Raw genomic sequence first — 56905 nt, 5'->3', positions numbered from 1 at the left:
CCGGCATGCGGATGCGGTGGGAAAAAAGGTTGCGCCATCCAGAAGCAGTCGCACATCAGAAATGGATCCAGCGACGCGCCCAGCGTTGCCTCGTGTAGCTGGGCAATGCGCAAGCCCGGGCCGCGCTGGACGGCCTCGATGGCCGTGACTGCTTCAACATTCGATGTCACTGGTTTCTCCTTTACGTTTTCAACACGGCGGCGATGACTCGCAACGTCCTGCCGTTTCCAGCAAGCGGCGTGGCGTGCCGGTTGAACGCACACCTGGCTTCCCGGCCCATGAATGGTGCGGCGGATGCATTGTGGTAGCGCAGGGGCGCGACGCAAAACCGGAACGCGGGCGCCACCTTGGCGCCCGGGCCTGGCATCGCATCAGGCCTCGACCAAGCGCTTCAGAACTTCCTGATACATGATCGTCTGGATTGTCGACCCGGTTGGGCTTGCCCAATCCATGGCCAGTTCCGCCATGACCTGGTTGGTTGAGGTTAGCGTGACGCCGGCGCTTTCCATGCGACGCAGCGCGGTTTCGTCGGCTGCAGTGGTCGGTGAGCCAGCGGCATCGACCACCACCTGCACCTCATATCCATCCTCGAGTGCGCTGATGGCGGGATACACAATGCAGACGTCATTGGTCAGTCCGGACATGATGAGCTTCTTGCGGCCGGTGGCCACCACCGCCTCCTTGAAGGGCCCATATAGCCAACAATCGACCACGCCCGGGCGTTTGACCCGCTCGGCATAGGCGCGCGGCGCAATGGTTTGCAGGTCAGCCAGCAGCAAGCCTTGAAAATGCTCTTCCTGGCTGGAGGTAAGCACCAGTGGCATGCCGGTTTCAACGGCAGTGCGGGCGAGGGCACGTGTATTGCGCACGATTTCGTCATAGGGCGTGCTGATCGCCAGCTTGATGGTTCCCACCTGATGGTCGATCAGCAGCATGACGGCATTGGAGACAGAGAAAACATTTTTCATGAGAACTCCTGGAGTGATGGATGACAACTGACGAGCAAATGGACCGGAATCGGCTGCTCCCCACCAATATACGGGCATCGAATGGCAACAAACACAACGCAAACAGTGCGTTCGTCGCAACGAACACGGATGGACGCCGTCTTTACCTTTGGCTGCGCGAAAGCTCAGCCCCTGCGCGCCGCCTCGATCGTCGCAATGTCAATTTTTTTCATGGTCATCATCGCGTCGAAGGCGCGCCTGGCCGCCGCCCGATCCGGGTCGGAGATGGCCGCGATCAGTGCGCGCGGCGTGATTTGCCAGGACAAGCCCCAGCGGTCCTTGCACCAGCCGCATTCGCTTTCCTGACCGCCATTGCCGACGATGGCGTTCCACAACCGGTCGGTTTCCGTCTGGTCATCGGTGGCGATTTGAAAGGAGAAAGACTCGTTGTGCTTGAAGTGCGGGTCGCCGTTGAGTCCAATGCAGGCGACGCCCGCGACCGTGAACTCAACCGTGAGGATGTCGCCTTGCTTGCCGTCGGGATAGTCGCCCGGGGCCCGGTAGACAGGGCTGACAGCGCTGTCGGGAAAGGTGTTGGCGTAAAAGTTTGCGGCGTCAACGGCGCCACCGTCGTACCACAAGCAGATCGTGTTCTTGCTGGTCATGTCGTGTCTCCCGGAGAGTGAAACAGCGGCATCTGCCACCGCCAGAATCACCCCGATCCGACAGTGTTCGCGTGATCGGACCGAGGTGTGTTGAATCAGACTAGGCCCTGCGGCGGCGCGCGTCAACGCGACACCGGACCGCTCCTGGCCACCCATGGAACACCGGCCCGAGCGCGACTGCGCAGCAATGTGCGCGGCATTCGCTGGGGACAAGGCCTGCGTGAACGGCATGGTTGGCAGGCGGGTAAAATATGACACGGATATGTGCGCCAGAACACTTAGTGGCTGTGTCCCTGCTATCCGGCTGCATTACTATGGCGTCCTTGCGAACAAACACGGAGGCGGCATGGCAGTCGCTGAAAATCACATGACATGGGTCGGTGTGCACCTGTTCCTGCTTCCGTGCATCGAACGCATTGCCATGGCTCGGGCGTGGCTCATGGAAAACCCGCCGGACGTCGGCGCGTTCAAGAAACAATTTCCTGATGCAAGGTCAAACTGCGGCCTGCTTCTCGACGCAAACAGGCTGCATGGTACGCAGTGCGTGGAAAATTGTCCGCTACATGAAACCTGCGAACTGGCGGAAGCGCGAGCGCATCCGGTCATCCATCCGCTGGAAAATTCGAAACCTGCGTTGTCGTAAGCCCGAGGGTAATGGCGCCTGCGCACTAATCACCCGCTGTTGAGCGGCATCAAGCTCCGCTCAAGCCGTGACGCGACCGTCGATCACTTCGATGATCCGGTCGCAGCGCTCCGACATCGCCACATTATGCGTGACGAACAATACCGTCGTGCCATGCTCCTCATTAAAGCGTCGCAACAGCGCAAACACTTCGTCAGCGCTTTTCGTATCAAGGTTACCGGTCGGCTCGTCGGCCAGCAGCAGCGCAGGGCCCATGACCAACGCCCGGGCGATAGCCACGCGCTGTTGCTGACCGCCACTGAGCTTGCCGGCGCCATTGTCCTTCCAGTGCGTGAGACCGACGCTGTCGATCAAGCCCTCGGCACGCGAACGCATGGCCGCGCTGGCGAATTCCTCCGCGCCCAGCATCGGCATCATGACGTTTTCCAGCGCGGTGAAGGCGGTGATCAAATGGTGGTACTGGAACACGAAGCCAATGTTGTGACCACGCAGTTGCGTGAGCGCGCGGTCATGGAGCGTCGTGGTTTGCGCGCCGCAGACCTCGACCGTGCCCGAGGTGGGCCGATCCAGCAGACCGATAATGTTGAGCAGGGTGCTTTTGCCCGATCCGGACGGGCCGACCACGGCGCAGAATTCGCCATGCCGCACCGTCAGGTCAATGCCGTGCAGCACCTCGGTCTCGAACGCTTCGCCGACGTTATAGGCCTTGCGCACGCCGCGCAATTGCACCACAGCCGGATGGGCGAGGGCGTCAGCCACGAATCGCCACCACCGGATCGAGCCGCGCGGCGCGTCGTGCCGGGGCCAACGCGGCGAGCAGCCCGGTCAGCGTGGCCACGGCCAGCACCGACAGGAACAGCGACGGCTCCAGTACCAGCGTGAACAGGGGCGTGCCGTCGGCGGTGCGCACCGAGCGATGCCACATGGTCAGCACGCCGGCGCCCAGCGCGCTGCCGACCACCGAGCCGGCCAGCGCCAGCAAGCCGCCTTGCAACAGGAATACACGCATCACCTGGCCCTGCGAGATACCCATCGCGCGCAGGATGCCGATCTCGCGCGACTTCTGCACCACCACCACGGCCAGCACGCTGGCGATACCGAACGCCACCGACAGGCCGACGAAGAAACGGATTGCATTGTTGGAGGTGCTCTGTGCTGCGATGGCGGTGAACAGTTCGGCATTGGTCTTGATCCAGCTGTCGGCTTCGACGCCGGTAGCGGCGGTGATGCGCTGTGCCACCAGTTCGGCGGCGTACACATCGCGCACCGTCACATCAAGGCTGGTGACGCCGCCGGGCAAGCCCAGCAGGCTTTGCGCGGTGCGCAACGCGACGAAGGTGCTGCGCTGGTTGGCGCCCTTGTTGCCGAGGTCGAAAATACCGGCGATGGTCAAGGTGGTATCGCCCCCCGCAGCCGCCGAGTTCGCCGTGGTCAGTCGCAGTTTGTCGCCCACAGTCACGCCCAGATCGCTGGCCAGTTCGGTGCCGATCAGGATGTCACTGCCGCTGAGTGCGGCTTTGCCGCTCGTGATCTTGGTGGGCAAGGTGACAACGCGATAGTACAGCGCCGGCTCGATGCCGGCCACGGTAATGGCGCGACTGGCGATGCCGCGTACGACCAGCGCCGAGCCGCCTGCCATGGGCGACACCACCAGTACCTCGGGCATGGCGCGGATCTGCTCGGCCACGGCTTGCCACTGGTCGATGGATTTCAGCCGCTGCAATGGCGCCTGCACGATGGCCGCTTCCATTTCGCCGGGGCGGGCATGCACACCCAGCCGCAGCGGTCGCGTCACTTCCTTTGGCGGCAACAGCTGGATGTGCCCCTGCGCCGAAAGAACACGGGCGATGAAATTCATCTGCAGGCCGGTCATCAACGCCGACATGAATACAATCACCGCCACGCCCAGGGCCACGCCGACGACGATGAAGATGGTTTGCAGGCGTCCCTCGCGCAGGAAGCGCAGCGCCACGATCCATTCGAACGGTAGCCAGGTTTTGAACATGGATTGGCCTTTGCCGGCTTACTTCGGCGCCGACGCCGCAGGCGCGGCAACCGTTGCGTTCATCGGTGTGGCGCGCACCCGTGCCCCGGCTTTGACCGGGGCCGACGTCGACAGCACCGCATCGCCCTCGGACAGCCCGCCCAGTACTTCGGCCAGTCCACCGCTGCGCAGCCCGAGCCGGACTGGCCGGCGCATCGCATGCCGGCCTTCCAGGCGCAACACCCAGGGTGTGGTCTCGGCGTCGTGTACCGCCGACAGCGGCACGATCAAGGCCCGTGCCCGCCGCGCCACCTCAATGTCGACCGATACAGTCATGTCCTGCTTGAGTACTGCCGGCGGCGCCGCGACGTCGAGCTTGACTTCGACTGCGCCCGTGGTCGCATTCACGCCAGGATTGATGTAAGCCAGCGTGGCGGTAAAACGCTGGCTCGGGTAGGCGTCGGCAGAGACCAGCGCAGGTTGCCCCAGCGCCAGCAACGCGAGATTTTTTTCGTCGATTGCAACCACCAGCTGCGTCGCGCCTTCGGGCGAGAGCGTCATCAGCACCTTGCCCGGCTGAACCACGTCACCGACCTCGACGTTACGGGCGATCAGCGTGCCGGCCACTGGCGCCTTGATCGTCGTGTAGCCGGCGCGCGCGCGCGCCGCTTGTGCACTGGCCTGGGCGCCAGCCACGTTGGCCAGCGCCAGCGCCCGGTCACTTCCGCTGGATGCGGTCGTGTCGAGTTGCATCTGGGCTGCACGGACATCGGCGTCGGCCAGTTGCACGGTCTTGCGCGCATCCTCCAGCGCCGCCAGGCCGATGAAGCCGCGGCTGAATAATTCCTGGTCGCGCGCCAATGCCGCGCGGGCACTCGCCAGCGTGGCCTGTGCGCGGCCCAAAGTCTGCGCGGCAACCGGACCTTGCACCTCCTGCAGCTGGCGCAATTTCGCCTGCGCCTGCACCACCGCGCCCTCGGCCTGACGGCTGCTTGCGCTCAGTTCAGCTGCCTCCAGTTCCACCAGCAAATCACCCGCCTTGACGGCCTGGCCTTCGGTAACCGGAACGCGCACCACCGCGCCGGTGATCTGCACGCCAACGTCCAGCCGGTGCGGCGCCTCGACATGGCCGCTGGCCACGACGGTTTGCACGAAGTCGCGCCGTAGCACCGATTCGGTGCTCACCTGCGGGCCCATCCACCAGCGCAGCAGCAGGCCGCCGGCGACCACGACCACGAGCAGCGCGGCCAGGCCCTGCCACAGGTGGGTGCGCAAAAATGATTGCCCGGGCTTGCCCGCTGGCGATGGATCAGGGATTGGTGCTGGAATTGGTGCAGCGATGGCTGCCGGATCGGTCTCGGCAATCGGTCGTGCGGCAGTAGAGTCGGGAACCTGCTCTGGTTTCATGGATGCGCAGCGCCATCCGGCCACGAATGCACGACCGGGCTGGTGCCGGGCTGACACATCAGGCGCACAGGCGATCCTTCGGTGCGCTGAACTTGTGGCGATCCTGCGTACGCGCGGCGGGCCACGAGTGCGGTCCTGGCGGGGCCTGGATTATTCCTGATCATGGCTGGCTCCAGCGTGGAACGGTGGCCGATCATGCTGCATCGGCCACCTCGAGAGAAGCAGCGTAGTTACTCGCCCGGCTCCCGACTGTGCGCCAGCGCACAGGCATGCGCAACGCGTGCGCTACGCTGCCCACTTCGAGCAGGCACCTGCATCGCGGCGCACATCAAATCCCTGCGTACCACTGATACCCCGCAACGTCCTCCCAGTAACCGCCCTTGCCACCGGCGATCTGGTCATACCGCTCCACCAATTCGATCCGCATCAAGTACTTGGCCTGCTTGTACCCCAGTTGGCGTTCAACCCGCAGGCGCAACGGCGCACCATTGGCGACCGGCAGCGTGTTGCCGTTCAGCGCGTGCGCCAGAATGGTCTGCGGATGGTAAGCGTCGTCGAGATCGATGCTTTCGTAGTACGGCACGGTGCCGTCGGCTTCCATCGGATCGGCGCAATGGAACACCACGAACTTCGCGCTCGGCTTGGGCTGCACCATCTTCAGGATCTCATGCAGCGGCACGCCGCTCCACTTGCCGATTGCGCTCCAGCCTTCGACGCAATCGTGGCGCGTGATCTGGGTGCGCTGCGGCATCGCTTGCAGTTGCGCCATGGTCAGCTGGACGGGTTTCTCGACCAGCCCGTCGACCTTGAGCGTCCAGTCGGCAAAGCCGTTCTTGACCATCGCCTGATACTGCGCGCTGTTCGGATTGGCGGTGCCATTGCTGCGGAAATCCGGCGACAGATCGGCTTCGGAAAACTCCTGCGCCATCGCCTTGCGCGACAGCAGCGCCCGATGGGCGGTGTTGCTCAGGGTTTCGCCGGTGGCCAGTAGCTTCGGGAACCAGGTGGTTTGCCCCAGCCGGTCGCAGCCGGCCAGTACCAGTGCACCGGCGCCTGCCAGGGAACGGCGCAAAAATTGTCGTTTGGTGGGTTGCCAGCTCATCGCTTTTCTCCAGGGGTCGGATCGGGGGTAACGCGGAAGTAGCCGGTAATCATCGAGCGCATGTGATTGAACAGACCGCTGATGATGACCTCGAAAACGTGGATCAGCACGAATGCTACCAGCAGCCACGCCACCACAAAATGGATGGTGCGCGCCGATTGCCGGCCGCCGAACAGGTCGACCCAGCCGGTCAGCAGCGCATCGAGCCCGGGCGACATCGCCATGCCCATCAGGATGATCAGCGGCAGCAGGATGAAAATGACGATCAGGTAGGTCAGCTTTTGCAGCACGTTGTATCGCGTCGCGGCCACCCCGGTCGGATGCTTGAACTGGACGTGTTCCTTGATCGATGCGCCGATGTTGCGCAGTTCCGGCACAGTCGGCGCGAGATCGCGTTTGACGTGGCCGCTGATGAATGAGTACAGCAAATACACCAGGCCGTTGATGACGAACAGCCACGCAAAGAAGAAATGCCAGCTGCGCGCATCGGCCAGCGAATACGGACCCGGGATCGTGATCCACGATGGAAAGGCATGGGTGTCGAGCCGGCCGGCGGAATTGATGCGTGCCCCGAGCACACCGGTGGTGTCGAACTCATGGCCGAATACGGTCAGCACACCGCGATAGGTCGGCTTGCCGGCAACACCTCCCTCAACTTCTTCGGCGCTGATTTCCAGCACCGGATCATTGCCGGTATAGGACGACGCGCCCCAGTTCAAGGCCGGGTGGGCATTGAAAATGTGCAGTCCGCTCATGAACAGAATCGTCAGGCAGAGCACATTAATCCAGTGCATCAGGCGCACCGGCAGCCGGTGCCGGTAAGTCAGGGTAGTTGCATGTGCCATAGAGCCTCATTGGATGGTGTGCGCCGGAACCTCTCTGCCAGTGTAGCCGACGAACAGGAAGGGAAACCGAATTTGCGACGCCTGCGCCGGTACAATGGCGCGGTGTCGGCGGTTTGTCGCATCAACCGCTGCTTCCTTACACCCATTCATTCTTTTTTTACACACTCCCCATGACAGAAACGATCCGGCTGGCCAAACGTGTGGCTGAACAACTGGGCTGCTCGCGCTCGGAAGCCGAACAATATATCGAAGGTGGCTGGATTCTGGTCGATGGTGTGCTGACCGAGGAATCCGGTGCGCGCGTCACGCAGGCGCAGGTGGTCGAGCTGGTGCCGAATGCCGTGCTCACGCCGATCGAGCCGGTTACGCTGCTGCTGCACAAGCCGGCCGGCATGGTCACCGCCGAAGCGCTCGATCCCGAAATGCACTGGATTGCCGAAGCAACGAAAGCGCCGGGTGACCGTTCCGGCCATCGCTTCCTGCGCCGCCATGCGCGCAATCTGACCCTGACCAATCCGCTCGAGGACAGCGCCAGCGGCTTGCTGGTGCTGACCCAGGATTGGCGCGTGGTGCGCAAACTGGTGGATGACGGCAGCCGGATTGAACAGGAATTCGTGGTCGAAGTCCGTGGCACGCTGGCGCCGGATGGATTGGCGCTGTTGCAGGAAGGCTTGAAGTGGAACGGCAAACCGATGCCAGCGATCAAGGTCAGCTGGCAGAGCGAACACCGCCTGCGCTTTGCGTTGAAAGCGCCGCAGCGCGGCATGATCGCGCACCTGTGCGAGCAGGTCGGCTTGCAGGTGGTGAGCATGAAGCGCATTCGGATTGGCCGGATCTCGATGGCGTCACTGCCGGTCGGGCAGTGGCGTTATCTGCTGGGCTACGAAGCCTTCTGACTATTTGCGGCCGCTGCGGACCGCCACCGGTGTCGTTTTGCGCGCCGGACTGGCTGGACGCGGTGGCGTACGAATCACAGCAGCCCCCGCGCGCGGCTTGTTCTGGCCGAATTTCTTCGCCAGCTTTTCCGGGCTCGGTGTTTCGCGCCGGCGCTCCAGTGCAATCAGGCCCGGCGTGGGCGCCGCATGACGCGGCACCAGATGGCGTTCGCCACTGCCGATCAAGTCGGAACGGCCCATGCGCTGCAGCGCTTCGCGAATGATTTCCCAGTTGTCCGGATCGTGATAGCGCAAGAAAGCCTTGTGCAGTTTGCGCACCTTGCCGCTGCGCGGCGTCTCGACTGCTTCCGAATCGGCCCCGACCTTGCGCAACGGATTCTTGCGCGAGTGGTACATCGTCGTGGCCATTGCCATCGGCGTCGGCATGAAGGTTTGCACCTGATCCAGCCGGAAATTATTCTTCTTCAGCCACAGCGCCAGATTGAGCATGTCTTCATCGGTGGTGCCGGGGTGCGCCGCGATGAAATACGGAATCAGGTATTGCTCCTTGCCGGCTTCTTTCGAGTACTTGTCGAACAGTTCCTTGAAGCGGTCGTAGGCGCCCATGCCCGGCTTCATCATCTTCGACAGCGGACCTTCCTCGGAATGCTCCGGCGCGATTTTCAGCAGGCCGCCGACGTGATGCGTGACCAGTTCCTTGACGTATTCCGGTGACCGCACCGCGAGGTCGTAACGCAGGCCCGAGCTGATCAGGATTTTCTTCACGCCGGGAATCGCGCGCGCCTTGCGGTACAGGCTGATCAGCTTGCTGTGGTCGGTGCCGAGGTTCGAGCAGATGGTCGGATACACGCACGACAAGCGACGGCACGACTCCTCGATGGTTTTTTCCTTGCAGGCCAGCCGGTACATGTTGGCGGTCGGGCCGCCCAGATCGGAGATGGTGCCGGTGAAGCCCTTGGTCTTGTCGCGGATCAGTTCGATCTCGCGCAGGATCGACGGCTCCGAGCGGCTCTGGATGATGCGGCCCTCGTGCTCGGTGATCGAGCAGAAGGTGCAGCCGCCAAAGCAGCCACGCATGATGTTGACCGAAAACCGGATCATGTCCCAGGCCGGGATCTTGGCCTTGCCGTAGCTCGGGTGCGGGGCGCGCGCATAGTTCATGTCGTAGACGCCGTCCATCTCGTCCATGGCCAGCGGCAACGGCGGCGGATTGAGCCAGACATCGCGTTCGCCATGCGCCTGCACCAGGGCACGGGCATTGCCGGGATTGGATTCGAGATGCAGCACGCGCGAGGCATGGGCATACAGCACCGGATCGTCCTTGACCTGTTCGTAGCCGGGAATGCGGATCACCGTCTTGTTGCGTTGCTCGCGTTGCGCGGCCTGGCGCTCTTCGCGGCTGAGGATCAGGATCGGCTTTTCCACCACGACCGGCGCGGCGGTGGCGTCGCCGGTGCCGCAGCTGCTTGGCTCCTTGGTTTTCATTTCATACGGATCGGCGTGCACCTCGACCCGGCCGGGCGTATCGACCCGGGTCGAATTGGCTTCGGCCCAATCTTCGCCGGGCAGCCAGCCGCGCGGGACCATGAAGGCGGTGCCGCGCAGATCGCGAATCTCCTTGATCGACTCACCGGCGGCGACGCGGTGCGTCAGCTCGACCAGCGCCCGTTCGGCATTGCCGAACAACAGGATGTCGGCCTTCGAATCCGGCAGCACCGAACGGCGCACCTTATCCGACCAGTAGTCGTAATGGGCGATGCGGCGCAGGCTGGCTTCGATGCTGCCAATCACGACATTGGCGTCGGGATAGGCTTCACGGGCGCGCTGGGCGTACACCACCAGTGCCCGGTCGGGGCGCTTGTTGGGCTCGGCGTTGGGGGTATAAGCGTCATCGGAACGAATCTTGCGGTCGGCCGTGTAGCGGTTGACCATCGAATCCATGTTGCCGGCGGTGACGCCGAAATACAGATTCGGTTTGCCCAGCGTGCGAAAGGCGTCGACCGACAACCAGTCTGGCTGGGCAATGATGCCGACCCGGAATCCCTGCGCTTCCAGCAAGCGGCCAATGAGTGCCATGCCAAAGCTCGGATGGTCGATGTAAGCGTCGCCGGTCACCAGGATTACGTCGCACGAATCCCAGCCGAGTGCCTCCATTTCGGCGCGCGACATGGGCAGAAACGGCGCAGGCTTGCCATTGAAGGGGCGATGTGCGGGATACGAAAACAGGTTTTTTGGCGAATTCATGGGGCAGGCGACCGCAGGGGCAGGCGGCGTCGGGCGGATCGGGAAGGGGCACAGTATGACAGCTTTACGGCAGGGCGCGTGCCCGCAGCGTGATTGGCGCGATGGTTTGCCGGCCTCGGCGCCGGGTGACCGAAAGAATCATGCATTTCGTACCGCTAGTAACTTGACGAAAAAAAGGTGGCGAGTTCTACTTTGCAACTATCCTAAAAGCATGCCATGAGCACGATCCAGGCCCGATCGTGCTGACGAACACCGCCCCGCCAGGACCCCGCCCGATGCCTTTTGTACTTTCTTTGAAATGTTTTGACCATGCTGCGGTGTGCCGCCGGGCGGTTGGTTTCCTGTTGCTGTTCGCCATGCTCAATACCTGCCGCGCCGACGGTGCCGTATTGCGCATACTGGCGTGGCCCGGTTACGCCGACCCGGACGTGGTTGCCGCCTTTGAAAAGAAGAGCGGTGCACGCGCCGAGGTCAATTATGTCGACACGGACGACGAGCTGTGGCTGCGTATGAACAGAAACGGCGGCGGCGACTATGACGTGTATGCGGTCAATACTGCGGAATTGCAGCGATACATTGACAAGGGACTGAGCGCGCCGCTGGGGGTGTCCGACATCCCCGGCCAAAGCAACCAGATGCCGCGTTTTCGCAATCCGGCGGCGATTCCCGGACTGATGCGCGGCAAGCGCCTGTACGGCATTCCCTATGCCTATGCCGAAATGGGCTTGATCTACAACCGCAAGCTGGTCAAAACGGCGCCCACTTCGTTCGATGCGATGTGGGACCCGGCCTGGCGTGGACGGGTGCTTGCGTATAACGGCAGTACCCACAATTTTTCATTGGCCGCGCTGGTCGGCGGCAGCACGCATCCGTTCAACCAGTCCGATGCCGAGTTGCGCGCGTCCAGCCAGCGGCTGGTTAATCTGCGCCGCAACGTGCTGGGTTTCTACAGTTCGCCCGACGAAGCCGTCCAGCTGTTCATGCGCCATGAGGTGGCGCTGGTGTTCGCCAACTATGGCAGCCAGCAGCTTGAGGCGCTGCGTGCCGCCGGCGCCGATGTCGGCTATGTGGTGCCGGCTGCAGGTGCGTTGGCCTGGCTTGACTGCTGGGTCATCAGCAGCCGCTCGCGCTCACCGGCACTGGCGGCGCAATGGATCGATTTCAGCCTGCAACCCGAAGTCAGCGCCATCCTCTCGACGCGCCACGGCCTGTCCAATACCGTGACGCCCGCCACCGCCGGCAGCGCCAGCGATACCCTGGTCTGGCTGCAGCCGCCGGAAGATTATGCGCAGCGCCAGCGACTCTGGTCACGGATTCTGTCCGGCGACGCGATGCGGAAATACTGATCGTGCCCACCATGCGCATTGGCCTCAAGCTGGCCATCTGGCTCGTTCTGTTCGGCGTGTTTTCCTCCGCGCTGACGGGTTTCTATGCCTACTCGAAAAGCCGCGCGATCCTGATCTCGGCGTCGGAAGACAAATTGTTGACGGCAACGCAGGTGCTGGGACAGCGCTTCACCGATTCGCTGGCCCCGATCACCAATGATCTGGCAGTACTGGCGGCGCTGCCTCAGGCGCGGCACCTGGTTGCCGCCCAAGGAAATGAGGCCGAGCGCGCAGCGAACCGGACCATGCTGGAACAGACCTTCGCCAGCATGCTCAGCGGCCATTCCGATTACCTGAAGGTGCGACTGATCGGGGCGCAGGAATACGGCCGCGAGCTGGTGCGCATCGACCGGTCGGGCAATGACATCGGCGTCGCCGACGCCGAAAACCTGCTGGAAAAAGGACATTTCCCGTACGTCTTCGAGGCGCTCAGGCTGCCGCCCGGCGCCTTTTATTTTTCGAAGATCAACCTCAACGGCGACGGCATCAACGGACGCGATGTCAGTGTGCCGACCTTGCGCATCGCCACGCCGGTTTACGGCAGCCAGGGCCCGGCGGCCGGGATCGTGATTATCGACGTCAATCTGAACCTGATGTTCAACCGGATTCGCAGCAACATCCCGCGCGATATCGGCGTGATCATGACCAACGCGAATGGCGATTACCTGATTCATCCGGATGGCTCAAAAACCTTCGGGTTCGATCGCGGCCGGCGCTACCTGATCCAGAATGACGCGCCGGAGATCATGCAGATTCTGGAACAAAAGAAAGCCGCGCTGGTACTGACCAACCTGCGCCTCAAAGCCTCTGACATGCCGTATGCCGGCGCTTTCGTCAAGGTGCCGTTCGGGGCGCAGGACCAGAATCGCTTCGTCACGCTCGGCCTGATCACGCCGCTGGAGGCCGTGCTGCACGATAGCGCCGCGCTCGGGCTGACCATCGTTCAGATCACCGTGCTCTGCAGCCTGGCGGCGATCTGTTTTTCGTTCACCTTGTCGTTCGTACTGACGCGCCGGCTCAATGCGATGGCGACGGCGATCAGCCAGTTCGAACCCGGCCAGCCGCTGCCGGCGTTGCCGACCGGGCGCAGCGACGAAATCGGCGACCTGGCGCGCAGCTTCGTTGACATGAGCGACAAACTCAGCGCCCAGGTCGGCGAACTGAAAGACCGGCAGCAGCATCTGAATTTTCTGGCGCACAACGATCCGCTCACCCAGTTGCCGAACCGGCCGATGTTCCTGCAGTTGCTGGAGGAAGCAATTGAGCGCGCACGCCACACCGGGCGCAGCATGTTCCTGATGTTCATCGACCTTGATCAGTTCAAGGACGTCAATGACCGGTTTGGCCATGCGGTCGGCGATGAGACGCTGCGACTGGCGGCGCGCAGGATGCGGGCGACGGTGCGGCAGGGCGATACGGTGGCACGTCTGAGTGGCGATGAATTTACGGTGATGATCGAGGGCGACAGTACGCCGCAGGATATCGAACGCATTGGGCTGCAACTCATCGATGCCTTCTCCAGCCCGTTCTCGATCGAAGGCCATGAATTCCATTTAAGCTGCAGCATCGGCATCGGCCGCTATCCGGACGACGGTGGCACCGGCAGCCAGTTGCTCAACAATGCCGATGCGGCGATGTACATGGTCAAGAAAAACGGTCGCGGCAATTTCCGCTGGTATCAGCAGATTGCTTCCAGCGCAGCGCCGCTCGACCAGGCTGCCGGCGGCTGAACCTGCAGTCCTCCACGGCGTTTTGCGCCACGTCACACGCAAGATTCCCCGCCTCATGGCGTCACGCCGCAGCAAATCGGCACGTACTCTCGGCCTGATCCAGAACCCACTTGGCCGTCGTCAAACAATCCCTGAATTTTGGCGCGGGCAGGCCTTTGCATTGGAATTCGTTCTGCTATAACCAACAATGAGTTAAGTAAATGACAACACCGCTGGCGCCGAAAAGCACGGCTTTGTCTGCGCGCGGTAATGCAGCAAGCGGGGGCGGGTTCCGGGCACGATCGCTGCCGTCCGGCGCTGCAACGAGCGTGAACAATCACGTGGCAGAACTGCGCCACGTAGCGGAGACAAAATTGAATGCACAATTTCCTGTCCAGAATGAATTTCGCATCGAAGCAACGTCCGGCGAGACCTTTAGCCCGTCCAGAATTTGCCGCCTGACACACAACTTCCAGCACCACCCGCTGATGGAATTGCGCTCCCTGCGGCGTCTGGCAAAATCCTTCGAGGACACGAAGCACTGCCGGTTTGTCAAGCAACGCCTGACCGCGACATCCGCGTTCGACCATCACTCGGCCGATCCGAATGGTCGCCGCATCGACCAGGTGTTTGACGAAATCCAGACGCCCGGGTCCTGGATTGCGCTGTACGACATCCAGGACGACCCCGAATACCGGCGATTGTTATGGATGGCGATCGGGACGGCCCTGCCGATGATCAATCCCAGCGAAAAAATCATCTCGGTGCAAGGGCATGTTTTCATTTCTGCACCACCGTCGTTGACGCCGTTTCACATTGATCGCGAGAGTAATTTCTGGCTGCAGATCCGGGGCCAGAAATCGATGCATCTGTGGGACAGAATGGACCGCGAGGTCGTCGCTGCGCCGGAGCTCGAGTCGTTCATCGCCTACCGGTCACTGGAAAAAATCCGGTTGAAGGAGTCATTCAGAAACCGGAGTTTGCACTATTCCTGCCGCGCAGGCGATGGCGCCTATATGCCCAGTACGACGCCGCACATGACGTTTTCCGAAGACGACGAAGCGCCAGGGAATGCATTGTCGATTTCGCTCAGTGTCACCTTCTATTCGAATGTGACGCGGCGTTCCAATTACGTGCATGTCGCCAACAGTGTGCTGCGCCGCTTGAACATTAACCCGACGCCGGCTGGCGTCGATATCTTGCGTGATCGAATGAAATATCCACTGGGACGGGCCATCGTTGCAGCAAAAATATTACGCGGATATTCGCCCCCGGCGGGGTTTTAGCAAGCCTTCCAGCGAGCGGAAAACGGCTTGCTGAACGGGCTATCCTTCCAAAAAAATCCACAGGCAACTTCACCGACCCGTCTGGTTGGCGTCTCGGCGCGCCAGGAGCGCCGCTGTCGCGGCGAGAGATCAGACACCTGGCAACCACGCTCGCCGCCCGGGAAATCCTGCCGCTGAAAAAAATTGCAGCGGACCTGCTTGAGAAGGGTAAAGTGCTCTTACACAACAGATAAAAATACCGTTTCGCCTTGACACGCTGTTGTCCCGGTCATGTCGGGGAGAATGGTGGTCTAATTGCACATCTTGCTCAGCGGGGCTCACTGTAAAATGATGCAAATTCGACTGATCCGATGGCTGCTGCAAAGCATGGTCTGGCTGCACATGGCGCTCCCTGTAGCGCATGCTTCCCAGCCGGTGGTGCTGTACGGTGACGAAAACTATCCGCCCTACAGCTACATCGAGAACCAGCGATTTGTCGGGATTGATGTTGATATCCTGCGATTGGCGGCGACCAGGCTGAGTCCCGAGTATCGGCTGGAATTGGCCCCGGTACCCTGGAAGCGCGGACTTGCGTTGCTGGAAAACGGGACCGCATTCGGCCTGTTTCCCCCTGGCCTGAAACGCGAACGCAGCTATATCGACCAGTACTCGACTGCCATTCTTCGCGAATCGGTCGTCGTCTTCTGCAATCGCCAGGTGATGCATACGCCCAGAAAGAACTTCCCCGAAGACTTCGCAGGGCTGACGATCGGGATTAACGCCGGGTTTCTGCTTTCAAACCGGCTGGCGCAAGCCGCCAGTCATGGCATCGTCAAGCTGGAGCCGGCCAAGGACAACAATGCCAATTTGAAGAAAATGGCCCTGCACCGCATCGACTGTTACGCGAGCGACCGTGTCGCAGCGTTGTTTTCAGCCCGACAATTAGGCGACGAACTCGGCGCCGACGAGCGCACGCTGCAAATGGCAACCGAGCTTTCTTACGAAAACACCTACATCGGCTACAGCGCCATGAACGCGCCGCCATTCAAGGCGGATTTTATTGCGAAGCTTAATGCGGTACTCAACACCATGAAGGCCAATGGCGAGATCGACAAAATCATCGACCGCTATCTGACCGGCCAGTGAGGCGCCTGCGCTCAGGCGGTTCCGGTCGCCCGCCACGGGAATGCTGCAGGCATTGATCAAGACGAGTCTGGTTTTCAATCGCGGCCGACAATTTAGTTGTCGGCCGCGCTCGTTGAACGGCTGTCGATGAGATGGCCAATGCGTTGTCGCACCGCCTCCAGCACCGCCAGCGCATCGGCGATGATGGCGTCGGCGCAACCGTCGGCGCAGGCCGCGACGATCAGGCGCGCGCTCATGCACAGGCGCAGGGCATTGACGGGCTCGCCATCGCGCTCGCCGCAGTAGACCGGCTGGCCAAGATGCATGCGCTGGCCATCCTGCGCCGGCTTGAGCAGATCCTGATACAGGTCGAAGGTTTGACTGCGCTGCAGCGGCGCGGGCGTGCGCAGCAGGAACGGGAAGATGGTTTGCTCGCAGTCCCAGCCGGCCGCGCCGATGATGCCGCGCGTGAGCGCCGCCACCTCGACCGCTTCGAAGCAGGGCTGCGCGGCAATAAAATCACGGACGGCGGCGCCAAAGCGCTGCAGGAAGCGGGTGACCTGCGGCTCAGGCAGCGCGTAAAAGCGGCGCATGCCCACCAGCGCCGCCTGCCAGCGCAACGCCAGCCCGAAGTTGCTGTCGGTCGGCAGCGCCTGTCCGCAGGACCAGTCGGGCGGCCAGTCCGCCGCACAGGAATAGATGCCGACTTCCGGCGCGAATTGCACGGCACGATAGCGCTGTCCGAGTTCAGGCGGGATCAGCAAGGCGCCGCAGAAGGTCGGACCGGACATGAACTTGGAGCCGGTCAGTGCCACCAGAAAGCCGTGCGCCAGATAGTCGCGCACGGTACTGGCCGCGAGCCGGCACTGGCAGGCATCGACCAGCACCGTGAGCCGATCCGGCCAGCGCGCCTGGAGCGCCAGCACGGTGTCCACGCCCGGCAGCAACAAGCCGGTCTTGCTGACATCGGTGAGTACCAGCAGGACCGACTGTCCCGCCGCGATGGCCTGGGTAACGTGGCTGACGCAGGCCTGGTCGAACGCAGCCGCGGCGATGCAGACGCCGCTGCGGGTGCGCGCCGGTAGCGCCAGGATGCGTGCGTGCAAACGGCCCAGGCCGACACCCGGCGTGACCTGATCCTGATACGCGGCGCGATGACAAAAGTGCTTGCCGCCCAGCGCCGCCGGGACGCCACTGCCGGTTTCGGTGGGGGCGATCATCACCACGCAGTCGGGGCTGAGCCACTGGCCGGCCAGCAGATGCAGGTCGGTGCCGGAGGCTGCCAGCACAATGTCAATCTGATCAGCCAGCCCGAAGATGTCGCGCAAGGCGCTGCGCACCTGCGCGGTCTGGCGCGCATACACCGCTGGAGCGGCTTGCTCGCGCAGCAGGCCCTGGCATTGCGTGCGCAAGGTATCAGCAGCGGCAAAGCCGGCCTCGGAAATCGTCGATGCAGTCGACGAGCCGAACGCCAGCACGGCCGGATCAGGCCGGTTGCCGCAGCCATAGCGGGTCAGGCCCGAGACCGGGTCGGGGATGATGCGCTCGTCGCCACCGGCGATCAGCAACTGCTCGGTGGCGGGCAATTGCATGGCGCGCACGACTCAGGTCGCCGCGTCGGTCTGGCGCACGCGTTCCAGCAATGCGCGGAACGCCGTGAACACCTTGCGCATGGCCGGGCTCTTGTACGGATACAGGTCGGGCGGGTCCATGTCATGCACGATCATGGCATTGTCGACTTCGAAGATGAGCAATTTGCCATCGCTGGTTTCGGCGCAGTCGATGCCGTAATACGCCAGCCCGAGACGGTCGGTGATGGCGGCAATGGCGGCAGCATGGCGCAGCGCAAAGCCGGTCTCGAACTGCGCCATGCAGTCGGCCTCTTCGGCGCGCTTGGCAGCGCTCTCGGCCATCCCGGCATTCAGGTAATGGATCATCCAGTGCGACGAAATCGCGGCATGGCAGAGCAACGGCTGGCCATCGATGACGGTGATGCGGTACTTGCGGAACTGGCCGTCGGCGCTGCGGTAATCAACGAAGCGGGCAATGTAGAAGCGCTCGGCATCGACCCGGTCGAGATAGGCCAGCAGGTCGGTGGCGCAGGTCATGCGGTCCAGATTCTGTCCGGCGTGCGAGCCGGTCGGGCGCACGATCATGGGGAAATCGCCGTCTGGCAGGATGGCGCTGAGGGCGTTTTCGCCATCCGCAATGGCACGCAACCCGGCCCGATCGATGCGCACCGAGGCGGGCATGTCGAGTCCGTCGACGCCCTGCAGCGCGGCACAGGCGCCATCGCGCGACAGCACCGCGATCTGCGCCGGATGGTTGATGAACGGGCGCGGCCAATGCGCCACCGCGCCACGCAGTTGCTGCAGCAGTGGCTGGTTGGCATCCGACTCGGCCACCGCCACCAGCATCACGTCGTGGTCCGGCACGCTGGCCGGCCAGTCGCCGTCGGCGTTCAGGTACAGCAGCTCCAGCGCCACGTCGGAATTCTCGACCAGAAATTCGACCGGCGTGTTCGACATCAGATCGCCCGGCCCCATGATCACCAGCAGCCGCACGCCGGGTCCGGGGCCACGGGCCGGCAGGCGGTAGAGCGACTGGATCGCGATCGCCTCGGCTTGCACCGCCAGTGCATTGGCGCGATTGCCGGTCAGCTGCAGCACGGTGGAGAAATCCAGCCAGGCATGGGCGTCGTGCGGGTTCTGCTGTGCGCGCGCCATCAACTCTTCGCCCTGCGGCAGCAGGTCTTCACCGGCAAAGGCGCGCCGCATCAGCGCGGCCACACCAATCAATGGCGGCAAGCCGGCCCGCACGGTTTCGGATTCGATGGTCATGGTTGTTCCTGTGCGGTGGCAATGCGCTGTGCGCCGAACGACAACGTGGCGGCAAGCAGCACCTCGAGATCGTCGGCGCGGGTACGGTGGTTGACAATCGCGGCACGCAGCACCAGCACGCCGTTGATCCGGGTGGTGGAGGGTGCGGCGATGCCGGATTGCTGGATGTCGGCGGCAATCTCGGCGTTGATGGCGTCGCTGGCGCGATAGCGGAAGCAGACAATGTTCAGCGCCACCGGCGCCATCAGTTCGAGTTCCGGCTGCGCTGCGACTTGCGCGGCAAACTGGCGCGCCAGGCGACAGGTCTCGGCGATCATCGCGCCGAGCTGGTCGGCGCCGTAGACGGTGATCGTGAACCAGGTCTTGAGCGCGCGAAAGCCGCGCGACAGGTCGGGTCCGAAGTCGCACGGCCACGGCGAACCGGCGCCCATGCCGCGACTGTCGCGCTGCAGATAGGCCGCTGGCGCCGCGAAGGTCTGGTGGTGCAGGTCGCCGTCGCGCACCAGAATGAAGCCGGCGTCGTAGGGCACCTGGCCCCATTTGTGGAAGTCGAAGGCGATCGAATCGGCCAGCTCGATACCGGCCAGTTGTGGCGCGACCTGGGCCGACAACATGCCCAGCGCGCCGTACGCGCCGTCGACATGAAACCAGAGCTGGTGGCGGGCCGCGATCGCAGCGATTTGCGGCAGCGGATCGACCGCGCCGACGTCCACCGTGCCGGCCGTGCCGACGATCAGGAATGGTTGCATGCCGGCCGCGAGATCGGCGGCAATGGCCCGTTCCAGCGCGGCAGTGTCCATGCGATGGTCGGCGTCCACGGCGATCATGCGCAGCGCGCTCACGCCCAGTCCGGCCAGATCCATGGCCTGGGCAATGCAGCCATGCGCGGCAGCCGAGGTGTACGCCACCAGCAGCTCGCCCCTGGCGCCCAACCCGTGCTGGCGCACCGCCACGCCGAGCGCCCGGGTGCGCGCCACCAGCACGGCGATCAGATTGGCGCCCGAGGTGCCGGTGACGAACAGGCCGCTGGCGCTATCCGGAAACTGAAACAGCTCGCGTACCCATTGCACGACCTGGTGTTCGACTTCGATCGGCATCTGGTCGCGCCCGCCCAGATTGGCATTCAGACCGGCCGCCAGCATCTCGGCCACCATGCCGACCGGCGTGCCGCCGCCATGCACCCAGCCGAAGAAGCCCGGATGCGCGTTGCCGACCGCATATGGCAACACCGATTGCATGAATTGGGCATGGGCCGCGGGCAGGGTGCCTGGCGCGCGCGGCAACGCCTGCGTGAATTCATCGCGCACAGACTGCGGAATCGGTTGCCAGACCGGGCGCGCACGTAGCGTTTCCAGATAGTCGAGCATGTCATCGAGCATGCGATGACTGTGTTGCCTGAAGTCGTGCCAATCGTCCGGATCAAGGCTCAAGGGAAAAGTCGCTCTCAGAAAAAGGAGGGGTGGAACGATGTTGCCAGCGGTCAGATGCAGCCGAAGCGGCGATCAATTGCGGTTTCATGGCGTTACTCGGGAGATTGCGCCGCGTCGGCACGGTATCAGGCAAAGTAATCGAACGCAGTCTTGCCGTTGCCCGAACCGAACAAGCCGCCGCCACTGTTGGCGCTGGCTTGCTGGTCGGTGTACAGCTTGATCAGTGCGGTGGCTTCCTTCGACAGCACTGCCGTGATGTCGGCTTTCTTCTTGCCCAGCGCCGCCAGTTCCTTGTTGACGGTGGCTTCCTGCTTCTGCAGCCGGCCGCCGTCGCCGGTCAGGCTGGCCAGCTTGCTGGCAAACTGGTCGGCGATGCCATTGCCGTTGTCGGTGAACAGCTTGCCGATGGCTTGCGGATCGGCGGCGATGGCACTGGTCAGTTGCACGTTGTCGACCTGGAGATTGCCGCCCGCGCCGACCGACACTCCGGCTTTGCCGAGCGCGCCGAAACTGCCGAAGCTGCCGCTGGCGACCAGGCGGGTCAGCTGGCTGCTGATCTGCTGCAGGGCCGGGTCGGATTTCAGGTCGCCTTTTTGCAGTTCGGTGATCTTGCTGTTGAGACTGTTATAGGCAGTCACCAGATCGGTAACGTTGCGCGCAATCTGGCTGGGGTCCTGGGCCACCACGACGCTGGTCTTGCCGGCTGCGGTCAATGTCAGCGTGACACCGTCGATCGCCGTGCTCACCGTGTTGCTGGCGCTGCGTACGTCCTTGCCATCGACGTTGAGGATGGCATCGCCAGCCGCCGTGGTCTGGGTCAGCTTGCCGGTGCCGACCGGGTTGTAGGCCAGCAGGTCCTTGACTGCCGCGTCGCCACTGACGCTGACGCGCAAGCTGTTGCTGGCGCCGGCCGGGCCCTTGACCGACAGCGTGAAACCATCGCCATTCTTGACCACCGCAGTATCGATGCCGGCTTGCTTGAGGGCGTCGGCGATGCCCTGCAGCGTATTGTTGCCGCTGCTGATTGTGATGGTTTTGCTGGTGCCGCCGTCGGCGCTGAATTTCCCGTCCACGGCGCTGCCTGCATCGATCGTGATCGTGGTCACGGAGCCGGTGCCAATCGGGGTGCTGGCGCTGGCCTGGACGGCGCTTGCCAGGGTCTGGCTGGTGGCCAGTTGCTTGACCTCGACCGCATGGGTGCCGGCCACGACACTGGCGCTGGCAGTCGCGCCCACCACACCCTTGCTGCTGGACGTCGCGGTGCTGGTCAGGCCGGCGCCGGACAACGCTTGCGCCACCGACTGAAAGCTGGCCAGCGCGCTGCGCAACTGGCCCAGTGCCGACAGCCTGGTCTGGTCGTTGGCAATGGTGCCGGCAATCCTGATCAATCCGGACTTTTGCGGTGCGATGATTTTGTCGACTTTGGCGTAGATGTCTGCCGAGACGGTGGCTTGCGCGGTGGCGGCGTTGCCTTGTACTGAAGTGACCATGATGGCGGCGTACTTTCATAGGTGGTGATGCGCTGCGCCCGATAGCGGCGCGGTTCGGCGCCCCCCAGACGGTACGCCGATCAGATCCGCTTGGCGAATTGCCCACATTATGGCGCCTTCATGCGTGACCCATGCCGCAAACAGCGGGACGATTCCGGCGCAATTGTGCAGCGCGCCGCTTACGACTCCATCAATCCCTCGCGCCGGATGAAGGCAATGACCTCATCGACGCCTTCGCCGGTGCGCAGATTGGTGAACACGAACGGTCGCTCGCCGCGCATGCGTTTGGCGTCGGTCGCCATCACGTCCAGATTGGCGCCGACATACGGTGCCAGATCGATCTTGTTGATGATCAGCAGATCGGAACGGGTGATGCCGGGGCCGCCCTTGCGCGGGATCTTCTCGCCGCCGGCGACATCGATCACGTACAGCGTGAGGTCGGACAGCTCCGGGCTGAAGGTGGCGGCCAGGTTGTCGCCGCCGGATTCGATCAGGATCAGGTCGAGATCGGGAAACTCGGCGCTCATGCGCGCGATCGCTTCGAGATTGATCGAGGCGTCCTCGCGGATCGCGGTGTGCGGGCAACCGCCGGTCTCGACGCCCATCAGCCGTTCGGCCGGCAGCGCATCGGCGCGCAGCAGGATTTCCATGTCCTCGCGGGTGTAGATGTCGTTGGTAATGACGGCCATGTCGTAGTCGTCGCGCATGCGCTTGCAGAGCATCTCGCACAGCGCAGTCTTGCCGGACCCGACCGGGCCGCCGATGCCGACGCGCAGGGGATTTTTGGGGATGGTCATGGTTTCTCCGTGAAATTGGGTTGGCGTGTTCAGGACCGGTACAACCGGCTGTATTGCACTTCATGCTGCATGGATAACAGCGATAGTCCGGGTGCCCAGCTCGACAGGTCGGTATCGGCGATGGACTGCGCCTGCTGCGCAGCCAGGGCCAGTTCGGGCCGCAGCGACAGAAGCAGGCGCTGGCCGGCGACCTGCCCGAGCGGGACCGATTTCACGCACACCAGCACCTGGTTCTCGGCCCACGAAAACAGCATGCCGAGCAGCGCCGCATCCGGTGGCACCTGCAACGCCACCGCTGCATATGCCAACGCGCTGGGAAAGGGGATCTCCGGCAGCGCCTGCAGCAGCGCCAGCAAACCGTCGTCGTCGAGCTGCAGGGCGGCCACCAGTTGCGCCAGCGAGTAGCCCATCTGGATGGTTTCGGCGCGCAGCTCGGCGCTGTCGCGCGCGGCGAGGAAGTAGCTGGTCCAGTGCGCCAGCGCGGCGGCGTCGCGTTCGGCAAAGGCCCGCATCAGGCGCCACAGGATCGGCGCTTCGCAGCGCGCCACCACCTGCTGCAGCGCATCGACAATCCAGCGGCGCGCCGAGGCGGCATCGGTCACCAGCCCGGCTTCCATGGCCGCCTCCAGCCCTTGCGAATAGCTGTAGCCGCCCACCGGCAGCGACGGACTGGCCAGCTGCAGCAAGTGCAGCAGGGCGCTGGACTGCATGCTAGTCCTTGACCGAATCAGGCCGATGGATGCGCTGGCGCAGCGGAATCGGCGCCAGCGGATGGCTGTCGTCGCGATGCCCGTGGCCGCCGCCATACGCGCCGGCTTCCGGTTCGAACGGCGCCTGCTCCTCGCTCATGCTGGCGCCGAGGCCCTGCAGCATGTCGCCCAGCACGGCGTCGGCGCGGATGCGCAGATAGCCATCGCCGACTTCGGCCTGGGTATGGCGGTTCCCAAGATGAAAGGCACAACGCAGCAAGGCATGCGCGTCGGGACAGGTGATCCGATAGGTCGCTTCGGCGGCGGCGCTGATCCGGACGATGCGGCCGTCGTCGCCGCGCAGCAGGTCACCGCCGCGCAAGACGGTGCCGCGCACGGTGAACACGGCCACCACTTCGCCGCTGTGCAGGGTGGCGCGCAGCCGGCTTTTTTCGCGCAATTCGTAGGGCAGGCTCAGTTCGCCGTCGATGTGCTCGGCATCGGTGACTTTGGTGTTCAGGGTCAGCATCGGTGTGATCTCAAAATAAAAAATAACGTTGCGTCATCGGCAGCACGCTGGCCGGCTGACAGACCAGCAGCGCGCCGTCAGCCCGCACTTCATAGGTTTCCGAATCGACTTCCATCACCGGCGTGGCGCTGTTGTGGATCATGTCGGACTTGCGCAGATGGCGCATGTTCTTCACCGCCACCATGCTCTTGTTGAGCTTGAGCCGCTCGGCCAGGCCGTCGTCGAGCGCCGCCTGCGAGACGAAGGTGAACGATGACGTCTTGATGCCGCCGCCATACGCGCCGAACATCTTGCGGTAATGCACCGGCTGCGGCGTCGGGATCGAGGCGCTCGGGTCGCCCATCTGGGCCGCGGCAATCATGCCGCCCTTGATGATCATCGATGGCTTGACGCCAAAAAAGGCCGGCTTCCACAACACCAGATCGGCCAGCTTGCCGACCTCGATCGAACCGACCATGTGGCTGATGCCATGGGTGATGGCCGGGTTGATGGTGTACTTGGCAATGTAGCGCTTGACGCGGAAATTGTCGTTGCGGGCGCTGTCTTCGGGCAGTGCGCCGCGCTGGGTTTTCATCTTGTGCGCGCTTTGCCAGGTGCGCAGGATGACTTCGCCGACCCGGCCCATGGCCTGCGAATCGGACGACATCATGCTGATCGCGCCAAGGTCATGCAGGATGTCTTCGGCGGCGATGGTCTCGCGCCGGATGCGCGATTCGGCGAAGGCAATGTCTTCGGCAATCGCGGCATCCAGATGGTGGCAGACCATCAGCATGTCGAGATGTTCGTCGAGCGTGTTGACCGTGTACGGACGGGTCGGATTGGTCGACGACGGCAGCACATTGCCCTGTCCGACCGCGGCGATGATGTCCGGTGCGTGGCCGCCGCCGGCGCCCTCGGTATGAAAGGTGTGGATGGTGCGGTCCTTGAAGGCGGCCAGCGTGTTTTCCAGAAAGCCGGCTTCGTTCAGGGTGTCGGTGTGGATCGCCACCTGCACGTCCATGCGGTCGGCCACGGCCAGGCAGTTATCGATTGCCGCCGGCGTGCTGCCCCAGTCTTCGTGCAGTTTCAGGCCGATCGCGCCGGCCCGCACCTGTTCTTCCAGCGGAGTCGGCAGGCTGACATTGCCTTTGCCCATCAGGCCGATGTTCATGGCGAAGGCATCGGTCGCGCCCAGCATTGCATGCAGGTGCCACGGGCCCGGCGTGCAGGTGGTGGCGGCGGTGCCGGCTGCCGGTCCGGTGCCGCCGCCGAGCATGGTGGTCACGCCCGACATCAGGGCCGCCTCGATCTGCTGCGGGCAGATGAAATGGATGTGCGAATCGACCCCGCCGGCAGTGACGATCATGCCTTCGCCGGCGATGATTTCGGTGGCGCCGCCAATGGCCATCGTCACGTCGGGCTGGATGTCCGGATTGCCGGCCTTGCCGATGGCCGCGATCAGCCCGTTCTTCAGGCCGATGTCGGCCTTGACGATGCCCCAGTGGTCAACGATGACGGCGTTGGTGATCACGGTGTCCATCACGTCGGCATGGTTGCGCTGCGACTGGCCCATGCCATCGCGGATCACCTTGCCGCCGCCGAACTTGACCTCTTCGCCGTAGGTCGCGAAATCCATCTCGATCTCGATGAACAGGTCGGTGTCGGCCAGCCGCACGCGGTCGCCGGTGGTGGGGCCGAACATTTCGGCATAGGCCTGGCGCGAGATGGTGCTCATTTGAGTTGGCCCATCACGGCGCCGTTGAAGCCATACACCGCGCGCGCACCGGCCAGCGCGACCAGTTCGATGGTGCGTTGCTGGCCCGGCTCGAAGCGCACTGCGGTGCCGGCGGCAATGTTCAGGCGCATGCCGTAGGCGGCATCGCGATCGAACTGCAGCGCCGCATTGGTTTCATGGAAATGAAAGTGCGAGCCGACCTGGATCGGCCGGTCGCCGCTGTTGGCCACCGTCAGGCTGGCGGTGCGACGCCCGACGTTGAGGGCAATGTCGCCCGGTTCGATCAGCATTTCTCCTGGAATCATGGTGGGCCTCTCAGGGTATCGGGTGGTGGACGGTGACCAGCTTGGTGCCGTCGGGGAAAGTGGCTTCGACCTGAATGTCGGGAATCATCTCGGCGATGCCTTCCATCACGTCGGCGCGGGCCAGGATGCGGGTGCCGTCCGACATCAGCTCGGCGACGGTCTTGCCGTCACGCGCGCCTTCCATGATCGCCGCCGTGATCAGTGCGATCGCTTCCGGATAGTTGAGCTTGACGCCGCGCGCCATGCGCCGTTCCGCCAGCAGGGCGGCGGTGAAGATGAGCAGCTTGTCTTTTTCTCGCGGGGTCAGATCCATGGGATGCCTTGTAATGAATGTTTTTACGTGTTCCAGATGCGCGGCACCACTGCCGCGCGCGCCGTCATCAATGGCCGCAGGAGTTGCCATGCCTGCAGCATGGCGCCGCGCGCCAGTTCGCTGCGCTGGCTGAGCATGCGCACCACCAGCACAGCACCGACCTGGCTGACGCCAACCTGCGGCCCGAGCTGTTCGCGCATGCTGCGCAGCGCCTGCGGCGTCAGTGGCGGGCCGACCGCCAGCAAGGTCGCACATACCGTGTTGCCGGCCAGTCCGAGCGGGCTGTGCATGGCCGCATCGCCGCCGCCAATCCGACCCTGTTCGTTCCAGATCAGCTTGCCGTCACGGCGGATCGTGCTGCGCTGGCGGATGCTGCCATGGTCGAATTGCTCGCCCGACGCAGTGCGGCCAAAACACAGGATCTCGATGCCGATATACCGCGCGTCGCCGTCCAGTTCCAGCGCCGTGTCGAGCTCGACCTGTGCGCCGTTGAAAAATATCGTCTCCTGCGGCATCCATTCCAGCGTCGCGCCGGGCGCCACCGTCAGCCGCACGGTTTGCTGCGAGACGTGGCCGTTGGCGCGATACCACTTGGCCGCGCCAGGGCTGCTGAGCAATACTGATGCGCCCGCGCCAACCCGCACGTTGATCGCCAGCTGGTCGCCGCCGACCACGCCGCCGGGCGGATGGACGATGATCGCGTGGCACACCGAGCGGTGCTCCGGATACAGCGCTTTCTGGACCCGCAACGGACCCAGATGACGTCGCTCGGTCAGCCGGGTGGTGCCGGCATCGTCATCGAAGCCGAGCGTGAGCAGGGCTTGCCAATGGCTGCGGGCGGGGAGGGCGGTGTCGGTACTCAGGCGCATGCCCGACTATACCGCCAGGTGACGTCGCACGTCCCCGCTATCCATTGCTGCGTGGCCGCCGCTGGCGACGACTTCGCCGCGTGACAGCACCACGAAGTGATCGGCCAGTGCATGGGCAAAATCGAAATACTGCTCGCACAGCAGGATGCCGATGTCACCGCGCTGGCGCAGCAGCCGGATGACGCGCTCGATGTCCTTGATGATCGACGGCTGGATGCCTTCGGTCGGTTCGTCGAAGATGATCAGGCGCGGTTCCTGCAACAGGGCGCGGGCAATCGCCAGCTGCTGTTGCTGGCCGCCGGACAGGTCGCCGCCGCGACGTTGCAGCATCTCCTTGAGCACCGGGAACAGCGTGAAGATTTCTTGCTTGATGATCGCAGCGCGCGCGCCGGACAGGCTGGCCATGCCCATCAGCAGATTTTCTTCGACGCTCAGGCGGGCAAAGATCTCGCGCCCCTGCGGCACGTAGGCAATCCCGGCCGCGGCGCGCTGATGCGGTTTCAGGCGCGTGATGTCGCGCCCTTCGAAAGTGATGGTGCCGGACGAGACCGGCAGCACGCCCATCAGGCATTTCAGCAGGGTGGTCTTGCCGACCCCGTTGCGGCCCAGCAGCGCCAGGCATTCGCCGCGCGCCAGCTTGAGCGAGATCCCGCGCAGCGTGTGCGACGAGCCGTAGTGCTGATTGACCTGTGCGACTTCAAGCATGTTTATCGTCCCAGGTAGACTTCAATGACGCGTTCGTCGGCTTGCACCTGCTGCATGGTGCCCTCGGCCAGCACCGCGCCTTCGTGCAGTACGGTGACCTTGCCACCCTGCGCGATTTCGGTGACAAAGCCCATGTCGTGCTCGACCACCATGATCGAATGCTTGCCGCGCAATTCGTTGAGCAGTTCGGCGGTGCGCGCGGTCTCGGCGTCGGACATGCCGGCCACCGGTTCGTCCAGCAGGATCAGTTGCGGCTCCTGCATCAGCAGCATGCCGATTTCCAGCCATTGCTTCTGGCCGTGCGACAGCAGCCCGGCCAGCCGCGTTTCGTTGCCATGCAGGCGGATCAGCTTGAGCACCTCGTCGATGCGGCCTTTTTGCTCGGAGCTCAGGCGAAACCACAGCGTCGGCCGCACGCGCTTGTCCATCTTCATGGCCAGTTCGAGGTTCTCGAACACGGTGTGCTGCTCGAACACGGTCGGACGCTGGAACTTGCGGCCGATGCCGGCGTGCGCGATGTCGTACTCGGTCATGCGCGACAGATCGATGGTCTGGCCGAAAAAGGCAGTGCCGGAACTGGGCCGGGTCTTGCCGGTGATGACGTCCATCATGGTGGTCTTGCCGGCGCCGTTGGGCCCGATGATGCAGCGCAGTTCGCCGACCGAAATGTCGAGGCTGAGCTTGTTGAGCGCCTTGAAGCCATCGAACGAGACGGTGATGTCGTCGAGGTACAGGATGGCGCCGTGGACGGTGTCGAGGCCAGCGCTCTTGACGCGCTGGTAGGAGCCGCCGGCGTCGCCGGGTTCGGTTGTCATGGCGTTTCCTTTCGGCGCAGTTTTGCCATCAGCCCGAGGATTCCCTGCGGCATGAACAGCGTCACCAGAATGAACAGCAGGCCGAGTGCAAACAGCCACAGATCGGGAAACGCCGCGGTAAACCAGCTCTTCAGGCCGTTGACCGTGAAGGCGCCGAGGATCGGCCCGACCAGCGAGCCGCGCCCGCCGACCGCCGCCCAGATCACCATTTCGATCGAATTCCCGGGCGACATTTCGGATGGATTGATGATGCCCACCTGCGGCACATACAGCGCGCCGGCAATGCCGCACAGGACGGCCGACAGGGTCCAGACGAACAGCTTGAAGTGCAATGGGTTGTAGCCGACGAACATCAGGCGCGACTCGGCGTCGCGCACGGCCTGCAGCACCCGCCCGAGCTTGGAGGTGACGATCCAGCGGCAACCAATCAGCGCGGCCACCAGCACGCCCAGCGTGATCAGGTACAGCGCCGCCTTGGTCGGCGCCGCCGTGATCGAAAAGCCGAGGATGCGCTTGAAATCGGTGAAGCCGTTGTTGCCGCCGAAGCCGGTGTCGTTGCGGAAGAACAGCAGCATGAAGGCGAAGGTCATGGCCTGCGTGATGATCGAGAAGTACACGCCCTTGATGCGCGAGCGAAACGCGAAATAGCCGAACACGAACGCCAGCACGCCCGGCGCCAGCACCACCAGCGCCATGCAGTACCAGAAATTATCGGTCAGCGACCAGTACCACGGGTAGGCTTTCCAGTCGAGGAAGACCATGAAATCCGGCAGGTTGCTTTGGTACACGCCATCGCGGCCGATTGCCCGCATCAGGTACATGCCGTGCGCATAACCGCCCAGCGCGAAGAACACCCCATGTCCGAGCGACAGGATGCCGGTATAGCCCCACACCAGATCGAGCGCCAGCGCCGCCAGCGCATAGCACATGAATTTGCCGATCAGCGAGATGGCGTAGCTCGACACATGCAGCGCGTGGCCATCGGCAAACAGCAGATTGAGCAGCGGCAGCAGGGCCAGCAGCATCGTTACGGCGACCAGCGCGGTCCAGGCCGATTTGGAAAACAGTGCGGGCCTCATTCTGCGCTCCTGCCTTTCAGTGCAAACAGGCCTTGCGGGCGCTTCTGGATGAACACGATGATGCAGATCAGGATGACGATCTTCGCCATCACCGCGCCGGCCACCGGTTCGAGGAATTTGTTGACCTCACCCAGTCCGATGGCGGCGATGACGGTGCCGGCCAATTGTCCGACCCCGCCCAGCACGACCACCATGAACGAGTCGACGATATAACTCTGCCCCAGGTCCGGGCCGACATTGCCGAGCTGCGACAGCGCCACTCCGCCCAGGCCGGCGATGCCGGACCCCAGACCGAACGTCAGCATGTCGATCTTGCCGGTGGCGACGCCGACGCAATCGGCCATGCGCCGGTTCTGCGTCACCGCCCGCACGAACAATCCAAGCCGGGTCTTGTTGAGCACCAGCCAGACCGCCAGCACCACGAACAGGGCGAAGAAGATGATCACAATCCGGTTGTACGACAGCACCAGTGAGCCGAGTACCGTGACGCCGCCCGACATCCACGACGGATTGGCGACCTCGACGTTCTGGGCGCCGAACAGCGTTCGCACCGACTGCATCAGCATCAGGCTGATGCCCCAGGTGGCCAGCAGCGTTTCGAGCGGGCGGCCATACAGCCAGCGAATCACGGTGCGTTCGAGCGCAATGCCGATGGCGGCCGTGACCAGGAAGGCGGCCGGCAGCGCGACCAGTAGATAGGCGTCCAGCGCCGCTGGAAAATAGTGCCGGAACAGCAGCTGGCAGCCGTAGGTGGTGTAGGCGCCCAGCATCAGCAATTCGCCGTGCGCCATGTTGATGATGCCCATCAGGCCGAACGTGATCGCCAGTCCGAGCGCGGTCAGCAGCAGCACGCTGCCCAGCGAGATGCCGTAGAACAGATTGCCGATGAATTCGGTGCGGGCGATGCGCGCATTCAGCGCCGACAGCGTGGCGACCACTTCGATGCGCACCGCCGGATCAGGCTCGTTGTTGCTGCCGTCGGGCGCCTTCTCGAGCATGTTCAGCAGGATCGGCCGCAGGTTGGCATTAGTGCTGGCAGCCAGTTCCCGCACCGCGCTCTTGCGCACACCGGCATCGGGCGATTGCAGGTTGGCGGTGGCCGAGACCAGTTGCAGCAGGGCGCGGATTTGCGGGTCGGATTCGGTGCCGAGCGCCTTGGCGATCAACGGCGTTTGCTCCAGCGACGGATTGCTCTGCATGTCGCGCACGGCGGCCAGGCGCACCACGCGGCTGGGCGAGAACAGGCGCAAGCCCGCCAGCGCTTGGGCGACTGCGCCGCGCAGGCGGTTGTTGACGCTGATGGCGTCGAGTTCTGCTGGTAACGGGATGGTCTTGTCGGTGGCCGGATCGTAGGCGGTGTCGCCACTGACGATGACGACCCGGCCATCCGGCGTGGCCGACAGGGAATCGGTATTGAGTGCATTCAGAATGCGTGCGGCATCGTCGTTGGCCAGCACGGCAATCTGGCCGACTGCGGCAATGCGGGCGTCGGGATCATCGCCCGCCAGCGGCTTGAGCAATGACGCATCGATGGCGGCGTGCGCCACCAACGCGTGCAGAAACAGGGGGGCCAGCAACAGCGATAGTTTTGGGAGTCTCATGCGCTGCTTTTTCCAGGACGGCGTGAATCAGATGCCAACCGGACCAGCCGGTTGGCAAAGCGTGGCATTACAGCTTTTGCTTGCCTTCGTTGCCCACGATGTATGGGCTCCATGGCTGCGCCCGTACCGGACCCTTGGTTTTCCAGACTACATTGAACTGGCCGTCACCCTTGATTTCGCCAATCATGACCGGCTTGTGCAAATGGTGATTGGTGGCGTCCATGGTCAGCTCGAAACCTGAAGGTGCCTTGAAGGTTTGGCCGGCCATTGCGGCGATGACCTTGTCGGTATCGGTGCTCTTGGCTTTTTCAACCGCCTGTTTCCACATGTGGATACCGACATAGGTTGCTTCCATCGGGTCGTTGGTGACCACGGTGGCGGCGTTCGGCAGTTTCTTGGCAAGCGCGTAGGCTTTCCATTGCTTGATGAAGGCGTCGTTGACCGGATTCTTGACCGACTCGAAATAATTCCACGCCGCCAGATGTCCGAGCAATGGCTTGGTATCGACGCCGCGCAATTCTTCTTCACCGACCGAGAACGCCACCACCGGCACATCGGTTGCCTTCAGGCCGGCGTTGCCGAGTTCCTTGTAGAACGGCACGTTGGAGTCGCCATTGATGGTCGAGATCACTGCTGTCTTGCCGCCGGCGGCAAACTTCTTGATGTTGGCGACGATGGTTTGATAATCGGAATGACCGAACGGGGTATAGACCTCGTCGATGTCGCTGTCCTTGACGCCTTTTGATTTCAGGAACGCGCGCAGGATTTTATTGGTGGTGCGCGGATACACGTAGTCGGTGCCCAGCAGCACGAAACGCTTGGCGCCGCCGCCTTCCTTGGACATCAGGTATTCGGTGGCCGGGATGGCTTGCTGGTTCGGTGCGGCGCCGGTGTAGAACACATTCTTTTCAAGCTCCTCGCCTTCGTACTGCACCGGATAGAACAGCAGGCTGTTGAGTTCCTTGAACACCGGCAGCACCGATTTGCGCGACACCGAGGTCCAGCAACCGAACACCACGGCAACCTTGTCCTGGGCGATCAGCTGGCGTGCCTTTTCGGCAAACAACGGCCAGTTCGAAGCGGGATCGACGATTACCGGTTCCAGCATCTTGCCCATCACGCCGCCCTTGGCGTTGATGTCTTCGATGGTCATCAGGGCGACATCCTTGAGCGACGTTTCCGAAATCGCCATCGTGCCCGACAGCGAGTGCAGGATGCCGACCTTGATGGTGTCGGCGCCGAACGCTGGCGCCAGCCAGGCAGAAGCGAGTACGGAGAGAGCGCCGAGGGCGCTGGCCTTGAGTAGGGTGCGACGGGACATGATTACTCCTGTTGTTGGGTTGACCGACCTGGTCGCGAGAAATCGCCATCTTCAGTTAGCAGAATATGTGCCAACTGAAAATCCCTCGAATGATGCGAAAAAGGCATGAATCCGATGCGGCCGGGCACGCAAGGGTGGTAATCAGGCAGAGCCTGCCCCGTGCTGGTGCGACGTGTGTTGCGCCGGATATGCAGGGCGCTGGTCCGTCCGGCCAGCGCCTGCACTGACGCTGCGACCGCGTGGCAGGTGCGTATCGACTGCATGCAGGCGAGGCTGGCAAGCACACCGGCGCCGGCGTCAGCTGCCGCGGCGGTGCATCGCTTGAACCGCCGCCTCCCGGTGGCGCAGGCTATGCGGTCGGGTCGGCGGCGCCAGCCAAGCCGGCAGACCCTGCCGGCGCGCCGAGCGGGTAATGCGCGATCACGTAGTCGAGCAATTTCTGCAGGCTTGCCGGCAGGCTGTCCGAGGTCGTGTCGATGGTCAGGTCAGGATGTTCCGGCGCTTCGTAAGGCGCGCTGATGCCGGTGAAGTCCTGCAGTTCGCCGCTGCGGGCCTTGCGGTACAGGCCCTTGGGATCACGCGCCTCGCAAGTCGCCAGCGATGCGGCGACGTGAATTTCGTGGAATTGGCTGCGGCAGGATTGGCGTGCCCGTGCCCGATCGGCACGATACGGTGAAATGAAGGCGGTAATGCAGATCAGTCCGGCATCGGCAAACAGGGCGGCGACTTCGCCAACGCGCCGGATGTTTTCGCTGCGTCCGGCCGGACTGAAACCGAGATTGGCGTTGAGGCCATGGCGCAAATTGTCGCCATCGAGCACGTAACAGGAATAGCCGCGTGCCATCAGGGCCTGCTCCAGTGCCATCGACAGCGACGATTTGCCGGATGCCGACAGACCCGTGAGCCACAGCACCGCGCCGGGATGGCCGTAGTGGGTCGCCCGGGTAGTGGCGTCGAGGGTATGCACAACGGGAGTCAGGTCTGGTTTCATGGCAGGGTCGGGTGAGGGGCAAGGCAACGGGGAGTGATCAGCAACAGGCCGGGCCACAGCGACGCCCAGTCGCCATCATGGCGGAGCTGCGGCAGCGTGCGGAGTTGCGTGCAGGCGCCTCCGGCGGCAGTGGCAAAGCGCTGGGCAATCGCGGCGGGAACGATACCGTCGTCTGCGCCGCTCAAGTGTGCGGCGCGAGCGCCAGCGCCTGCTGGGCGCACGCCAGCGCCTGATGGGCGCACGCCAGCGCCTCCTCGAGGCGATCCATCTTGCGCAGCACCTGGGCCCGTGCCGCCAGCCCGGCGGCATGTTGCGGCGCGAACGACAGCAGGGCATCGAGCCAACGCATCGCCTCGTGGTTGCGCAGGCGCGCGCTCTCGATCTCGGCCAGATTCAGATAAGCATCGGCGAGGCGGGGATTGAGCTCGATGGCATGGCGGGCCGCCGCCGCAGCAGCATCGAACTGTCCCTGCGAACTGAGCAGGAAGGCCAGATTGCTGTACGCCTCGGCGTAACCCGGATTGAGCGCGATGGCCTTGCGGTAGTGCGCATCGGCAGGTTCGAGTCGGCCCAGCCGGCGGTAGGTATTGGCCAGGTTGTTATGCGCCACGGCGCCGTCGGGCTGCAGCGCCACCACCCGCGCCAGACATTGCAGGCTGGCGTCGAGCTTGCCGCTTTCCTGCAGGATGATGCCGAGATTGTTCCATGCTGCGACCAGGTTCGGGTCGAGCGCCACGGCGCGTTGACCGGCTTGTTCCGCTTCGGCCAACAGTCCTTTTTGCCGGCACATCTCGGCCAGATTGCTGAAGTGGGTCGCCGGTGTGCGCGGCGCCAGGCAGGCCTGGCGCAGATGGGTAATCGCCAGATCCAGGTTGCCATACGCGTGCGCCATGATGCCCATCAGCTGCAAGGCGTCGGCCTGCCCGGGCCACACTGCCAGCACACGCTGACACAACTGTTCGGCCTGATCGGCCTGGCCCGCGTTCCAGTGCTGGTACGCCAGCGCGAGGGCGTCGGGAATGCTCAGTTGCGCGGACGGAGGGGATGAGGCTGGCGGTGAGGTCAATGGAGACTTTCAATAGGGAATCTTTGTCAGAGGCCGGAATTTTACTTCACTCGCGGCCAACTAAAAGAACCCTGGCGGGCGCCTCCGAATGACATTGTTCGGCAGGACGCGCGAAACCACGGCATGCGGTTACATCGGGGCAGGTCGAGCCGCCAGCCGATCGAACTAACTTTGCTCATCCTTTGACTTCGATCAAGCGCCGCTACTGCGGTGCCGCATGTTTACGTTTAAATTTGAATGCGCACTGCGAAGTGGCGGCTTACCCCGCTTTTGGCGCCTGAACCGCTGCACCGTTCACCTTAACCTGATGCTGACCGCGTGACTGGAACCACAAATGGAAGCGCACTTTTCTCCACCGGCCGCGGCCACTGCCGTTGCCGATCCGGATCATCCGCACCACGACCTGATCGAACAACTGACTTGCCTTGAAACCCTGCCGGACCACACCTTCGGGCCACATCTGTTTGCGTTGATCTTCAGCATGGAATGCAACTTCCGCGACGAAGAGGCACGCATGGAGGAGCTCGGCCTGCCCGGCTTGCACAACCATCGCGAACAACACGCACGTGTGCTCGCGGCGCTGCATAACGTGGTTCCGGATGTGATGCTGGGTCGGTTTGACGCGGCGCGCCACGCCATTGAATTGCTGCAACGATGGGTCCCGCTCGATCATGCAACGATTGACGCTGAGATCGCCGTGAAGCTGGACCTGACCCAGGCCAGCTGGCCGCGCATCCAGCGTCATCAGCAGGAAGAATCCAGCAACAGCCGCTGAAAATTAGCAGGAAAGGTTTTTTCCCTCAACGCCACTTTCATGGAGAACAGTATGGCCAGCAACCTGACCCGTTTCGATCCGTTCAACGAGATAGCCCGCATCAAACCGCTGCGCGGCATCGAAGATTTTTTCCGCGATTTCAGCCTGATGCCGGGACTGCGCGATTTTGAAACGGAGCCGCGCATCCGTATCGAGGTGACCGAAAATGAACAGAACTATCTGGTCAAGGCTGAAATTCCCGGAGTAAAGAAAGACGACATCAAGGTCGATGTCGATCACAACCAGGTCTCGATCAGCGCCGAAACCAAGCGTGAAACCGAGGAAAAAGAGGGCCGCACGGTGGTGCGCAGCGAGCGCTACTACGGCCAGCAATATCGCAGCTTCACGCTCGCCACCGACATCGACGATGAAAAGGTCGAGGCGAAATACAACGATGGGATTCTGGAGCTGTCGTTGCCCAAAAAAGTGGCCAGCCGCGCCCGGAAAGTGATCGTGAACTAAGCAGCTGGCAGACCGCATGCAGTGGCGCTACGGAAAACCGCAGCGTCGGCGCACGGTCTGCGTTGTTCCGGCCTCTTGCGCCGCCGTCTTCCCGTCCTGCCGTCCTGTCCCATCAAATGGTTGTCATCATGCCGTCGACACCGATTGCCGTCGGCTGGGCTACACTGGAGCGCGCCGCGACACCCGGCCCGACCAGCACGACAGCGCGCTGGTGCCGGGCTCCATACAACCCACAGTAACGGGCGCCATCATGACCACACCCCTCTCACCGAGCGCACACGCCGGCATCGACAGTACCCGTCGACAACAGATTTTTCCTTCCCTGACCGCCGAACAGTTCGCCGTGATGGAACGCTACGGAGAACGTCGCATGTTCCCTGCCGGCAGCATTTTGTTCGAACAGGGGCAGCGCCATATTCCGATGTTTGTCATTTTCGACGGGCAGATCGAGATCACCCGCCAGTCAGCGCTGGAGGCCCGCGTGATCGGCGTGCACAGCGCCGGCATGTTCACCGGCGAAGCGGCAACGCTGGCGGGACGCGCAGCAGTGGCAACCGGGTGCGCGCTGACCGACTGCGATTTGCTGGTGATCGAAGAAGATGCCTTGCGCACGCTCGTCATCACCGAGGCCGAGCTGAGCGAAACCATCATGCGCGCCTACATTCTGCGCCGCGTGGCGTATATCCAGGACCAGTCCGGCGGCGTGATCCTGATCGGTTCGCAGCGCGCGCCTGAAACCTTGCAGCTGCGCGAATTCATGGCGCGCAATGGGCAACCGGCAGCGTACTTCGATATCCACGAGCACGACACCACGGCCGACATGATGGCGCGCTTCGACATCACCGTCGACGACGTGCCGGCGGTGGTCACGCCGCAGGGCGCGATCCTGCGCCGGCCTAGTATTCGCGATCTGGCCGACGCCACCGGCATCAGTCCCGACTCGTTGCATGGCCGGCAGTTCGACGTGGTGGTGGTCGGCGCTGGCCCGGGCGGGCTGGCTGCGGCTGTGTATGCCGCCTCGGAAGGATTGCCGGTGGCGGTGCTCGACGCCAAGGCACCCGGCGGGCAGGCCGGCACCAGCTCGAAAATCGAGAATTACTTTGGCTTTCCCACCGGGATTTCCGGCCAGGCGCTGGCCGGTCGCGGCCTGTCACAGGCGCGCAAGTTCGGCGCCGAAGTCGCGGTCCCGGTGGAAGTGGTCGATGTGGTGTGCCAGGGCGACGAGCTGGGCTACGACATCGGACTCGACAATGGCGAGCGGCTGCATGCGCGCGCCATCGTCATCGCCACCGGCGCGCGCTACCGCAAGCCGGAACTGCCGGAGCTGGCGCGCTACGAAGGACGCGGCGTGTATTACAACGCGTCGTACATGGAAGCGACTTTCTGCACCAGCGAAGAGATCGTGGTGGTGGGCGGCGGCAATTCGGCCGGGCAAGCGGCAGTGTTCCTGTCGCGCTATGCGAAGCAGGTGCATATCGTGGTGCGCGCCGACGGGCTGGCTGCCAGCATGTCGCATTACCTGATCCAGCGCATCGAGGCCGCCGCCAACATCACGCTGCACCGGCAAACCCGGGTGGCGGCGTTGCACGGTGAATCGCATCTGGAGAGTTTATGCCTGGAGCGGCGCGACGCGCCGATGCAGACGCTGCCGGTGCGACACCTGTTCCTGTTTCTCGGCGCCGAGCCCAATACCAGCTGGCTGGGCGATTGCCTGGCACTCGATCCAAAGCAGTTCGTGCTGACCGGCGATGCCTTGCCGCCCGGTGCGTGGCCACTTGACCGCAGCCCGCATTATCTGGAAACCAGCCGCCCCGGCATCTTTGCCGTCGGCGACGTACGCAGCGGCTCGGTCAAGCGGGTTGCGGCGGCGGTGGGCGAGGGTGCCGCTGCGGTGCAGTCGTTGCATCAGGTGTTGATTAATTGACGGTCAAGGCTGGTGCTCCAACGTCATTCATATCGGAACAAGACGTTCCCGTCATGCGTGAGCATGATGGTCAGGTTCGACGGACAGCCTCATCCCGACTGTTTTGAGGACGGCCAGCAGCGTCCTGAGCGTCGGATTGCCCTTTGGCGATAAGGTCCGGTACAGGGATTCCCGACTGATGCCGGCCTCCGCCGCGACCGCAGCCAACCCGCCATAGGCTTCTGCAACGGTTCGAAGCGCCAGCAAGCCTGCAGCGCGGTCGTCGGGATTGTCGAGCGATTCCATGGCCGCCTTCAGGTATTGGACCGCCAGTTCCCGGTCGGCGCGCAATTCGGCGACTTCCCGTTCGTGGTGCGAGACAACGCCTTTCAATTTGCTCATTCTTGCCTCCGTTTCCATTCGATCCAAAGTACCTTGGCCTGTTTGATGTCTGCTGACTGCGAACGTTTGTCGCCACCCAGAAGGAGGATCACAACCGATTTCCCGTGCCGGGCACAGTACACCCGATAGCCGCCTCCAATATGCACGCGGAGCTCGATCACGCCGTCTCCCACTGGTTCGCAATCACCGAAGTTTCCAGCTTCCACCTGTCGCAAACGAATTCGAATTCGTGCCTGGGCAACTTTATCGCGCATGGCATCGAGCCATTCGGTGAAAGGTTCGCGCCCGTCCTCACGTTGATATCGAAATAATTCAATCATACGGCGTCAATGTAGCCTAGAAGCTACTTCAAATCTACCCGCCGCACAATGGCTTCTTGATCTCCATTAATTAAAGAGAGTGTTGTCGGGTCGTTCAGGTGCCTCATTGCACCGCATGGTGCTCACAGTCCATCGCCTGACCCGTCGCCATGCTGTGTTCAAGGGCGCTGCGCAAGGCAAGCAATTCGGTGCGCTGTGCATTGAGCGAGAGTTCGATCTCGGCGACCTCACGCAGGCGCACATCGACTTCTTCCAGCGTCTTTTCCTTCGAACACTCGCCGTCCCAGGAAAACAGGCCACGGATGGTTACCAGTGAAAATCCCATCCGTTGGGCCGAGCGGACCAGAATCAGGCGCTGCACCGTATTGTCGGCATAGTGGCGGTAGCCGTTGCTGCCGCGCGTGGCCGCGGGCAGCAGGCCGCGCTCTTCATAAAAGCGGATGGCCGAGGCCGCCATGCCGGTTTTCTGGGAAAGTTCACCAATTTTCATTTTCTGCTTGACCTTCAAGTGTGCTTGAGGCCCTAGTATGCGCCCAAGGTGTATCCATTGTGGAAACATCAACCCGGAGCACGCACATGACCACCGTAATTGACAAGCTGAACTGGCGCTACGCCACCAAAAAATTTGACGCCTCGAAAACTGTCCCTGCCGACAAGCTGGAACGCATTCTGGAAGCGGTGCGGCTGGCGCCGACGTCGAGCGGACTGCAGCCGTTCGAGCTGATTGTCGTGACGAATCCAGCGGTGCGCGCGCAGATCCGTGCGATCGGCTACAACCAGTCGCAAATTACCGACTGTTCGCATCTGGTGGTATTCGCAGCATGGGACGACATCACCGCAGACCGCATCAACATGATGTTCGATCTCACCAACGCCGAGCGCGGCCCCAATCCGGACTGGGAAAACTATCGCACCATGTTGCTCGGCATGATGGCGGCAAGCAGCACGGAAGTCAGGTTCCAGAGTGCGACAAAGCAGGCCTACATCGGTCTGGGTGCAGCACTGATCGCGGCAGCCTTCGAGGCTGTCGACACCACGCCAATGGAAGGTTTCGATGCGGCTGCACTGGACCAGATTCTTGGCTTGCCGGAACGGCACCTGCGCAGCGTGGTGATCCTGGCGGTTGGCTATCGGGAAGCCGCCGGTGACTGGCTGGTCAATCTGAAGAAAGTGCGCCGCGCGCGTGCAGATTTCGTTACCGAAGTCGCTTGACGGCCGACGTGACAATGGCCGGCGAATCTGCCGGCCATGTTAATGCGTCACCGACTGGCGCAGTCAGGCTGCCTGTTGTTGCTGCAGCACCGGCAGCATGCTGTCGGGCTCCGGACGCTGCGTATAGTCAGGATTGACTTCCGCATACAGGATGGTCCCATCCTGCCCGATCACGTAGCGCGCCGGCATTGGCAAGGTCCAGCTGTCGTCGCCGTTGAAGGCCGGCAGGTCGTTCTTGAGCATCTTGTACAGATCCACAAGGTAATCGGGTAGCGCAAAGCGCAATCCGAACGCGGCCGCAACGGCGTTGTTGGCATCGGTCAGGATCGGGAAGGTCAACGCGTTGTTGCGTTGTGCCTTGCGACTGTTGGCGGCCAGTTGCGGCGAGATCGCGATCAGGTTGGCGCCGAGGGCATTGAATTCCGGCAGTGCCGCCTGCAGCGCCTGCAATTCCATATTGCAGTAAAGGCACCAGACACCGCGATAAAAACTCAGCACCAATGGTCCCTTGGCGAGCAAGGCTGCCGAGGACACCGTCTGCCCATCCGGATCGGTGAGCGTGAATGCCGGGGCCTTGTCCCCGACTTTGAGTGCGCGCCCGGCCTGGCCGGAAGCGATCAATTCGGCGGTGGCGCGTGCCATCACGGGGTGGATTTCGGCGGGTGCGAAAAAGGGCGCTTTGCCCGCCTTGAAGTCGGTCTTGAAGGCGTCGAGTTTTGCTTGCAGTGACATGTCTGGCTCCTGTGGTTGCGATGGTGAATCTGTGCGACAACTGCATGGTGCGCTCCCACCGCCCGATCAAGTAGAGGTCTGGATCGCATAAGCCTTATGCTTTTGAGGAATGCATGTGCGCGGCGCGGCTGTATCGGCAAACCTCGGGCGCGGCGCTGTAAGTATCGTCCGGCGCGCACGACAGACAGAGGCAATCCGCTGCGTCATGGGCATGGAATTCAGCCGTCGACATGCACGCGCATCCCCCGATCCACCACCTTATTGAAAGTCCATCATGAACATCCATCGCATCCTGATCGTCGCAGCTTTCGCCGCCGTAAGTGGCGCTGCCGTTGCCGGCGAAGTCAATCCGTTTGCCGCCGAACAGCAGGAAGCCGCGCGCAAGTTGCGTACCGAAGTAAAGAGCGATGTGCTCAGCGCACGTGCGCGCGGTGAATTGCCGGACCGGATCGAAACCACCTGGCCGTCACTGCGCGACGATGCCCCTGTCCGCACGCGCGCAGAGGTCAAGGCAGAAACGATTCAGGCGGCAATGCACCATCGTTTTGATGCCGCGCACGATCTCAACTGATCGCTCCGCCTCGTCTGCATGGGTGCGGCAAGGGTGGACGAAGTCATATAGACGTCACGATGAGGTCATATTCAATCGATAAGCTTCGGCCTGCCGGTGTCGCCACGACATCTGTCCACCCACAGGAGAAACCGATGCAGATCCAGACCTTGTTGAAAACCTTGCCCGCCATGCTGTGTCTGGCCAGTTCGCTGGCATCGGCCGAGAGCACACTGACCGTCTATACAGCGCTGGAAGCCGATCAGCTCAAAGCCTATCAACAGAAGTTTGAAAGCGAATACCCCGACGTCAAGATCCGTTGGGTGCGTGATTCGACCGGCATCATCACGGCCAAATTGCTGGCCGAAAAAGCCGCACCGCAAGCCGATGTCGTGATGGGCGTTGCCGCCACCTCGCTGCTGGTGCTGGAGAAGGAAGGCATGCTGCAGTCGTATGCACCCAAAGGCGTCGAGAAACTCAACAAGCGTTATGTCGACGACACCAACCCGCCAAGCTGGGTCGGCATGGATGTCTGGGCCGCGACGATTTGCTTCAATACGGTCGAAGCCGCCAAGCTCGGCCTGAAGAAACCGGAAAGCTGGAAAGATCTGTTGAAGCCGGAGTACAAGGGCAAGATCGTCATGCCCAACCCTGCCTCCAGCGGCACCGGTTACTTTGACGTCAGCGGCTGGCTGACCCAGTTCGGCGAAAAGGATGGCTGGACCTACATGGACCAGCTGCACAACAACATCGCCCAATACACCCACTCCGGTTCGAAGCCATGCAAGCAGGCTGCCGCCGGTGAATTCCCGATCGGCATCGCCTTCGAATACCGTGGCGCCAAGCTCAAGGAGGGTGGTGCACCGATCGATCTGATCTTCCCGAAAGAGGGCCTGGGCTGGGATGTCGAAGCCACCGCCATCATGAAGGGCACCAAAAATCTCGAGGCGGCGCGCAAGCTGGCCGACTGGTCGGCGTCGAAGTCCGCCAACGAACAGTTCGCCAATAATTTTGCGGTGGTTGCCTATCCCGGCGTCGCCAAGGCGAATGCGCTGATTCCCGCCAACTACGAGCAGTTGCTGATCAAGCAGGATCTGAAATGGTCGGCCGGCAACCGCGATCGCATTCTGGCCGAGTGGACCAGGCGCTACGACGGCAAATCCGAGCCGAAGTAATTCGCAGCATCACCACGCACCCGGCCCGCGTGCCGGGTGCCCCGCTTTTCCTCTCAACTTTCTGCGACCATGCCGCTAACCATCCCTGCCATCTGCCAGTTGTTTGAGCACGCCGGCGCGCACCTGTACGGCGGCGAAGCCATCACGCAGTCCGAGCATGCGCTGCAATCCGCCTTTCTGGCCGAACAGGCCGGGCATGACGATGCGCTGGTGATCGCTTGCCTGCTGCATGATCTGGGACACATGCTGTTCGAACAGCAGGATGACGACCTGGCCGCCGGCCAGGACGACCTGCACCAATTCAAGATCGTGCCGTTCCTGCGCGGGCTGATGCCGGCTGCGGTGATCGAACCGATCCGCCTGCACGTCGACGCCAAGCGCTACCTGTGCCAGCGTGAACCCGGCTATCGGCTGGCGCTGTCGGAGGCGTCGCAACTGAGCCTGGCCTTGCAGGGCGGCGTGATGGACGACGCCGCCGCCGAACAATTCATGCGCGCGCCGCATGCGGCAGCCGCGATCGCCTTGCGCCGCTGCGACGACGCCGCCAAGGTGGTCGGCCTGCGTGTGCCGTCGCTGGACCATTACCTTGCGCGCCTGCAGGCACTCGCAACATGAGCGACGACCCGATCGACAGCCAGTGGCTGACCATTCACGGCGTGAGCAAGAGCTTCGGCGCGTTCCGTGCGCTCGATGCGATCAACCTGACCGTGCGCAAGGGCGAATTTGTCTGCCTGCTCGGACCTTCCGGCTGCGGCAAGACGACGTTGTTGCGCATCATCGCCGGGCTCGAAGTGCAGGACAGCGGTGGCGTCACCATGGGCGCGCGCGAGATCGGCCGGTTGCCACCGGCGCTGCGCAATTACGGCATCGTGTTCCAGTCGTACGCGCTGTTTCCGAACCTGACCGTCGCTGCCAACATCGGCTACGCGCTGCGGCTGGAGCGTGCCGACAAGCAGCGCCGCGTCGATGAGCTGCTCGATCTGGTCGGACTGGCCGGCACCGAGCAGCGCTACCCGTCGCAGTTGTCCGGCGGCCAGCAGCAACGGGTTGCGCTGGCGCGTGCACTGGCAACGTCGCCCAGCCTGCTGCTGCTGGATGAGCCCTTGTCGGCGCTCGATGCCAAGGTCCGCGAGCGGCTGCAGCAGGAGCTGCGCAACCTGCAACGCAAGCTCGGCATCACCACCATCATGGTCACGCACGACCAGGACGAAGCGCTGACCATCGCCGATACCGTCGTTGTCATGAGCGATGGCCGCATCGAGCAGATTGGCAGCGCCGAGCAGATTTACCGCGATCCGGCCTCGCGCTTCGTGGCGGACTTTGTCGGCCGCGCCAACTGGCTGGCGGTGGCGCGTGGCGCCGACAGCTGCGCGATGCTGGCCGGGTTGTCGCTGCGCCTGCCGATGCCGCATGGCGCCGAGAGCGCCACGCTGTTCTGCCGTCCGGAGGACGTGCGCGTGGAAACACGCTGGGATGGCGCTTCGGCGGCCTTGATGGCAGTGGTGGATCGGGTCGATTTTCATGGCGGACTGCGGCGCGCCACGCTGTCGCTGTGTGCTGATCGTGCGGTCTCGATATTCGCCGATGTCGGCCCCAACGAGGCCGCCTATGCGACCCTGGAACCGGGCCGGCGCGTGCCGCTGACGCTGTCGCCGCACAACACGCGGCTGTTTGCGACGCCCGCCGCATGACGATGTTTTCATCGTTGCTGCCCGGCCAGCGTCGCGTCGCTTTTCGCAGCGGCGATGAACTGCTCGCGGTCTGGCTGGCCGTCGCCATCGGGCTGCTGATGCTGCTGTTTCTGGCGTGGCCGCTGCTGAGCATGTTTGCCACCACCACGCAGGGACGCGACGGCAGCTGGATCGGCCTGACGAACTGGCTGGCAATCCTGTCCGAGCCGCGCCTGCGTAGTGCCGCCGGCAACAGCATCGCGCTGGCGCTGGCTACCGTGGCGCTGGTGCTGCCGCTGGCGCTGGCGTTTGCCTTCGCACTGACACGCACACGCCTGTATGGACGCCGCCTGTTCCAGTTGATCGCGCTCTCGCCGATGCTGGCGCCATCGCTGATGCCAGCCATTTCGCTGGTGTATTTGTTCGGCAACCAGGGCTTGCTGAAAAGCTGGCTGGGCGGCGGCTCGATCTACGGTTCGCTCGGGATTGTATTGGGCGAAGTGTTCTATACCTTTCCGCATGCGCTGCTGATCCTGATCGCTGCCCTCGGCGTGGCCGACGCGCGCCTGTACGAAGCCGCCGAAACACTCGGCGCCAGCAAGCTGCGCCGTTTCCTGACCGTGACGCTGCCGCATGCCCGCTACGGCGTGGTGTCGGCGGCGATGGTGGTGTTCACGCTGGTGGTGACCGACTTCGGCGTGCCGAAAGTGATCGGCGGCCAGCTCAACGTGTTGGCGCTGGAAGCCTACAAGCAGGTCATCGGCCAACAGAATTTCAGCAAGGGCGCGATCATCGGCGTGCTGTTGCTGTTGCCGGCTGTGCTGAGCTTTCTGGTGGAGCGACGTCTGTCGCGCCGTCCGGCCGGACAGATGAGCGGGCGCTCGGTGGTCTACCAGCCGGGCCGCAACCGCCTGCGCGACCTGCTGCTGTGGTTGCTGTGCGCCGGCGTCACGCTGTTTCTGCTGGCCTTGCTCGGGGTTGGCTGTGTCGCCGCCTTCATCAAGATGTGGCCATACAACCTGAGTTTCACGTTGGCCCATTTCGATTTGGACCAGCTTGACGGCGGCGGCTGGCAAGCGTTTCGCAACAGCGCGCGCATGGCGATGCTGGTGACAGTGTTTGGTACCGGCTTCATTTTCATGGCGGCCTATCTGGTTGAAAAGATCGCGATCCCGCGCAGCATCGCCGCGATCATTCGCAGTCTTGCCTTGCTGCCGATGGCGGTGCCGGGACTGGTGCTGGGACTTGGGTATGTGCTGTGCTTTAACGCCCCAAGCAATCCGCTGCATCTGCTCTACGGCAGCATGAGCCTGATGGTGCTCGCCACCGTCGCGCATTTCACCACCACGGCGTGGCTCACGCTGACCACCGCCTTGCGCCAGATCGACAGCGAAATCGAAGCAGTGGCACGCAGCCTGCAGCGGCCGTGGTGGCAAACCTTCTGGCGCGTGACCGTGCCGATGAATCTGCCGGCGCTGCTGGATGTGGCGCGCTATCTGTTCGTCTCCAGCATGACCACCGTCAGTTGCGTGATTTTCTTGTACAACCCCGATACCGTGCTGGCCGCCGTCGCGGTGCTGAACATGGACGACGCCGGCGACACCGCCGCCGCCGCTGCAATGGCCACGCTGATCGTCGCCAGCGCCTTGCTGGCGACCTTGCTGATGCACGGCGTTGGCTGGTGGCTGAACCATCGGGCGCAAGCCTGGCGGCGCTGAGCGCGCTATTTTTTCAATCATATTTTCAAAGGATAACCAATGCGCGATCCGCTACTGCTTACCCCCGGGCCGCTGACCACCAGCCTGGCGACCAAGACCGCCATGCTGCACGACTGGGGTTCCTGGGACCACAGCTTCAATCTGCTGACGGCGCGGGTGCGCTCGCGCTTGCTGGCGATAGTCGACGGTCAGGACGAATACACCTGCGTGCCATTGCAGGGCTCCGGCACCTTCGCCGTCGAGGCCGCCATCGGCACGCTGCTGCCGCGCGACGGCAAGTTGCTGTGCCTGGTCAATGGCGCCTACGGCAAGCGCATCGCGCAGCTGACCGAAGTCATGGGGCGGCAGGTGTCGGTGCTCGACTTCGGCGAAACCGCACCGGTTGATCCGGTCATGGTCGCCAGTGCGCTGGAACGCGACGCGGCGATCACCCATGTCGCGGTGGTGTATTGCGAGACCAGCACCGGCATCCTCAATCCGATGCAGGCCATCTCGGACGTGGTCGCTGCCGCCGGCAAGTCGCTGATCATCGATGCGATGAGCGCGTTCGGCGCCTTGCCGCTGTCGGCCGCGCAGCTGCGTTTCGACGCCGTCATCGCCTCCGGCAACAAATGTCTGGAAGGCGTGCCGGGCATGGGCTTTGCCATTGTCCGCACGGCTGCAGTGGCACAGTGTGCGGGCCGGGCCCATTCGCTGTCGCTGGATTTGCATGCGCAATGGCGCTACATGGAGCAGACCGGTCAATGGCGCTATACACCGCCCACCCATGTGATGGCGGCCCTCGATGTCGCACTCGACCAGTTCGACGCGGAGGGCGGCCAAGCCGCGCGCCTGGCGCGCTATGCCGACAACTGCGCGACGCTGATCGATGGCCTGGCCGGGCTCGGCCTGCGGGTGTTCTTGCCGGCCGAGATCCAGGCGCCGATCATCGTCACGGTGCATGCGCCGAACCATCCGAACTGGGATTTCAAGCGCTTTTACGATCTGACGAAAGCGCGCGGCGTGGTGCTGTATCCCGGCAAGCTGACGGTTGCCGAGACCTTTCGCATCGGCTGCATCGGTGCGCTCGGACCCAATGAAATGACAATGGCGCTCGACGCCATCGCGCACGCGCTGCAGCAGATGCAGATCGACTGCTGACGCGGTAATCAAAAATTCAGGCAACAGGAGCAAGCAATGAGCGCAACCACACCCGCCGCCCGTCGGTACCACGGTCCGATCCAGGGCCTCATCTTTGACTGGGCCGGTACGCTGGTCGATTTCGGCTCGTTCGCGCCGACGCAGGTGTTGATCGACGCCTTCGCCGGATTCGGCATCAGGATATCGATGGCGGAAGCGCGCCTGCCAATGGGCCTGGCAAAATGGGACCACATTCAGGCGCTCGGCAAGCAACCGGAGGTGGCGCGACGCTGGCAGGAACGCTTTGGCAAGCCGATGCAGGACCTCGACGTGGATGCGTTGTATGCCGCGTTCCTGCCGTTGCAAGTGGAGCGGGTCGCGCAGTATTCCGACCTGATTCCCGGCGCACTGGCGGTGATGGTGCAGATGCGCGCACGCGGCATGCGCATCGGCTCCTGCTCGGGCTATCCGCGCGTGGTGATGGATCGTCTGTTGCCGCACGCGTTGCAGCAGGGCCTGCGGGTGGATCATGCGGTCGCCACCGACGACCTGAAGGCGGGTGGTCGTCCGGGCCCGTGGATGGCATTGGCCAACGTCATCGAACTGGGCATCGGCGATGTCCGCGCCTGCGTGAAAATCGACGACACCGTGCCGGGCATCAGCGAAGGATTGGCCGCAGGGATGTGGACGGTCGGGCTGTCGCTGTCGGGCAATGAGACCGGCTTGACGCTGGCCGAACTGGCGCAACTGACGCCGTCCGACATTGAGACGCACCGGGCCGCCGCCAGCGCCAGACTGACCGCCGCCGGCGCGCATTTCGTGATCGACTCGATCGCCGATTTGCCCGCCGCGATTGATGCAATTGAAGCACGCATTGCCGCCGGCGATCAGCCTTGAGCAGTAGCGTGAAAAATCACACACCGATTGTCCGCAGTGCCGGCGTGAGCGTCTGGCGGCAGATCGAAGACGTGCTCAGCGCCGACATCCTGGCCGGACATCTGACGCATCGGCTGCCCAACGAAACGGCGCTGGCCGAGCGCTTCAGCGTCAACCGCCACACGGTGCGGCAGGCGGTCAAGGCGCTGGTCGAACGCGGCATGGTCGATGTCCAGCATGGCCGTGGCACCTTCGTGCGTGACGATGTCATCGATTATCAGGTTGGCCGGCGCAGCCGGTTGGCGCACAGCGTTGCCAATGCGCGCCGGGTGGGTGTCAGCAAGGTCTTGCACTGGTCCGCGCTGACGGCCGCCGGCGAGATCCGGTTGCTGCTGGATTTGCCGGAGCCGTCCGAGGTGCTGCGGGTGGACAGCCTGGATGTGGTCGATGGCAAGGTCATCGGCGTCTGCACCCAGTATTTTCCGCTGCCGCGCTTCGCCGGATTGGGCGAACTGTATGCGCACACCGGCATCACGCATCAGGCCCTGGCGCAGTGCGGCGTCACGCAGTTCCAGCGGCGCATGAGCCGCGTCACGGCGCGCCTGCCGTCCAGACAGGTGGCCGAGCAACTCGGGCAACCGTTGTCGGCGCCGATCCTGTATGTCGAGACCGTGTATGTCGACGACGCCGGGATCGCCATCGAGTACGGCATTTCGCGCTTTTGCAGCGCGGCGGTGCAGGTGGTCGTTGAGCCTGAGTGAGAGGCGGCGGGCCGGAGCGCTGGCATGGAACCATTTGCATGCATTGCCAACTCATGGAAGTAGCGGCCGTCAGCGGTGTATGACGGCATGGATGGTCATGCGGCAGTATGGATGCGCGCAGCACCAGGCGCATTGCTGCTGTCGGCGTGATCGACTTCCCCTCAACCAACGAAGCCCATTTCCTGTTGCCATGCGATTCACGATTCCCTGCCTCGGCATCCGCGTGAGCGGCCATCGTCCCGGCGCAACGCTCGACAAGGAGTCACCCGCAGCGCAAGCGCCTGGCGACCTGCCAGCGGGACTTGCATCCGGAGAGAATTTGCGCGCACCGATGGGCAGGCGGCGGCCATTGCAGCGTTGGCTTCCAGTCAAGGTCAGGCCAATAGGTCCGGCAGACACCGAGCACGGACGCGCCGTGTTGACCGAGCTTGCGTCGTTCTGGCCCCAATCGATCGACGACACAGGCCGGACCGAGCGCAGGCAACAAATTTACGCAGGCGATTTGCAGCACTCCGAACTCGATGCGCGCGTCGCTGCACTGCAGGATGGCGACGATCCGCAAGCCGCAGAGATCCTGCGCGAGCTGCTGTTGCAGCCACCGCAACTGCTGCGCGAGCGCTGGCAAGCTGCGATCGGGGAAGGGCGGTCAGATGTCTTGCGGGCGCTGGTTTCGCTGATCGACGACCAATCCCTGCAACGTTTGCTGGGCACGCCGCTGCACGGATCACCGTTGCAACAGGCGCTTGACCAGCCGGGATTGGTGAATGCCGGGTTAGTCGACATGATCAAGCGATTTCCGTATCTTTCGAAGAAACCAGGGGTCGATGGACCTGATCCGCTAACTAACCTCAATGGACAGGCAGTCTTCAGGGATCAGCCATCCAACCATATCGTGTGCCGCCATCTGGCGAGATTCCAGGCCCAGCACGCGCAGGAGAAATTCGATTACGCTGCATTCCGCGATCTGGACGCCATCAGCGACAATGTCTCCTGGGAAAACGAGGCCGCCTACGACGCCGTTACCGCCACCGCAGCGGAAACCTGTTTGGTCGAGAACGCCCGCTTTGGCGCTTTTCTTGCCGATCAGTTCGAACGCATGCAGGCTGACGGCAGGCCATTCAAGAATCTGTTGTTAAGCTCTACCAATCATGCAATGACGGTCAATCTGCGGATCAAGGAGAAGCATGGAAAAACAGTCTACGTGGCCAAGGTGTTCGATCCCAATACCACCACGCGTCATGCGCGCGTAGCCAGCAGCGATTTGGCAACCATCGCTTCCCGGCCACTTGGGCATTATCTGGTCGGCACCGCCGAGCAGACATATTTCCCCGAAGAGCCGAGGGCCGCGATACTTTTTGGCTACGATGCCGAGGCTGCGACGAGCGCACACGCCAGGGTGACGGACAGGCGGCTTTCCGGGATGTACGCCGAGACTTCCCCGCAAACGATGTATTACCTTCTCACCTATGATTTCGCCAGCAACCTGGGCGATTTGGGACCAGTCATGCAGGCTGCCTCGCCAGGGCATCGGCTCGCCCTGCTGGCGGCAAAAGAGTCCGGTGGCATACCGGGTCTTTGGATGGCGTTCCAAAACGGGAATGCCGACGCGATTGCTGCATGGGCAAAATGGTTGCCCATGGTCCCGCAAGAGCAACACGCCGAGTTGCTATCGGCGAAAAATGCCACCGGGGTGCCCGGCCTCCTGATGGGGCTTCAGAAGGGTCATGCTAATGCGGTCGCTGCGTGGGGTCGCTTGCTGGACATGATCCCGAAAGAGCAACGCGCCGAGTTGCTATCGGCGAAAAATGCCACCGGGGTGCCCGGCCTCATGATGGCGCTTCAGAATGGTCGCGCCGCTGCGGTCGCTGCGTGGGGTCAATTGCTGGACATGATCCCGAACGAGCAACGCGCCGAGTTGCTATCGGCGAAAAGGGCCGACGGTGTGCCTGGCCTCATGCTGGCGCTTGAAAATGGTCACGCCGATGCGGTCGCTGCGTGGGGTCGATCGCTGCCCTTGATTCCGGTAGAGCAACGCGCCGAGTTGCTCTCGGCGAAACGGGCCGACGGGGTGCCCAGCCTCATGATGGGGCTTCAGAATGGTCATGCCAATGCGGTCGCTGCGTGGGGTCGATGGCTACCCTTGGTCCCGGAACAGCAACGCGCCGAGTTGCTGTTGGCACGACGGGCCGATGGCCTGGCGGGTCTGGTATGCGGACTCGAGGCCGGCACTGCGGCTTCGATTGCCGCCTGGGGTGACTTGTTGGAAATGCTCCCGCCGACGCGACGTGCCGAGGTGGTGACCACCCTGCGAGCGGAAACCAGCGCCATCATTCACCAATGGCTGCGTGCACCGGAACATGCGCACCACGAAAAAATCGCGGCCTGGGAGAACATTTTCGGGCCGGCTGTTTAGTCCTGGTGGTGTCGTTTTCTTGCCGGGCCAACTCATTGCCGCCACCAAGCCGCTTTCAAGATTCGGTCGTTGCCGCAAACCACGCTCACACCACGGCCCGAACCATGGCGATGTTTCGGTAGAATTTGCCGTACGTTTCAATCCTTTCGAACATCCGGAGCCACTACCACCACACCATGAAAATTGCTGCCATTTCCGATATCCACGGCAACCTGCTGGCTCTCGACGCCGTCCTCGCGGACATCCGCCTGCGCGCCGTCGATGTGGTCGTCAATCTCGGTGACATTCTGTCCGGCGCCTTGCAACCGCTGGAAACCGCCGATCGGCTCATCCCGCTCCAGCTTCCCACCATCCGCGGCAACCACGAACGACAAGTGCTGGCCGGCGATCCCGCTCGCATGGGGCTGTCCGACCTGCGTGCGTTCTCGAGCTTGCGTGCTGACCAGATGGCATGGATTGACAGTCTTCCCGCCACCCTCAGATTGAATGACGATGTCCTGCTGGTGCACGGCACGCCGGACAGCGATCTGACGTATTTCCTCGATGTCGTGAGCGAGCAGGGCGCGCGTGCGGCGACGCAGGTGGAAGCAGCGCGGTCGCTCGGCGACACCACGGCATCGTTGATTCTATGCGGGCACACCCATGTGCCGCGTGTGATGCCTCTGGATGACGGGCGCGTGATCGTCAATCCGGGCAGCGTTGGACTGCAGGCCTACAAGGATGACCGACCGTTCCCGCACCGGATGGAAACGGGTTCGCCGCATGCGCGCTATGCGACCGCCACGCTGGGCGCGGATGGATGGGAGGTTGAGCTGCATGCGGTGGCCTACGACTGGAATGCCGCCGCCGCAATGGCTGTACAGAACGGACGCCCTGATTGGGTGGCGCCGTTGCTGACCGGATATGTGGAGTCGCCGCCAGGCGCGTGACGCCGATTGCAAACCACACGGCACGGCGGCACGAGCGGACTGCCAACCGGCCTGTCCGAATGTGGTGGCGTGTGCGCCGAGGGCAGGTGCGTTGGTCGCGATCGGCTCAGGCCCGCGCCGCGTACTGCGCCAGTTCGTCGCGGGTAAGGAACTGTTCCGCGGTGCCATCGATACTGCACGCAAAGGCGCCCGAGATCGCACCGGCGCGCATGCACTCGGCCAGCTGCCGTTGCGCGAAATAGCCGTCGAGGAAGGCCGCGACGAAAGCGTCGCCGGCACCGTTGCTGTCGACCACCGCGCGGCCCAGATCGGCGCAACCGATGTGCCGTAGTTCGCCGTCGGCGCGCGCCATCAGGTAGGCGCCCTGATCGCCCGCCATGGCGATGACCGCCTCGGCGCGTCCCTTGGCGAGGATGTCACGCATCACCTCGGCATGGCGGCCACCCAGCGCCGCCGTGCTGAGAAACACCAGATCGGAGCGGTAGGCAAAGTCATGGTAGTAGCTGTTGTGGCCGTCCCAGTCATGCAGGTCGGTCGAGACCGTCGCGCCCAGCGCCTGGGCGTCATCGTACAGTTCGCGTGCCCACGGCATGATGGACAGATGCACGTGCCGCGCCTGCCTGAGATATGGCAGGTAGAACTCGGCCGGCATGCGCAGTGAATCGGGATGGCGGCCGTCGTACAGCGACAGTCGGCGCCCGGCCGGATCGACCAGATTGACGCTGCGCCGGGTGCCAGCTGGATGCACGAGGTAACTGAAATCGAGCTGCCTTTCCTGGTAGCGCGCCAGGATCAGCTCGGCCTGGCGATCCGCGCCGATGAAGTCGATCAGCTTGACCTTGCGCCCCAACGCGAGCGCGGCCAGTGCGACGCCGTTGCCGGTGTGCGCCACGTAGTCGAAGATGGGACCGACGGAGATCGAGTCAGCCATCGCCAATGGCAGTGCCGGAACGTGGACGATGGTGTCGACGCCGACGCCACCGACGACGAGAAGATCGTACTCATGCATGTCATGCTCCTTCAGGAAAGTGCGTCAGGTGGCGGGGCCAGCTGCGCAGGGTGATTCGGCAGGCAGTGCAGGCCCTGGTCGTCGTCCGGCGGACTTATCGTGCATGTTCGCGTGAATATGTCCGCTGCGCGCCCGAAAACATTGCGCGCAAATTATAATTCGGGCGGTCGCTGATGGTCTCGCGCCGAAAGCTGCCGCAGCCTGCTGGCCGCCAGCGTCCCGTTTTTTAACTGACACGTCCAGGGAGCCTGTTGATGCAAAAACCACTTTCCATTCTTTTCGCCATGCTGGCTTGCGCTGCAAGCTTTGCCTGGGCTGGCGCAACCGGCGCCGTCGTCGAGGACGACTATGCACGACCCCACACCCGGGTGGATGTTGGCGACGGCCGGCAGTTGAATCTGTTCTGCGCCGGCTCGGGCTCGCCAACGGTCGTCTTCGATGCCGGCATCGGATCGGCCGGATGGGATTGGTTGCGGGTGCACCCGGCCATTGCGCGGCAGACGCGGGCCTGTGTCTACGATCGTGCGGGCTTCGGTTTCAGCGACGCACCGCACCGCGCCGGCACCAGCGCCAACGCCGTGTCGGACCTGCATGCATTGCTTGGCGCGGCGGGCATTGCGCCACCGTACCTGCTGGTGGGCCATTCCTACGGGGGCCGCAACGTGCAGCTGTTTGCCTACACCTATCCGCGCGAAGTCGTCGGCATGGTCATTGTCGATAGCGCCCATGAGGATGACGTTGCGCGGATGGACCGGGTCACCGGCGGTCTGTTTTCGAAGATGCACGATGCCGAGATGGCGGGATTCGAGGGCTGTGTCGCTGCGGCCAAAGGCGGTTTTCTGGCGGGCTCTGCCGCGTTTGCCGAATGCACCGGCGGATCGACCGAAGGCTATGGGCGGGCGTTGTCCGGCGAAGTGATTCGCATGAGCCTCAGGCCGTCCTACTGGAGCGCAGCGGAGTCGGAGTCCGTCAACTTTTCGAGCGTCAGCGCGGACCAGCTTCGCGCCGCGCGCCAGCCATTCGGCAACTTGCCACTGATCTATCTGACCCACGGGATCAGCCCTTACCAGGTTCCCGGCAAGCCGCAAACTGCAATGAACAAGGCCTCCGAGCGCGAGACCGCGAACATGCACCGCGAGATCGCAGCGCTCTCGACGCAGGGCAAGGATCGCATCGTCGCTGGCGCCGGGCACGCCATCCACATGGATCGTCCGGCGGCGGTCATCGAGGCAATCGATGAGGTTCTCGCAGAGACGCGCGCGCCGCGCCGTTGAGGGCAGGGATGCGGTATTGAATCTGGTTGTGCTGCCAGTCGATTCGAATTATGGAAAGACGTCGGCTCTCGCGGAGCAAGCGGTTGTCTTCGTTTGCTCTGTTCAGCTATTTCAAGACGATCATTTGTTATCGGCGATTTTAAATGTCACGTCTCACAAAACTCGCAGCCTCACTCCTCATTCTGGTCTCCGCTCCGTGCCTGGCTGATCGATGCATGGCTTATCGTGGCGAGGTCGAACTGCGCGGGGCTCTGTCGAGGCATACGTTTGCGGAAGAGCCGAACTACGAAAGCATCGCACAAGGCGATGCGGCGGCTAGTTACTTTTTCGTCGTACCCAGTCGACCATCCTGCGTATTGGCCGGAAAACCAAATGAAAACGAGCCTGCGGAAAAACATGTCGAGAGAGTGCAACTTGTTTTTCCACTGCATGAGGCCGGTTACCGGGTTCTGCATCCGTATGTTGGTCGAACGGTTGTTTGTCGCGGCAGCCTGATGCATGCAATCTCGGGGCATCATCATTCGTCGGTTCTGCTTGCTGACGCCGTGTGCATTGGCGATTAGCCGCTGGTATCGTTCACCGCGCCTGGCGTCGCTGAACATTGGCGCCAGCAAAGCGATTGCCCCGGAGAGTTCTTTTCATCCGTGTCTGAAGCGGTGGCTGGATCTGTTTCGCCATGAGCCATCCTGCGGCCAGAACATCGAGGCTGCAGAGGGTGGCCGAATGCGCTTTTGAAGACAGAGCGCCACGCCTGGGTTCCACCGATCTCATTTGACATAACATACATTATGCGAAATAGAGATGTTGACCCCAAATAGTAATGTCCGGTTTGGGGGTGCGGCGTAAAACTTGGACTGGTTTACGCGGCAATGCCAAGGCTCTCGCGATATTCTCGGGGACTGAGTGAGCCAAGGGATATCTTGATACGCTTTTCGTTATACCAGTGGATGTAGGAATTGATTATCTGAATGAACTGCTCAACAGTGATGGCCTTCCGGTTTCGAGGATAAAACAACTCCGTTTTCAGCCGTCCAAAGAAGCCTTCACATGCCGAATTGTCAGGTGAGCATCCCTTGCGCGACATCGAACGAGTCAGCTTAGCGTTGTTCATCCGTGAGAGCCATCCAGGCCATCGGTAGTGGGCGCCACGATCGGAGTGAACGATGGGCCGGTCACCGCCCCTGGCCACCGTCTCGATAGCAGCATCCAACATCGTGTTCACAAGGTCGGCGTCTGGACGCGTGCCAATAGTCCAACTGACAACCAAGCCATCGAAGCAGTCGATGATGGGCGATAGATAAACTTTCCCAGCTGGAATCTGGAATTCTGTGATGTCGGTAAGCCACTTCGCATTCGGGATCGCAGCCTGAAAGTCGCGGTTGATCAGATTCTCTGGTGCAGGACTGATTTCTCCAAGATAAGATCCGTACCGACGCCGCCTGGTAGCTGTAACCACCAGGCATTCCTGCTTCATCAAGCGTTGCACGACTTTCTCAGAGATGTACACCTGCTGCTTGCCAAGTGCCGCCCGCATCCGCCGATATCCATAGCAACGATGATTGCAATCGTAGACATCTTTGATGGCAAGGCGCTCCGTTGCATACTTGTCAGGCCTCCGGAGACAGGCACGGTGATAAAAATAGGAGCTCCGGGCAAGGCCAAGTTCGATCAAGAGTTCCGACAGCACATAGGTTTGCTTCAGGGCGTCAACCAGTATCGTCTTCTCCCGGTTTGTCAGGAGCGGGAGGTCGACGCCCAGGCCCTTTTTTAGCAGTTCATTGGCCTTCTTCAAGAGATCGCGTTCAAGCTGCAACTGCCGAATGTCGCGCCGAAGCGATTCGAGTTGCCGCTGCAGCTCCGTCTGCTCTGAATCTATTGATGAATCGTTCTGGCGTTTCATGGATGAGGAAGTCTCACGACCAAGTAGCTGATTCTTCCAGTTGTACAGCGTCGGCCTGCTAACCGCCAGCTTTTGAGCAATTGCTTGGGCACTTACCTGCCTGGTGCAAAGCGCAATGACTGCCGCCTCCTTGAGCTCTGGAGAACGCGGCACGACTGCCGCGTGGCCAAGAACCTGGTGCCGCATTTCAGGGTGATGTTCTTCAATCCACACAATAAGCGTTTCAGTGCATGGATATCCAAGTGCCTTCACTGTTCCAGCAAGGCAACGACCATGCTCCAAATAATGATCCACTGCTGCCTGTTTCTGTTCGTCAGAATATCTCTGCCAGGTAGCGACACGACCCACCTTCAAATCGCGAGTTTGTTCGTATTCCCGATACCAGGTCTTGAGTGCCTTGACGTTTGGATAACCCAACTGCAGAACGGTCGCTGCAGCACGTTTTCCGAAGCTTATATAGAGCTCAACTGCTCGAATGCGGTCTTCGTATGAATACATGAACTACCTCCAAATAGTCCAAGTTTTACGCCGCACCCCCAAGCCGGACATTTGAATTTAGGTTTGACAAGAGATGTAATGGCTTTTTTCAAATGTCCAAAATAAGCCATGAGCAAACGACCAGCATCGACCGCGCAGCGTGCAGGAATCAGGCGGATGCCTACACCGCTCACACACCGCACCGCGACCGGCCGGGATTGCACATTGCGCGGGTGAACCAGAAGGCGTCCGCGCGGGCCATTCTGCGCCGCCGGCGTTGACGTGGGAACGAGGCGATCCAGTAATGAAAAATGCTCTTTATGCTAAGGAAACGCGGATTTATTCGTCGATACCGGCCAACCTATTTCGAAGCATAACCGTTATAGCAAGATAGCCATCAACACTTCCCCCAAGATGA

The 56905-nt window shown here is 62.7% G+C and carries 54 protein-coding genes and 1 pseudogene (1 of these 55 cut by a window edge); 22 read left to right on the top strand and 33 right to left on the bottom strand.

The features are described 5' to 3' along the window. The 3 genes from RCH09_RS15540 to RCH09_RS15530 all read right to left on the bottom strand — a co-directional run. On the bottom strand, positions 1 to 170 hold the 5' portion of the coding sequence (locus RCH09_RS15540; RefSeq protein WP_326942038.1) for a pirin family protein. 664 nt of this gene lie to the left of the window's left edge; the window shows 170 of its 834 coding nt (coding positions 1-170); its start codon is at positions 168 to 170; its stop codon lies off the left edge, out of view. 201 nt (positions 171 to 371) lie between these two features. Then, positions 372 to 968, bottom strand: a complete 597-nt coding sequence (locus tag RCH09_RS15535; RefSeq protein ID WP_326942037.1) for an isochorismatase family protein — start codon at positions 966 to 968, stop codon at positions 372 to 374. Between the two features lie 164 nt (positions 969 to 1132). Further along, complete coding sequence (locus RCH09_RS15530; RefSeq protein ID WP_326942049.1) at positions 1133 to 1612, bottom strand: VOC family protein; 480 nt, start codon at positions 1610 to 1612, stop codon at positions 1133 to 1135. A 346-nt stretch (positions 1613 to 1958) separates the two neighbouring features. On the opposite strand from RCH09_RS15530, the gene RCH09_RS15525 reads away from it, so the two are divergent. Beyond that, entirely contained in the window at positions 1959 to 2255 is a 297-nt protein-coding gene (locus tag RCH09_RS15525) for a hypothetical protein (RefSeq protein WP_326942036.1), read from the top strand. A 60-nt stretch (positions 2256 to 2315) separates the two neighbouring features. Here the strand turns inward: RCH09_RS15525 and RCH09_RS15520 are convergent, their stop codons facing one another. From RCH09_RS15520 to RCH09_RS15500, 5 genes are all read right to left on the bottom strand, one after another. Further along, entirely contained in the window at positions 2316 to 3014 is a 699-nt protein-coding gene (locus RCH09_RS15520; protein WP_326942035.1) for an ABC transporter ATP-binding protein, read from the bottom strand. Next, positions 3007 to 4260, bottom strand: a complete 1254-nt coding sequence (locus RCH09_RS15515) for an ABC transporter permease (RefSeq protein ID WP_326942034.1) — start codon at positions 4258 to 4260, stop codon at positions 3007 to 3009. The genes RCH09_RS15520 and RCH09_RS15515 overlap by 8 nt, the downstream gene beginning before the upstream one ends. Before the next feature lie 18 nt (positions 4261 to 4278). Further along, positions 4279 to 5646: an efflux RND transporter periplasmic adaptor subunit gene (locus RCH09_RS15510; RefSeq protein WP_326942033.1), complete on the bottom strand. Its 1368-nt coding sequence runs from the start codon at positions 5644 to 5646 to the stop codon at positions 4279 to 4281. A 328-nt stretch (positions 5647 to 5974) separates the two neighbouring features. Continuing rightward, a complete protein-coding gene (locus RCH09_RS15505; protein WP_326942032.1) occupies positions 5975 to 6748 on the bottom strand; it encodes a molybdopterin-binding protein in 774 nt (257 codons plus the stop codon). Next, positions 6745 to 7593 carry a cytochrome b/b6 domain-containing protein gene (locus RCH09_RS15500; RefSeq protein ID WP_326942031.1) on the bottom strand — a complete coding sequence of 283 codons (849 nt, stop codon included), beginning with the start codon at positions 7591 to 7593 and terminating at the stop codon, positions 6745 to 6747. Before RCH09_RS15500 ends, RCH09_RS15505 begins: the two co-directional genes overlap by 4 nt. Before the next feature lie 170 nt (positions 7594 to 7763). On the opposite strand from RCH09_RS15500, the gene RCH09_RS15495 reads away from it, so the two are divergent. Next, positions 7764 to 8489 (top strand): rRNA pseudouridine synthase, encoded by a 726-nt coding sequence (locus tag RCH09_RS15495; RefSeq protein ID WP_326942030.1) that lies wholly within the window; start codon positions 7764 to 7766, stop codon positions 8487 to 8489. On the opposite strand, the gene RCH09_RS15490 is transcribed toward RCH09_RS15495, so the two are convergent. Further along, positions 8490 to 10733, bottom strand: a complete 2244-nt coding sequence (locus RCH09_RS15490) for a YgiQ family radical SAM protein (RefSeq protein ID WP_442785046.1) — start codon at positions 10731 to 10733, stop codon at positions 8490 to 8492. It abuts the gene before it with no gap. A 275-nt stretch (positions 10734 to 11008) separates the two neighbouring features. Here RCH09_RS15490 and RCH09_RS15485 point away from each other — a divergent pair, with 275 nt between their 5' ends. The 4 genes from RCH09_RS15485 (at position 11009) to RCH09_RS15470 (ending at position 16238) form a co-directional block, all read left to right on the top strand. Beyond that, on the top strand, positions 11009 to 12079 hold the full coding sequence (locus RCH09_RS15485; RefSeq protein ID WP_326942029.1) for an extracellular solute-binding protein: 1071 nt from the start codon (positions 11009 to 11011) through the stop codon (positions 12077 to 12079). 11 nt (positions 12080 to 12090) lie between these two features. Next, positions 12091 to 13848, top strand: a complete 1758-nt coding sequence (locus tag RCH09_RS15480; RefSeq protein ID WP_326942028.1) for a diguanylate cyclase domain-containing protein — start codon at positions 12091 to 12093, stop codon at positions 13846 to 13848. A gap of 353 nt (positions 13849 to 14201) precedes the next feature. Further along, positions 14202 to 15113: a hypothetical protein gene (locus tag RCH09_RS15475; RefSeq protein ID WP_326942027.1), complete on the top strand. Its 912-nt coding sequence runs from the start codon at positions 14202 to 14204 to the stop codon at positions 15111 to 15113. A 381-nt stretch (positions 15114 to 15494) separates the two neighbouring features. Next, positions 15495 to 16238, top strand: a complete 744-nt coding sequence (locus tag RCH09_RS15470) for a substrate-binding periplasmic protein (RefSeq protein ID WP_326942026.1) — start codon at positions 15495 to 15497, stop codon at positions 16236 to 16238. Between the two features lie 92 nt (positions 16239 to 16330). Here the strand turns inward: RCH09_RS15470 and RCH09_RS15465 are convergent, their stop codons facing one another. From RCH09_RS15465 to RCH09_RS15380, 18 genes and pseudogenes are all read right to left on the bottom strand, one after another. Further along, the gene (locus tag RCH09_RS15465; protein ID WP_326942025.1) at positions 16331 to 17809 is read right to left on the bottom strand and encodes a hypothetical protein; all 1479 of its coding nucleotides are present in this window, start codon (positions 17807 to 17809) and stop codon (positions 16331 to 16333) included. A gap of 12 nt (positions 17810 to 17821) precedes the next feature. Further along, a complete protein-coding gene (locus tag RCH09_RS15460; RefSeq protein ID WP_326942024.1) occupies positions 17822 to 19057 on the bottom strand; it encodes an ATP-grasp domain-containing protein in 1236 nt (411 codons plus the stop codon). Further along, a complete protein-coding gene (locus tag RCH09_RS15455) occupies positions 19054 to 20487 on the bottom strand; it encodes a pyridoxal phosphate-dependent decarboxylase family protein (RefSeq protein ID WP_326942023.1) in 1434 nt (477 codons plus the stop codon). Before RCH09_RS15455 ends, RCH09_RS15460 begins: the two co-directional genes overlap by 4 nt. 125 nt (positions 20488 to 20612) lie before the next feature. Further along, positions 20613 to 21977, bottom strand: coding sequence for a flagellar filament capping protein FliD (gene fliD, locus RCH09_RS15450; protein WP_326942022.1), 1365 nt, complete (start codon positions 21975 to 21977; stop codon positions 20613 to 20615). A 179-nt stretch (positions 21978 to 22156) separates the two neighbouring features. Further along, positions 22157 to 22774 carry an urease accessory protein UreG gene (gene ureG, locus RCH09_RS15445; RefSeq protein WP_326942021.1) on the bottom strand — a complete coding sequence of 206 codons (618 nt, stop codon included), beginning with the start codon at positions 22772 to 22774 and terminating at the stop codon, positions 22157 to 22159. Positions 22775 to 22803: 29 nt separating this feature from the next. Next, entirely contained in the window at positions 22804 to 23484 is a 681-nt protein-coding gene (locus tag RCH09_RS15440; protein ID WP_326942020.1) for an urease accessory protein UreF, read from the bottom strand. 1 nt (position 23485) lies between these two features. Further along, positions 23486 to 23992, bottom strand: coding sequence for an urease accessory protein UreE (gene ureE / locus RCH09_RS15435; RefSeq protein WP_326942019.1), 507 nt, complete (start codon positions 23990 to 23992; stop codon positions 23486 to 23488). A gap of 10 nt (positions 23993 to 24002) precedes the next feature. Further along, complete coding sequence (gene ureC, locus RCH09_RS15430; RefSeq protein WP_326942018.1) at positions 24003 to 25706, bottom strand: urease subunit alpha; 1704 nt, start codon at positions 25704 to 25706, stop codon at positions 24003 to 24005. Beyond that, complete coding sequence (locus tag RCH09_RS15425; protein WP_326942017.1) at positions 25703 to 26011, bottom strand: urease subunit beta; 309 nt, start codon at positions 26009 to 26011, stop codon at positions 25703 to 25705. The genes ureC and RCH09_RS15425 overlap by 4 nt, the downstream gene beginning before the upstream one ends. Positions 26012 to 26021: 10 nt before the next feature. Next, positions 26022 to 26324, bottom strand: a complete 303-nt coding sequence (locus RCH09_RS15420) for an urease subunit gamma (RefSeq protein ID WP_326942016.1) — start codon at positions 26322 to 26324, stop codon at positions 26022 to 26024. Between the two features lie 23 nt (positions 26325 to 26347). Then, entirely contained in the window at positions 26348 to 27193 is an 846-nt protein-coding gene (locus RCH09_RS15415) for an urease accessory protein UreD (protein WP_326942015.1), read from the bottom strand. 6 nt (positions 27194 to 27199) lie between these two features. Beyond that, the gene (gene urtE, locus RCH09_RS15410; RefSeq protein ID WP_326942014.1) at positions 27200 to 27898 is read right to left on the bottom strand and encodes an urea ABC transporter ATP-binding subunit UrtE; all 699 of its coding nucleotides are present in this window, start codon (positions 27896 to 27898) and stop codon (positions 27200 to 27202) included. Positions 27899 to 27900: 2 nt separating this feature from the next. Beyond that, the gene (urtD, locus tag RCH09_RS15405; protein ID WP_326942013.1) at positions 27901 to 28713 is read right to left on the bottom strand and encodes an urea ABC transporter ATP-binding protein UrtD; all 813 of its coding nucleotides are present in this window, start codon (positions 28711 to 28713) and stop codon (positions 27901 to 27903) included. Then, positions 28710 to 29792 (bottom strand): urea ABC transporter permease subunit UrtC, encoded by a 1083-nt coding sequence (gene urtC, locus RCH09_RS15400; protein WP_326942011.1) that lies wholly within the window; start codon positions 29790 to 29792, stop codon positions 28710 to 28712. The genes urtD and urtC overlap by 4 nt, the downstream gene beginning before the upstream one ends. Continuing rightward, a complete protein-coding gene (gene urtB / locus RCH09_RS15395) occupies positions 29789 to 31393 on the bottom strand; it encodes an urea ABC transporter permease subunit UrtB (RefSeq protein WP_326942009.1) in 1605 nt (534 codons plus the stop codon). The genes urtC and urtB overlap by 4 nt, the downstream gene beginning before the upstream one ends. 67 nt (positions 31394 to 31460) lie before the next feature. Further along, positions 31461 to 32714, bottom strand: coding sequence for an urea ABC transporter substrate-binding protein (urtA, locus tag RCH09_RS15390; RefSeq protein ID WP_326942008.1), 1254 nt, complete (start codon positions 32712 to 32714; stop codon positions 31461 to 31463). A gap of 349 nt (positions 32715 to 33063) precedes the next feature. Further along, a complete protein-coding gene (gene cysC, locus RCH09_RS15385; protein ID WP_326942007.1) occupies positions 33064 to 33705 on the bottom strand; it encodes an adenylyl-sulfate kinase in 642 nt (213 codons plus the stop codon). A gap of 205 nt (positions 33706 to 33910) precedes the next feature. Then, a pseudogene (locus RCH09_RS15380) lies at positions 33911 to 34771 on the bottom strand (tetratricopeptide repeat protein); the annotation flags it as partial. A gap of 334 nt (positions 34772 to 35105) precedes the next feature. Between RCH09_RS15380 and RCH09_RS15375 the strand changes: the two are divergent. The 3 genes from RCH09_RS15375 (at position 35106) to RCH09_RS15365 (ending at position 37971) form a co-directional block, all read left to right on the top strand. Next, entirely contained in the window at positions 35106 to 35546 is a 441-nt protein-coding gene (locus RCH09_RS15375; RefSeq protein ID WP_326942006.1) for a hypothetical protein, read from the top strand. A 51-nt stretch (positions 35547 to 35597) separates the two neighbouring features. Continuing rightward, the gene (locus RCH09_RS15370; protein ID WP_326942005.1) at positions 35598 to 36047 is read left to right on the top strand and encodes an Hsp20/alpha crystallin family protein; all 450 of its coding nucleotides are present in this window, start codon (positions 35598 to 35600) and stop codon (positions 36045 to 36047) included. Between the two features lie 250 nt (positions 36048 to 36297). Continuing rightward, complete coding sequence (locus RCH09_RS15365; RefSeq protein WP_326942004.1) at positions 36298 to 37971, top strand: FAD-dependent oxidoreductase; 1674 nt, start codon at positions 36298 to 36300, stop codon at positions 37969 to 37971. Positions 37972 to 38022: 51 nt separating this feature from the next. Here RCH09_RS15365 and RCH09_RS15360 read toward each other — a convergent pair whose 3' ends face one another. The 3 genes from RCH09_RS15360 to RCH09_RS15350 form a co-directional block, all read right to left on the bottom strand. Then, entirely contained in the window at positions 38023 to 38352 is a 330-nt protein-coding gene (locus RCH09_RS15360) for an addiction module antidote protein (RefSeq protein WP_326942003.1), read from the bottom strand. Further along, positions 38349 to 38672 carry a type II toxin-antitoxin system RelE/ParE family toxin gene (locus RCH09_RS15355; protein ID WP_326942002.1) on the bottom strand — a complete coding sequence of 108 codons (324 nt, stop codon included), beginning with the start codon at positions 38670 to 38672 and terminating at the stop codon, positions 38349 to 38351. Before RCH09_RS15355 ends, RCH09_RS15360 begins: the two co-directional genes overlap by 4 nt. Positions 38673 to 38775: 103 nt before the next feature. After that, positions 38776 to 39162 (bottom strand): MerR family transcriptional regulator, encoded by a 387-nt coding sequence (locus RCH09_RS15350; protein ID WP_326942001.1) that lies wholly within the window; start codon positions 39160 to 39162, stop codon positions 38776 to 38778. 86 nt (positions 39163 to 39248) lie between these two features. Between RCH09_RS15350 and RCH09_RS15345 the strand changes: the two genes are divergently transcribed. After that, complete coding sequence (locus RCH09_RS15345) at positions 39249 to 39884, top strand: NAD(P)H-dependent oxidoreductase (RefSeq protein ID WP_326942000.1); 636 nt, start codon at positions 39249 to 39251, stop codon at positions 39882 to 39884. A 63-nt stretch (positions 39885 to 39947) separates the two neighbouring features. On the opposite strand, the gene RCH09_RS15340 is transcribed toward RCH09_RS15345, so the two are convergent. Continuing rightward, positions 39948 to 40616 (bottom strand): peroxiredoxin-like family protein, encoded by a 669-nt coding sequence (locus RCH09_RS15340; protein ID WP_326941999.1) that lies wholly within the window; start codon positions 40614 to 40616, stop codon positions 39948 to 39950. Positions 40617 to 40890: 274 nt separating this feature from the next. On the opposite strand from RCH09_RS15340, the gene RCH09_RS15335 reads away from it, so the two are divergent. The 10 genes from RCH09_RS15335 (at position 40891) to RCH09_RS15290 (ending at position 51827) form a co-directional block, all read left to right on the top strand. Then, entirely contained in the window at positions 40891 to 41187 is a 297-nt protein-coding gene (locus tag RCH09_RS15335) for a hypothetical protein (RefSeq protein WP_326941998.1), read from the top strand. Between the two features lie 134 nt (positions 41188 to 41321). Further along, positions 41322 to 42341 carry a putative 2-aminoethylphosphonate ABC transporter substrate-binding protein gene (locus RCH09_RS15330; RefSeq protein WP_326941997.1) on the top strand — a complete coding sequence of 340 codons (1020 nt, stop codon included), beginning with the start codon at positions 41322 to 41324 and terminating at the stop codon, positions 42339 to 42341. A gap of 69 nt (positions 42342 to 42410) precedes the next feature. Beyond that, a complete protein-coding gene (locus tag RCH09_RS15325) occupies positions 42411 to 42956 on the top strand; it encodes an HD domain-containing protein (protein ID WP_326941996.1) in 546 nt (181 codons plus the stop codon). Further along, positions 42953 to 44032 carry a putative 2-aminoethylphosphonate ABC transporter ATP-binding protein gene (locus tag RCH09_RS15320; RefSeq protein ID WP_326941995.1) on the top strand — a complete coding sequence of 360 codons (1080 nt, stop codon included), beginning with the start codon at positions 42953 to 42955 and terminating at the stop codon, positions 44030 to 44032. Before RCH09_RS15325 ends, RCH09_RS15320 begins: the two co-directional genes overlap by 4 nt. Then, positions 44029 to 45729, top strand: coding sequence for a putative 2-aminoethylphosphonate ABC transporter permease subunit (locus tag RCH09_RS15315; protein WP_326941994.1), 1701 nt, complete (start codon positions 44029 to 44031; stop codon positions 45727 to 45729). The genes RCH09_RS15320 and RCH09_RS15315 overlap by 4 nt, the downstream gene beginning before the upstream one ends. Positions 45730 to 45768: 39 nt before the next feature. Continuing rightward, positions 45769 to 46869: a 2-aminoethylphosphonate--pyruvate transaminase gene (locus RCH09_RS15310; protein ID WP_326941993.1), complete on the top strand. Its 1101-nt coding sequence runs from the start codon at positions 45769 to 45771 to the stop codon at positions 46867 to 46869. Between the two features lie 36 nt (positions 46870 to 46905). Next, positions 46906 to 47745, top strand: coding sequence for a phosphonoacetaldehyde hydrolase (gene phnX / locus RCH09_RS15305; RefSeq protein ID WP_326941992.1), 840 nt, complete (start codon positions 46906 to 46908; stop codon positions 47743 to 47745). An 8-nt stretch (positions 47746 to 47753) separates the two neighbouring features. After that, entirely contained in the window at positions 47754 to 48485 is a 732-nt protein-coding gene (gene phnF, locus RCH09_RS15300) for a phosphonate metabolism transcriptional regulator PhnF (RefSeq protein WP_326941991.1), read from the top strand. A gap of 190 nt (positions 48486 to 48675) precedes the next feature. Beyond that, complete coding sequence (locus RCH09_RS15295) at positions 48676 to 50898, top strand: ShET2/EspL2 family type III secretion system effector toxin (RefSeq protein WP_326941990.1); 2223 nt, start codon at positions 48676 to 48678, stop codon at positions 50896 to 50898. A 176-nt stretch (positions 50899 to 51074) separates the two neighbouring features. Then, positions 51075 to 51827: a metallophosphoesterase family protein gene (locus RCH09_RS15290; RefSeq protein WP_326941989.1), complete on the top strand. Its 753-nt coding sequence runs from the start codon at positions 51075 to 51077 to the stop codon at positions 51825 to 51827. Between the two features lie 106 nt (positions 51828 to 51933). Here RCH09_RS15290 and RCH09_RS15285 read toward each other — a convergent pair whose 3' ends face one another. Further along, positions 51934 to 52836 (bottom strand): carbohydrate kinase family protein, encoded by a 903-nt coding sequence (locus tag RCH09_RS15285; protein ID WP_326941988.1) that lies wholly within the window; start codon positions 52834 to 52836, stop codon positions 51934 to 51936. A gap of 254 nt (positions 52837 to 53090) precedes the next feature. On the opposite strand from RCH09_RS15285, the gene RCH09_RS15280 reads away from it, so the two are divergent. Together RCH09_RS15280 and RCH09_RS15275 are read left to right on the top strand one after the other, a co-directional pair. Further along, positions 53091 to 54110, top strand: coding sequence for an alpha/beta fold hydrolase (locus RCH09_RS15280; protein ID WP_326941987.1), 1020 nt, complete (start codon positions 53091 to 53093; stop codon positions 54108 to 54110). Between the two features lie 143 nt (positions 54111 to 54253). Further along, positions 54254 to 54673 carry a DUF4431 domain-containing protein gene (locus RCH09_RS15275; protein WP_326941986.1) on the top strand — a complete coding sequence of 140 codons (420 nt, stop codon included), beginning with the start codon at positions 54254 to 54256 and terminating at the stop codon, positions 54671 to 54673. Positions 54674 to 54969: 296 nt separating this feature from the next. On the opposite strand, the gene RCH09_RS15270 is transcribed toward RCH09_RS15275, so the two are convergent. Then, positions 54970 to 56508 (bottom strand): IS3 family transposase, encoded by a 1539-nt coding sequence (locus RCH09_RS15270; RefSeq protein ID WP_326941985.1) that lies wholly within the window; start codon positions 56506 to 56508, stop codon positions 54970 to 54972. Positions 56509 to 56905 lie beyond the last annotated feature (397 nt).

The sequence above is a fragment of the Actimicrobium sp. GrIS 1.19 genome (genome assembly GCF_035984655.1).
Lineage (GTDB): Bacteria > Pseudomonadota > Gammaproteobacteria > Burkholderiales > Burkholderiaceae_D > Actimicrobium.
The sequence above is the reverse complement of the archived record's forward strand: the minus strand, read 5'-3'. Positions and strand labels throughout refer to the sequence as shown.

Bases quoted from the DNA above. Each gene is read 5' to 3' on its own strand.
- RCH09_RS15515 (WP_326942034.1), bottom strand. From the start codon at position 4,260: ATGTTCAAAACCTGGCTACCGTTCGAATGGATCGTGGCGCTGCGCTTC.
- RCH09_RS15350 (WP_326942001.1), bottom strand. From the start codon at position 39,162: ATGAAAATTGGTGAACTTTCCCAGAAAACCGGCATGGCGGCCTCGGCC.
- RCH09_RS15480 (WP_326942028.1), top strand. From the start codon at position 12,091: ATGCGCATTGGCCTCAAGCTGGCCATCTGGCTCGTTCTGTTCGGCGTG.
- RCH09_RS15325 (WP_326941996.1), top strand. From the start codon at position 42,411: ATGCCGCTAACCATCCCTGCCATCTGCCAGTTGTTTGAGCACGCCGGC.
- RCH09_RS15530 (WP_326942049.1), bottom strand. From the start codon at position 1,612: ATGACCAGCAAGAACACGATCTGCTTGTGGTACGACGGTGGCGCCGTT.
- RCH09_RS15320 (WP_326941995.1), top strand. From the start codon at position 42,953: ATGAGCGACGACCCGATCGACAGCCAGTGGCTGACCATTCACGGCGTG.
- RCH09_RS15505 (WP_326942032.1), bottom strand. From the start codon at position 6,748: ATGAGCTGGCAACCCACCAAACGACAATTTTTGCGCCGTTCCCTGGCA.
- RCH09_RS15275 (WP_326941986.1), top strand. From the start codon at position 54,254: ATGTCACGTCTCACAAAACTCGCAGCCTCACTCCTCATTCTGGTCTCC.
- RCH09_RS15440 (WP_326942020.1), bottom strand. From the start codon at position 23,484: ATGCAGTCCAGCGCCCTGCTGCACTTGCTGCAGCTGGCCAGTCCGTCG.
- RCH09_RS15425 (WP_326942017.1), bottom strand. From the start codon at position 26,011: ATGATTCCAGGAGAAATGCTGATCGAACCGGGCGACATTGCCCTCAAC.
- RCH09_RS15460 (WP_326942024.1), bottom strand. From the start codon at position 19,057: ATGACCATCGAATCCGAAACCGTGCGGGCCGGCTTGCCGCCATTGATT.
- urtE (WP_326942014.1), bottom strand. From the start codon at position 27,898: ATGCTTGAAGTCGCACAGGTCAATCAGCACTACGGCTCGTCGCACACG.
- RCH09_RS15495 (WP_326942030.1), top strand. From the start codon at position 7,764: ATGACAGAAACGATCCGGCTGGCCAAACGTGTGGCTGAACAACTGGGC.
- RCH09_RS15340 (WP_326941999.1), bottom strand. From the start codon at position 40,616: ATGTCACTGCAAGCAAAACTCGACGCCTTCAAGACCGACTTCAAGGCG.
- RCH09_RS15490 (WP_442785046.1), bottom strand. From the start codon at position 10,733: ATGAATTCGCCAAAAAACCTGTTTTCGTATCCCGCACATCGCCCCTTC.
- urtC (WP_326942011.1), bottom strand. From the start codon at position 29,792: ATGAGGCCCGCACTGTTTTCCAAATCGGCCTGGACCGCGCTGGTCGCC.
- RCH09_RS15355 (WP_326942002.1), bottom strand. From the start codon at position 38,672: ATGATTGAATTATTTCGATATCAACGTGAGGACGGGCGCGAACCTTTC.
- RCH09_RS15525 (WP_326942036.1), top strand. From the start codon at position 1,959: ATGGCAGTCGCTGAAAATCACATGACATGGGTCGGTGTGCACCTGTTC.
- RCH09_RS15510 (WP_326942033.1), bottom strand. From the start codon at position 5,646: ATGAAACCAGAGCAGGTTCCCGACTCTACTGCCGCACGACCGATTGCC.
- RCH09_RS15345 (WP_326942000.1), top strand. From the start codon at position 39,249: ATGACCACCGTAATTGACAAGCTGAACTGGCGCTACGCCACCAAAAAA.
- urtB (WP_326942009.1), bottom strand. From the start codon at position 31,393: ATGAGACTCCCAAAACTATCGCTGTTGCTGGCCCCCCTGTTTCTGCAC.
- RCH09_RS15465 (WP_326942025.1), bottom strand. From the start codon at position 17,809: ATGCAATTGCCCGCCACCGAGCAGTTGCTGATCGCCGGTGGCGACGAG.
- urtA (WP_326942008.1), bottom strand. From the start codon at position 32,714: ATGTCCCGTCGCACCCTACTCAAGGCCAGCGCCCTCGGCGCTCTCTCC.
- RCH09_RS15375 (WP_326942006.1), top strand. From the start codon at position 35,106: ATGGAAGCGCACTTTTCTCCACCGGCCGCGGCCACTGCCGTTGCCGAT.
- RCH09_RS15270 (WP_326941985.1), bottom strand. From the start codon at position 56,508: ATGTATTCATACGAAGACCGCATTCGAGCAGTTGAGCTCTATATAAGC.
- RCH09_RS15370 (WP_326942005.1), top strand. From the start codon at position 35,598: ATGGCCAGCAACCTGACCCGTTTCGATCCGTTCAACGAGATAGCCCGC.
- RCH09_RS15470 (WP_326942026.1), top strand. From the start codon at position 15,495: ATGGCGCTCCCTGTAGCGCATGCTTCCCAGCCGGTGGTGCTGTACGGT.
- urtD (WP_326942013.1), bottom strand. From the start codon at position 28,713: ATGACAACCGAACCCGGCGACGCCGGCGGCTCCTACCAGCGCGTCAAG.
- RCH09_RS15315 (WP_326941994.1), top strand. From the start codon at position 44,029: ATGACGATGTTTTCATCGTTGCTGCCCGGCCAGCGTCGCGTCGCTTTT.
- RCH09_RS15295 (WP_326941990.1), top strand. From the start codon at position 48,676: ATGCGATTCACGATTCCCTGCCTCGGCATCCGCGTGAGCGGCCATCGT.
- RCH09_RS15535 (WP_326942037.1), bottom strand. From the start codon at position 968: ATGAAAAATGTTTTCTCTGTCTCCAATGCCGTCATGCTGCTGATCGAC.
- RCH09_RS15310 (WP_326941993.1), top strand. From the start codon at position 45,769: ATGCGCGATCCGCTACTGCTTACCCCCGGGCCGCTGACCACCAGCCTG.
- phnX (WP_326941992.1), top strand. From the start codon at position 46,906: ATGAGCGCAACCACACCCGCCGCCCGTCGGTACCACGGTCCGATCCAG.
- ureC (WP_326942018.1), bottom strand. From the start codon at position 25,706: ATGAGCACCATCTCGCGCCAGGCCTATGCCGAAATGTTCGGCCCCACC.
- fliD (WP_326942022.1), bottom strand. From the start codon at position 21,977: ATGGTCACTTCAGTACAAGGCAACGCCGCCACCGCGCAAGCCACCGTC.
- RCH09_RS15500 (WP_326942031.1), bottom strand. From the start codon at position 7,593: ATGGCACATGCAACTACCCTGACTTACCGGCACCGGCTGCCGGTGCGC.
- cysC (WP_326942007.1), bottom strand. From the start codon at position 33,705: ATGAAACCAGACCTGACTCCCGTTGTGCATACCCTCGACGCCACTACC.
- ureE (WP_326942019.1), bottom strand. From the start codon at position 23,992: ATGCTGACCCTGAACACCAAAGTCACCGATGCCGAGCACATCGACGGC.
- RCH09_RS15290 (WP_326941989.1), top strand. From the start codon at position 51,075: ATGAAAATTGCTGCCATTTCCGATATCCACGGCAACCTGCTGGCTCTC.
- RCH09_RS15415 (WP_326942015.1), bottom strand. From the start codon at position 27,193: ATGCGCCTGAGTACCGACACCGCCCTCCCCGCCCGCAGCCATTGGCAA.
- RCH09_RS15285 (WP_326941988.1), bottom strand. From the start codon at position 52,836: ATGCATGAGTACGATCTTCTCGTCGTCGGTGGCGTCGGCGTCGACACC.
- RCH09_RS15335 (WP_326941998.1), top strand. From the start codon at position 40,891: ATGAACATCCATCGCATCCTGATCGTCGCAGCTTTCGCCGCCGTAAGT.
- ureG (WP_326942021.1), bottom strand. From the start codon at position 22,774: ATGACCATCCCCAAAAATCCCCTGCGCGTCGGCATCGGCGGCCCGGTC.
- RCH09_RS15365 (WP_326942004.1), top strand. From the start codon at position 36,298: ATGACCACACCCCTCTCACCGAGCGCACACGCCGGCATCGACAGTACC.
- RCH09_RS15360 (WP_326942003.1), bottom strand. From the start codon at position 38,352: ATGAGCAAATTGAAAGGCGTTGTCTCGCACCACGAACGGGAAGTCGCC.
- RCH09_RS15420 (WP_326942016.1), bottom strand. From the start codon at position 26,324: ATGGATCTGACCCCGCGAGAAAAAGACAAGCTGCTCATCTTCACCGCC.
- RCH09_RS15330 (WP_326941997.1), top strand. From the start codon at position 41,322: ATGCAGATCCAGACCTTGTTGAAAACCTTGCCCGCCATGCTGTGTCTG.
- RCH09_RS15280 (WP_326941987.1), top strand. From the start codon at position 53,091: ATGCAAAAACCACTTTCCATTCTTTTCGCCATGCTGGCTTGCGCTGCA.
- RCH09_RS15485 (WP_326942029.1), top strand. From the start codon at position 11,009: ATGCCTTTTGTACTTTCTTTGAAATGTTTTGACCATGCTGCGGTGTGC.